The 57,671-nt window shown below is 72.8% G+C and carries 48 protein-coding genes (2 of these 48 cut by a window edge); 18 read left to right on the forward strand and 30 right to left on the reverse strand.

The features are described 5' to 3' along the window. The 17 genes from FHS34_RS01765 to FHS34_RS01845 all read right to left on the reverse strand — a co-directional run. Positions 1-518, reverse strand: partial view of an FHA domain-containing protein gene (locus FHS34_RS01765; RefSeq protein WP_184959246.1) — the start only. The gene continues 1,297 nt to the left of window position 1, outside the view; the window shows 518 of its 1,815 coding nt (coding positions 1-518); the start codon lies at positions 516-518; its stop codon lies beyond the left edge, outside the window. 57 nt (positions 519-575) lie between these two features. After that, positions 576-1,928 (reverse strand): vWA domain-containing protein, encoded by a 1,353-nt coding sequence (locus FHS34_RS01770; RefSeq protein ID WP_184959248.1) that lies wholly within the window; start codon positions 1,926-1,928, stop codon positions 576-578. Positions 1,929-2,043: 115 nt separating this feature from the next. After that, a complete protein-coding gene (locus tag FHS34_RS01775; RefSeq protein ID WP_184959250.1) occupies positions 2,044-3,366 on the reverse strand; it encodes a PP2C family protein-serine/threonine phosphatase in 1,323 nt (440 codons plus the stop codon). Between the two features lie 4 nt (positions 3,367-3,370). Beyond that, on the reverse strand, positions 3,371-5,860 hold the full coding sequence (locus FHS34_RS01780; protein WP_184959328.1) for a serine/threonine-protein kinase: 2,490 nt from the start codon (positions 5,858-5,860) through the stop codon (positions 3,371-3,373). Continuing rightward, positions 5,857-7,137, reverse strand: coding sequence for a coiled-coil domain-containing protein (locus FHS34_RS01785; protein ID WP_184959345.1), 1,281 nt, complete (start codon positions 7,135-7,137; stop codon positions 5,857-5,859). Before FHS34_RS01785 ends, FHS34_RS01780 begins: the two co-directional genes overlap by 4 nt. Positions 7,138-7,178: 41 nt before the next feature. Continuing rightward, positions 7,179-8,210 carry a glutamate ABC transporter substrate-binding protein gene (locus FHS34_RS01790; RefSeq protein ID WP_184961278.1) on the reverse strand — a complete coding sequence of 344 codons (1,032 nt, stop codon included), beginning with the start codon at positions 8,208-8,210 and terminating at the stop codon, positions 7,179-7,181. A 14-nt stretch (positions 8,211-8,224) separates the two neighbouring features. Then, the gene (locus FHS34_RS01795) at positions 8,225-9,676 is read right to left on the reverse strand and encodes a GlnX family signal transduction membrane protein (RefSeq protein ID WP_184959348.1); all 1,452 of its coding nucleotides are present in this window, start codon (positions 9,674-9,676) and stop codon (positions 8,225-8,227) included. Between the two features lie 183 nt (positions 9,677-9,859). After that, entirely contained in the window at positions 9,860-11,311 is a 1,452-nt protein-coding gene (locus FHS34_RS01800; RefSeq protein WP_184959350.1) for a purine-cytosine permease family protein, read from the reverse strand. A gap of 32 nt (positions 11,312-11,343) precedes the next feature. Continuing rightward, complete coding sequence (locus tag FHS34_RS01805; protein ID WP_184959353.1) at positions 11,344-12,369, reverse strand: N-acetylglucosamine kinase; 1,026 nt, start codon at positions 12,367-12,369, stop codon at positions 11,344-11,346. Continuing rightward, positions 12,360-13,625, reverse strand: a complete 1,266-nt coding sequence (locus FHS34_RS01810; RefSeq protein WP_184959356.1) for a 6-phospho-beta-glucosidase — start codon at positions 13,623-13,625, stop codon at positions 12,360-12,362. Before FHS34_RS01810 ends, FHS34_RS01805 begins: the two co-directional genes overlap by 10 nt. Positions 13,626-13,715: 90 nt before the next feature. Further along, complete coding sequence (locus tag FHS34_RS01815) at positions 13,716-14,609, reverse strand: carbohydrate ABC transporter permease (protein WP_184959359.1); 894 nt, start codon at positions 14,607-14,609, stop codon at positions 13,716-13,718. A 2-nt stretch (positions 14,610-14,611) separates the two neighbouring features. Next, entirely contained in the window at positions 14,612-15,553 is a 942-nt protein-coding gene (locus FHS34_RS01820; RefSeq protein WP_184959362.1) for a carbohydrate ABC transporter permease, read from the reverse strand. Beyond that, positions 15,550-16,896, reverse strand: a complete 1,347-nt coding sequence (locus tag FHS34_RS01825) for an ABC transporter substrate-binding protein (RefSeq protein ID WP_184959365.1) — start codon at positions 16,894-16,896, stop codon at positions 15,550-15,552. Before FHS34_RS01825 ends, FHS34_RS01820 begins: the two co-directional genes overlap by 4 nt. A gap of 61 nt (positions 16,897-16,957) precedes the next feature. Next, on the reverse strand, positions 16,958-18,169 hold the full coding sequence (locus FHS34_RS01830; RefSeq protein ID WP_184959367.1) for an ROK family transcriptional regulator: 1,212 nt from the start codon (positions 18,167-18,169) through the stop codon (positions 16,958-16,960). 223 nt (positions 18,170-18,392) lie between these two features. Beyond that, positions 18,393-19,220 carry a hypothetical protein gene (locus tag FHS34_RS01835; RefSeq protein ID WP_184959370.1) on the reverse strand — a complete coding sequence of 276 codons (828 nt, stop codon included), beginning with the start codon at positions 19,218-19,220 and terminating at the stop codon, positions 18,393-18,395. A 195-nt stretch (positions 19,221-19,415) separates the two neighbouring features. Continuing rightward, entirely contained in the window at positions 19,416-20,036 is a 621-nt protein-coding gene (locus FHS34_RS01840) for a Uma2 family endonuclease (protein WP_184959373.1), read from the reverse strand. 133 nt (positions 20,037-20,169) lie between these two features. Next, entirely contained in the window at positions 20,170-21,279 is a 1,110-nt protein-coding gene (locus FHS34_RS01845; RefSeq protein ID WP_184959376.1) for a mechanosensitive ion channel family protein, read from the reverse strand. 316 nt (positions 21,280-21,595) lie between these two features. On the opposite strand from FHS34_RS01845, the gene FHS34_RS01850 reads away from it, so the two are divergent. From FHS34_RS01850 to FHS34_RS01865, 4 genes are all read left to right on the forward strand, one after another. Continuing rightward, the gene (locus FHS34_RS01850; protein ID WP_184959517.1) at positions 21,596-22,132 is read left to right on the forward strand and encodes an HNH endonuclease; all 537 of its coding nucleotides are present in this window, start codon (positions 21,596-21,598) and stop codon (positions 22,130-22,132) included. 572 nt (positions 22,133-22,704) lie between these two features. Further along, complete coding sequence (locus FHS34_RS01855) at positions 22,705-22,950, forward strand: hypothetical protein (RefSeq protein WP_184959519.1); 246 nt, start codon at positions 22,705-22,707, stop codon at positions 22,948-22,950. Then, on the forward strand, positions 22,951-25,164 hold the full coding sequence (malQ, locus tag FHS34_RS01860; RefSeq protein WP_184959520.1) for a 4-alpha-glucanotransferase: 2,214 nt from the start codon (positions 22,951-22,953) through the stop codon (positions 25,162-25,164). A 125-nt stretch (positions 25,165-25,289) separates the two neighbouring features. Continuing rightward, the gene (locus tag FHS34_RS01865; RefSeq protein ID WP_184959522.1) at positions 25,290-25,565 is read left to right on the forward strand and encodes a hypothetical protein; all 276 of its coding nucleotides are present in this window, start codon (positions 25,290-25,292) and stop codon (positions 25,563-25,565) included. Positions 25,566-25,685: 120 nt separating this feature from the next. Here the strand turns inward: FHS34_RS01865 and FHS34_RS01870 are convergent, their stop codons facing one another. After that, positions 25,686-26,276, reverse strand: a complete 591-nt coding sequence (locus tag FHS34_RS01870; protein WP_184959523.1) for a TetR/AcrR family transcriptional regulator — start codon at positions 26,274-26,276, stop codon at positions 25,686-25,688. Positions 26,277-26,531: 255 nt separating this feature from the next. Here FHS34_RS01870 and FHS34_RS01875 point away from each other — a divergent pair, with 255 nt between their 5' ends. Beyond that, positions 26,532-28,061 carry an FAD-dependent monooxygenase gene (locus FHS34_RS01875; RefSeq protein ID WP_184959524.1) on the forward strand — a complete coding sequence of 510 codons (1,530 nt, stop codon included), beginning with the start codon at positions 26,532-26,534 and terminating at the stop codon, positions 28,059-28,061. 307 nt (positions 28,062-28,368) lie between these two features. On the opposite strand, the gene FHS34_RS01880 is transcribed toward FHS34_RS01875, so the two are convergent. Next, positions 28,369-28,869 carry a MarR family winged helix-turn-helix transcriptional regulator gene (locus FHS34_RS01880; RefSeq protein WP_184959527.1) on the reverse strand — a complete coding sequence of 167 codons (501 nt, stop codon included), beginning with the start codon at positions 28,867-28,869 and terminating at the stop codon, positions 28,369-28,371. A gap of 119 nt (positions 28,870-28,988) precedes the next feature. Here FHS34_RS01880 and FHS34_RS01885 point away from each other — a divergent pair, with 119 nt between their 5' ends. The 4 genes from FHS34_RS01885 to FHS34_RS01900 all read left to right on the forward strand — a co-directional run bounded on the left by FHS34_RS01885 (position 28,989) and on the right by FHS34_RS01900 (position 32,603). Further along, positions 28,989-29,942, forward strand: a complete 954-nt coding sequence (locus FHS34_RS01885; RefSeq protein WP_184959530.1) for an EamA family transporter — start codon at positions 28,989-28,991, stop codon at positions 29,940-29,942. A 39-nt stretch (positions 29,943-29,981) separates the two neighbouring features. After that, on the forward strand, positions 29,982-30,905 hold the full coding sequence (locus FHS34_RS01890) for a DMT family transporter (RefSeq protein ID WP_184959532.1): 924 nt from the start codon (positions 29,982-29,984) through the stop codon (positions 30,903-30,905). 188 nt (positions 30,906-31,093) lie between these two features. Next, positions 31,094-31,996 carry a LysR family transcriptional regulator gene (locus tag FHS34_RS01895; protein ID WP_184959535.1) on the forward strand — a complete coding sequence of 301 codons (903 nt, stop codon included), beginning with the start codon at positions 31,094-31,096 and terminating at the stop codon, positions 31,994-31,996. Positions 31,997-32,327: 331 nt separating this feature from the next. Beyond that, entirely contained in the window at positions 32,328-32,603 is a 276-nt protein-coding gene (locus FHS34_RS01900) for a hypothetical protein (RefSeq protein WP_221508409.1), read from the forward strand. A gap of 180 nt (positions 32,604-32,783) precedes the next feature. Here the strand turns inward: FHS34_RS01900 and FHS34_RS01905 are convergent, their stop codons facing one another. Beyond that, positions 32,784-33,260: a DUF1203 domain-containing protein gene (locus FHS34_RS01905; protein ID WP_184959538.1), complete on the reverse strand. Its 477-nt coding sequence runs from the start codon at positions 33,258-33,260 to the stop codon at positions 32,784-32,786. Between the two features lie 112 nt (positions 33,261-33,372). Between FHS34_RS01905 and pepN (FHS34_RS01910) the strand changes: the two genes are divergently transcribed. Next, complete coding sequence (pepN, locus tag FHS34_RS01910; protein WP_184959547.1) at positions 33,373-35,946, forward strand: aminopeptidase N; 2,574 nt, start codon at positions 33,373-33,375, stop codon at positions 35,944-35,946. A gap of 259 nt (positions 35,947-36,205) precedes the next feature. Here the strand turns inward: pepN (FHS34_RS01910) and FHS34_RS01915 are convergent, their stop codons facing one another. Then, entirely contained in the window at positions 36,206-37,228 is a 1,023-nt protein-coding gene (locus FHS34_RS01915) for an aspartate-semialdehyde dehydrogenase (protein ID WP_184959569.1), read from the reverse strand. A gap of 329 nt (positions 37,229-37,557) precedes the next feature. On the opposite strand from FHS34_RS01915, the gene FHS34_RS01920 reads away from it, so the two are divergent. Together FHS34_RS01920 and FHS34_RS01925 are read left to right on the forward strand one after the other, a co-directional pair. Then, positions 37,558-38,133 carry an RNA polymerase sigma factor gene (locus tag FHS34_RS01920; RefSeq protein WP_372478567.1) on the forward strand — a complete coding sequence of 192 codons (576 nt, stop codon included), beginning with the start codon at positions 37,558-37,560 and terminating at the stop codon, positions 38,131-38,133. A 1-nt stretch (position 38,134) separates the two neighbouring features. After that, positions 38,135-39,307: a hypothetical protein gene (locus FHS34_RS01925; RefSeq protein ID WP_184959572.1), complete on the forward strand. Its 1,173-nt coding sequence runs from the start codon at positions 38,135-38,137 to the stop codon at positions 39,305-39,307. A 107-nt stretch (positions 39,308-39,414) separates the two neighbouring features. Here FHS34_RS01925 and FHS34_RS01930 read toward each other — a convergent pair whose 3' ends face one another. Further along, positions 39,415-42,717 carry a S8 family serine peptidase gene (locus FHS34_RS01930; RefSeq protein WP_184959575.1) on the reverse strand — a complete coding sequence of 1,101 codons (3,303 nt, stop codon included), beginning with the start codon at positions 42,715-42,717 and terminating at the stop codon, positions 39,415-39,417. 154 nt (positions 42,718-42,871) lie between these two features. Next, positions 42,872-43,414, reverse strand: coding sequence for a CGNR zinc finger domain-containing protein (locus FHS34_RS01935; protein WP_184959577.1), 543 nt, complete (start codon positions 43,412-43,414; stop codon positions 42,872-42,874). Positions 43,415-43,539: 125 nt separating this feature from the next. Between FHS34_RS01935 and FHS34_RS01940 the strand changes: the two genes are divergently transcribed. From FHS34_RS01940 to FHS34_RS01960, 5 genes are all read left to right on the forward strand, one after another. After that, positions 43,540-43,986 (forward strand): VOC family protein, encoded by a 447-nt coding sequence (locus tag FHS34_RS01940; RefSeq protein ID WP_184959579.1) that lies wholly within the window; start codon positions 43,540-43,542, stop codon positions 43,984-43,986. Positions 43,987-43,988: 2 nt separating this feature from the next. Continuing rightward, entirely contained in the window at positions 43,989-44,879 is an 891-nt protein-coding gene (locus FHS34_RS01945) for a pyridoxamine 5'-phosphate oxidase family protein (protein ID WP_184959581.1), read from the forward strand. After that, positions 44,876-45,343 carry an NUDIX hydrolase gene (locus tag FHS34_RS01950; RefSeq protein WP_184959583.1) on the forward strand — a complete coding sequence of 156 codons (468 nt, stop codon included), beginning with the start codon at positions 44,876-44,878 and terminating at the stop codon, positions 45,341-45,343. Before FHS34_RS01945 ends, FHS34_RS01950 begins: the two co-directional genes overlap by 4 nt. A 93-nt stretch (positions 45,344-45,436) precedes the next feature. Continuing rightward, positions 45,437-46,576 (forward strand): serine hydrolase domain-containing protein, encoded by a 1,140-nt coding sequence (locus FHS34_RS01955; RefSeq protein WP_184959586.1) that lies wholly within the window; start codon positions 45,437-45,439, stop codon positions 46,574-46,576. Between the two features lie 151 nt (positions 46,577-46,727). Further along, positions 46,728-47,921, forward strand: coding sequence for a glycosyltransferase (locus FHS34_RS01960; protein ID WP_184961286.1), 1,194 nt, complete (start codon positions 46,728-46,730; stop codon positions 47,919-47,921). A gap of 3 nt (positions 47,922-47,924) precedes the next feature. On the opposite strand, the gene FHS34_RS01965 is transcribed toward FHS34_RS01960, so the two are convergent. The 3 genes from FHS34_RS01965 to pepN (FHS34_RS01975) form a co-directional block, all read right to left on the reverse strand. Further along, positions 47,925-48,731 (reverse strand): SGNH/GDSL hydrolase family protein, encoded by an 807-nt coding sequence (locus FHS34_RS01965; RefSeq protein ID WP_184959588.1) that lies wholly within the window; start codon positions 48,729-48,731, stop codon positions 47,925-47,927. 182 nt (positions 48,732-48,913) lie between these two features. Further along, positions 48,914-49,963, reverse strand: a complete 1,050-nt coding sequence (locus FHS34_RS01970; protein WP_184959591.1) for a hypothetical protein — start codon at positions 49,961-49,963, stop codon at positions 48,914-48,916. Between the two features lie 207 nt (positions 49,964-50,170). Beyond that, a complete protein-coding gene (pepN, locus tag FHS34_RS01975) occupies positions 50,171-52,753 on the reverse strand; it encodes an aminopeptidase N (protein WP_184959594.1) in 2,583 nt (860 codons plus the stop codon). Between the two features lie 140 nt (positions 52,754-52,893). Between pepN (FHS34_RS01975) and FHS34_RS01980 the strand changes: the two genes are divergently transcribed. Further along, complete coding sequence (locus FHS34_RS01980) at positions 52,894-53,556, forward strand: mycothiol-dependent nitroreductase Rv2466c family protein (RefSeq protein WP_184959608.1); 663 nt, start codon at positions 52,894-52,896, stop codon at positions 53,554-53,556. Positions 53,557-53,685: 129 nt separating this feature from the next. Here FHS34_RS01980 and FHS34_RS01985 read toward each other — a convergent pair whose 3' ends face one another. The 4 genes from FHS34_RS01985 to FHS34_RS02000 form a co-directional block, all read right to left on the reverse strand. Further along, entirely contained in the window at positions 53,686-54,333 is a 648-nt protein-coding gene (locus FHS34_RS01985; protein WP_184959611.1) for a superoxide dismutase, read from the reverse strand. A gap of 122 nt (positions 54,334-54,455) precedes the next feature. Further along, a complete protein-coding gene (locus tag FHS34_RS01990) occupies positions 54,456-55,838 on the reverse strand; it encodes an amino acid permease (protein WP_184959614.1) in 1,383 nt (460 codons plus the stop codon). Between the two features lie 122 nt (positions 55,839-55,960). Next, positions 55,961-56,851, reverse strand: coding sequence for a TauD/TfdA dioxygenase family protein (locus FHS34_RS01995; RefSeq protein ID WP_184959617.1), 891 nt, complete (start codon positions 56,849-56,851; stop codon positions 55,961-55,963). A 20-nt stretch (positions 56,852-56,871) separates the two neighbouring features. Continuing rightward, a protein-coding gene (locus FHS34_RS02000) for an LLM class flavin-dependent oxidoreductase (RefSeq protein ID WP_184959701.1) crosses the window boundary here: on the reverse strand, positions 56,872-57,671 show its 3' portion. Its footprint extends 541 nt past the window's final position; 800 of the gene's 1,341 nt are visible here — the last part of the coding sequence; the start codon falls outside the window, past its right edge; its stop codon occupies positions 56,872-56,874.

Raw genomic sequence — 57,671 nt, forward strand, 5'->3', positions numbered from 1 at the left:
GGCCCCGGGGGGCCGGGGCTGGTCGGCGGGCCGGACGGGGCGCGGTCGCCGCCGAACGGCGTCGGTCCCGACGGCTCGCTGCCGAAGGACGGGATCGGCTCGGCGGGCCGGTTCACCTGCGAGGGCCGCGAGCCCTGGTACTCGTACGGGTCACCGCCGCCGTACGTCGCGCTCGGCGGCTGGAACCGCGGCTGCGGCGAGCGCGGGGCGGCCGGGGTGTACGAGGTCGCCGTGTTGGTCAGGAAGTTCCACCGGCACTCCTCGCAGAAGGGCGCGCCGCCCTCGCGGGGCGTACGGCACTGCGGGCACAGCTCCGGTTCGGGCTCGGCGCCCGGACGCGGCCGGCCGGCGCCGGCCTGGCCGCCGGGGCCGCCCGAACCGGCGGACTGCGGGAAGCCGTAGCCGCCGCCGGGCGGCGGCGGAGGCGGGGGCGGAGGTACGGCACCGGCCATGCGGTGACCGCAGACCTCGCACCAGTCGTCGGAACCCGACTGGTGTCCGTTCGGGCAGGTCGGCATGTCGGTGCTTCCCCTTCTCCTAAGGGTCGGTCTGGATCGCTTCGGTCGCTTCCAGGATCACTTCTTTACACGAACAGTCTTTGTGGACCGGGTCTCCAGAGTCATCTCGTCCGCCTCCGCGACCCTCGTCTTCAACCGCACAGTACCTGTCGCGGCGTCGACCACGTCCACCACCTTCGCAAGCAGTTTCGCAGTATCCGCGTTCCCCGAGGCACTCGCGAGCTGAACTGCGCGCCCCAGTTTGGCCGTTGCTCCATCGAAATCGCCCGCTTTGCGCAGATCGAGCCCTTGCTGGATGGCTTGCGCCAGTTCGGCCTGCCCGGTGTAGTGGGCGACTTGGGGGCTGATCGAGGTGGAGGCGACCATGTCGTCGGTCCACACGGCCCGTACGAGCCCCTGTGCGCCGAGGTTCTGCACGCTCCCCGCCCCGCCCCCGGGCTCCGGCATCACCAGGGAGACCCGCGCGGCGAGCATCTCCCGGCCGAGCCCGGCCGGCGGAACCGTCACACACAGGTGGTAGTCGCGGGACTCGTCGCCCCAGGACCCGGTCGGATAGTCCCCGGCCCGCGGTCCGGCCTCGGCGCGGCGGGCGGTCAAGTCCTCCATGCTCGGGGCGACTTGCTTGACGAACCGGATGGCCGTGCCGACCGGCGTCCACACCCTGAGGGCGACGTCGGCGACCTCCTTGCCCATCGCCGTCTCCATCATCCGCGTGAAGTCGGCGGCGAGACCGGCCGGGTCGGCGACGATGTCGGCGGTGCCGAGCAAGGCGGAGGCGATGCCTGTGACTTCTTTCACTTCCCAGTCGGTGCCCACACCCCGCGCGTCACAGGTGAACCGGCCGGCGCAGGCGTCGAGCGCGGCGCGCAGGTCGTCCGGTGACTCGTGTTCGTTGCGGCCGTCGGTGAGCAGGATGCCGTGCCGGATGGTGACGTCGGCCGCCGACAGCAGCCGGTCGGCGAGCCGCAGCCAGGTGCCGATGGCCGTACCGCCGCCCGCGCTCAGCCGGCGCAGCGCCTGCTTGGCCTGCTCCCGGGTGGTGGCGTCGGCGACCGCGAGCCGCCCGCCGCCCGGATAGACCTCCTTGGCGACGTGCGTGCCGCCGATCACCGCGAAGTGGGTGCCGTCCCGCAGCGTGTCGATCGCGGCGGCCGTGGCGTCCCGGGCGTTGCGCATCTTGGTCGGCGGGTAGTCCATGGAGCCCGAGCAGTCGACCATGACCGCCACCGCCGCGGAGGGCCGGTGCCCCGCCGTGTACACGGGCGCGGAGACGGCGCTGCCGATGGTGCCGCCGCCGGTCGCGGTCACCGTGACGATGGCGTTGACCTCGCTGCCGCCCTCGGGCAGGTACTCGTTCTGGTAGACGTCCACCGAGAACCGCGGCAGGCTCGGCTTCGCGAAATTGGCCATGCTTGATCGCATCCCCCTCGGACACCTCGCTGACGCGAGGCGATGACTAGAAGCGGACCGGTCCCCTCCGGTCCGCCGCGGCTTCCCCGTGCCGTCTTCCCGTCCTGCACGGCCCTCAGGCCGATCCTGCCCCCTGCGACGGCGCCGGGAACGGCAGGACCGCCACTGTTACGTTGTCGTGGCCCCCGCCGTCCAGCGCGTGCCCGACCAGCACCCGGGCGCTGTGCAGCGGACGGGCCACCGCGTCCGGCGGGACGATCTCGGACATCTCCTCGGCCGTCTCGGCGTAGTTCCACAGTCCGTCGGTGCACACCACCACCGCGCCGGGCCGGTCCGGCTTGAAGGAAGCGGTGTGCGGCTCCAGTTCGTAGGCGTCCGCGCCGAGCCAGCCGGTGATCGCGTGGGCGCGCTCGTCGGCGTACGCCTCGGCCTCGCTCATCAGTCCGGCGGCGACCATCTGGGCGGCCCAGGAGTCGTCCTCGGTCAGCCGGGCGGACGGCGCGCCGCGGTCGGTGGGCACCCAGTAGGCGCGGCTGTCGCCGACCCAGCCGACGACCAGCAGCCCGGAGGTGACCACCGCGCCGACGATCGTGCAGGCCGGCGCGTTCTGGTGCGGGGCGTGCTCGCGCGCCGTGGCGGGCTCCTCGGCGAGCGCGTTGACCGCCTGCGCGGCGGCGACGATCGCCTCGTGCATCGCCTGCTGCGGGTGGGTGCCGCGCGGCAGCGCCGCCAGCAGGGTGTCGCCGGCCACCCGGGAGGCGGCCAGGGAGGCGTCGTCGGGGCGGGTCGCGGAGGACACGCCGTCGCAGACGATCGCCATCGCCACCGGACTCCCGTCGGGCAGCGCGGTGTGGCCGACGGCGAAGGCGTCCTCGTTGCGGTGGTGGCGCAGCCCCCGGTCGCTGACGGCGGCCACCGGACCCGCCTCCCGCTCCACGTGGTCGCGTTCGCGCGGCTGGGCGTGCCCGCAGTTCTCGCAGTAGCCGTCCTTGTCCACCCGGCCCGCCCGGCAGGCCACGCACACCTGGGCCGGCTCGGCCGGGGCGGCGGCACCGGCGGCCAGCCGCGGGTCCGGCGCCTGCAGCGGGTACTCGTCGGGCTCCGGCGCCCGGTCGAACCGCACCCCGGAACCGGCGGACTGCTCCGAGCCGGGCCGGTGCCCGGGCAGCGGCGTGTCGCCCGAGTCGGTGCCGGGCAGGTCAGTCGGCAGGTGCACCCCTTCCGGGGTGCCGGAGGCGGCCGGTTCGGGCGCGGGCCAGTCCACGCCGTCCTCCGGCGCGGCGGGGCCGGTCATGGCCAGCGTCGGATGGTCCTGCGGGGGCGCGGGCACCACCGAAAGGTCCTGCCCGCACGCTCCACAGAACAGGTCACCCGACTCCACGGGCTCCGCGCAGCTCGGGCACTTCGGGAGTGCGGCCTGCTGGGGCATCTGCGACATCGACTTACACCCACGTCCGGGGGCGGTAACGGTTGGCCCGTTCCACCAGCTCGATCCTCTCCTCGCCGCCGGGCGCCAGCCGGGCCAGCGTGCGGTAGGCGCGCTCCAGGCCGAAGCGCAGACCCCGCTCGTCCAGACCGCTGCCCAGCAGCACCCGGCCTCCGGCGGCGGGCGCGGTGCCCTGGCCCCCGGAGAGTATCCAGTCCAGCGCGCAGCCGAGCACCTCCGCCGACAGCCGCTCCCGCCGGGCCGGATCCAGACCGTAGGCCTGGAGTGCCTCGACCTGCCCGGCGGCGGCCGTCAGGTCGTCAAGGAACGGTACGTCACCGGGACTTGCCGTGCGCTGTCCGATCCGCGCCCGGACGGCGGCGACCCGGGCGGCCGTGTAGTGGATGGAGGCCTCCGGCACCGACTCCAGCGTCGTCACGGCACCGCGCCGGTCCCCGGCCGCGAGCTGCACCCGGGCCAGCCCGAACGCGCCGCTCACGAAGCTCGGATCGGTCGTCCACACCAGGCGGTAGTACTCGGCCGCGTTGTCCAGCTGGCCCAGCACCTCGGCGCACAGGCCGAGCGCCAGCTTGGGCGCGGTCTCGCCGGGGAAGGCGTCGTAGATCGCGTCGAAGGCGAGCGCGGCGCCCTCGAAGTCGCCGGTGACCAGGGCGGCCACGCCCCGGTACCACACCACCCGCCAGTCGTCGGGCCGTTCCTCGTCCAGCTTGGCCAGGCTCATCAGCGCGCCCTGGTGGTCGCCGCTCTCCAGCCGGGCGCGGATCTGCCGCAGCCGGGTCTCCACGGTCTGCGCGGGCGCCGCCGCCAGCGCGCCCATCAGCTCGGCCGGCGCGGAGGCCATCAGACCCGCCAGGAAACCGGCGTTGGGGTCGGCCGGGTCGACCAGCGGGACCGGCAGGGCGAGCGCCGCCACGGGCGAGTCGACGGGCTTGACCAGGGCCTGCGGGACGCGGGCCGGGGCGGTGGCCCGCGGGCCCCCGCGCGTCGCCCGCGCGCCCAGCCGGGACACCTCGCCGCCCTGGAGCGGGAACAGCTCGGTGTCCGTGACCTTCACTTCGGGCCCGAACAGCGTCGACAGGGCGGGCCGTGCCTGCCCGGTCTGCAGCGAGACGACCTCCCGCAGCACGCCCGTCAGCTGCTCGGCCATCTCCTGCGCGGAGGCGAACCGGCGGGCCGGGTCGGGGTCGGTGGCGCGCACCAGGAGCCGGTAGAACGACTCGTAGCGGCGGAAGACCTCGATGGTGTCGGGGTCGGGCAGGGAGTCGGCGTAGACGGTGGTGTAGCCCTGGAAGTCGAAGGTGAGCACCGCGAGGGTGCGGCCCACCGTGTACAGGTCGCTGGCCACCGACGGGCCGATCTCGGCGACCTCCGGGGCCTGGTAGCCGACCGTGCCGTAGATCGCCGACTCCTCGTCGTCCATCCTGCGGACCGCGCCCATGTCGATCAGCTTGAGCTGGTCTTCGGTCTGGATGGCGTTGTCGACCTTGAAGTCGCAGTACAGCAGGTTGCGGCTGTGCAGATGGCCGAGCGCCTCCAGGGCCTCGATGCCGTACGCGCAGGCCTGTTCCACCGGCAGCGGGTCGCGCCGGCCGTCGGCTGCCCGGCGGGCGTTGGCGATCTCCTTCAGGGACTTGCCGCCGACGTACTCCATGACGATGTAGCCGTCGAGGGAGCCGGTGCGCTGGTCCAGGTGCTCCACGAAGTTGTAGATCCGCACGATGTTGGCGTGCTCGATCTCCGCGAGGAAGCGCCGTTCGGAGATCGCCGCGGCCATCGCGTCCTGGTCGCCGGTGTCCAGCAGGCCCTTGAGCACCACCCAGCGGTCGGACACGGCCCGGTCCACGGCGAGGTACACCCAGCCCAGGCCGCCGTGCGCGAGGCACCCCGCGACCTCGTACTGGCCGTGCACGATGTCCCCGGCCTTCAGCTTGGGCATGAAGGAGTACGGGTGCCCGCACTTGGTGCAGAAACCTTCCGTGCGGCCCGACCGCTCACCCCGGGCCCGGCCCACCGGCGCCCCGCAGTCCGACCGCGAGCAGAACCGCTTGCGCTCGGGCACCTCCGGGTTCTCCAGCACCATCGCGCGCGGGTCGGGCCGCGGCACCTGCGGCACGGACACCAGTCCGACGCCCAGCCGCCCGCGCGTGGAGGTCCCGGACGAGGAACCCGAGCTGCGCACCGACACCGAGCGGCCCGTCGACTTCCCCGACACCGACCGGGAGAGCCGCCCGGACACCGAGCGGCGCGACCTCGACGACTGCGAGGACGTGCGCGCGCTGCGGGAGCTGCGGGAACTTCCGCCGCTCGCGGAGCCCTTGGTGACCCCGGTGGGCGGCGAGCCGACCATGCCTCCCCCGGAGGAAGGCCCCCCGGCGGACACGACCGGCGCGAGACCGCACGTGTCGCAGTACAGCTCGCCGCCGCCGACGTCCTCGTACGTGCCCTCGCAGCCCGGCCGCTGGCAGGCCTGCCCCGGCTGGCTCATGACTGGTCCCCCTTACGGTCCTGTGGCGCGCCCGCGCCGCCGAGCAGCTCGGTCGCCAGCTGCTGGTAGCGCAGCACGGCCTGTTCGGCCACCCGCAGGTCGCAGGGCGCGCTCCACAGCATCCGCCGCGCCGCGTCGTACCGCTCGATCAGGAACGGGTCCTCGGCGAGTCCGTGCCGGGCGACCTTCGCCCGGTAGGCGTCGAGCCGGCCGCGCAGCTCGGCGCGGACCGCGAGCGGCGCGGTCACCGCGGTCAACGACTCCCGGGCGCGCAGCAGTTCGTCCTCCGCCTTGGCCTCCAGGGACTCCAGCAGCGGGGAGAGCCGGTGCCACTGCGCCTGCCTGCGGAACTCGGCGGCGGCCGCCAGCTGCTCCTGCAGCACGGTCGGCGGCCCGCTCACCACCGGCACCTCGGTCGCGGCGATCTTCGCCAGCACCTCGCCGCGCGCCGTCCGGGCCTCGGCGAGGGTGCGGTCCGCGCGCGAGAGGACGTCCCGCAGCCGGATCAGCCGCGCCTCCGCGTCCTGCCGCACCGTCAGCACGGCGTCGATCTCCCGGCGCACGTCCTCCAGGGCGCGCGCCTCACGGTCGTACACCGTCGTGTCCGGACGCCCGCCGCCGGGCGCCGAACTGCCCTCGGCCGGCACCCAGAAGGCGAGCGGGTCGGTGACGACGTCCTCGCGCAGCCGGGTCAGCGTCCGGGTGATCCGTTCCAGGTCGTCGCCGGCCGGGTGCTCGCCGGGGCGCACCCCGACGGAGTGCGCGAGTCCCCGGGTGCGCTGGAGCTCCGCGGCGAGTAAATCGATCCGCGCGGGCAGCGCCGACCACACCGCGTCGGCGGCGACGATCAGGTCCAGGCTCGTCGCGTACAGCTCGTTCATCCGGTCCACCAGCGCGGACAGCGAGAACGTCTCGCTCAGCCTGCCGTTCGCGCCTCCGGGGACGGTCACCGACTCGCCGCGCAGCAGCCCGGTCAGCTCCGTCAGGTCCTCACGGCTGGACCAGCGGCGCCGGGCGCGGATCTCCCGGGCGGAGCGCAGCGCGGCCGCGTAGGCGTCGAAGTACCCCCACAGCAGGGTGATCTGCGCCTCCGTGGCCCCCCAGCGCTCCCGGGTGACACCGGTCAGCTCGGCGCCTTCGAGGAGTCTGCGGCCCGCGTGGTCCTGCAGGGCCAGCAGCGAGGTCTCGATCGCCTCGTGCTCCTGGCCGAGCCGCGCCAGCGCACGGTCCACCTCGTCCCGGTCCATCACCGGCCCGGCGGGGTCCGTGACGCCCATCGATCACCTCTCGCTTGCTGTCGGTTCCGGTCGGGTGTGACTCAACTGCTGCGCAGGTACTGCGGCGCGGGCGGCTTCGACGCGGCCGGGTCCTTCCCCAGTGTCGCCGACAGCCAGGTGTCGTACGACGTCTGCCAGCCCTGCGCGCGATAGTCCACCAGAACGCGATTGACCCGGCGTACCAGATCGTCGGCGTCCTTCTTCATCGCCACGCCGTAGTACTCCTCGGTGAACGCCTCGCCCTTCAGCTCGACGGTCGGATCCTGGGCGGCCTGGCTCGCGGCGAGCGCGCCGTCGGTCACCACCGCGTCCACCTCGCCGAGTTGCAGCCGGACCAGGCAGTCCAGCTGGTTCGGGACGGTGGCGGAGAGGTCCGTGGAGACGGGCAGCCGGCCGGACTTGCGGTCGGCGTCCAGCTTGGCGTACGCGGTCGAACCGGCCGCCGTGCACACCTTCTTGTGCGCCAGCGAACCGTTGTAGCCGGTCACCGTCGACGACTTGGGCGCGAGGACCTGCTGGCCGGTCTTGAAGTACGGCGCGGAGAACGCGACCTGGCGCAGCCGCTCGCAGGTGATCGTCATCGTCCGGACGACCATGTCGACGCGCCCGTCCTCGATCGCCGGGATGCGCTGGCTGGTGGGGATCGCCTTGAACTGCACCGCGTCCGGGTCGCCGAGGATGTCCTGCGCTATCCGGTGCGCCAGGTCGATGTCGAAGCCCTCCAGGCGGGCGCCCTCGGTGTTCGGGTTGCGGTAGCCCCAGTGGTAGCTGTTCTGGTCGACACCGACGATCAGCTTGCGCTTGGCGCCCGTACGGGCCTTGATGGCGTCGATCGTCGGCCCGTCGGCGCCGGACGGGGCGAGCGTCTGCCGGTGCGCGTCGGCGTCCTCGCAGGCGTCGACGCGGGCCTGGGTGCCGGTGGCGGCCTTCTGCCCGCCGCGCAGCGGGGCGTCCGGCGTCTTCTGGGTCCACGGCAGCAGCAGGGCGAAGGCCAGCGCGAGCGTGCACAGCACCGCCATCGCGGCGACCCCGCCCCAGCCCCGCAGGGAGGCCCGCGCACGGCTCATGTCCATCGCCTCGTCCTCTGTCACCGGTACTCCGAAAGTCTGCGGCCGACACCGGCGACGGCGCCGGCCGCGCCCAGCACCGCGAGGACGGCGGCGCCCACCGGCAGGCCGGTGATGGCGTTCCGGCCGTCCGTGGCCGACTGCCGGAACTCGTCCTGCTCATGGCCGATGGCCCGGGCGAGATTGCGGTCGACGCTGTCGAAACACTCGCCGGTCGCGCCCTTCGCGCCGATCACCTGGTCCAGGGCCTGCTGGTAGTTGCCGTTCTCGTCCTCGGTGCGGGCCGAGGCGTGGCGCTGCTTCCACACCGCCATGTTCCCCTCGGCCGCCTTGACCGGTGCGGTGCCCCCCTGGTCGTCGGCGAGCCCCGCGGCCTCCGACAGCCCCTTGCCGAGCACGGCCATGTCCTTGTCGAAGTCGTAGTAGTAGGCGTCGTACGGCTTGCCGTCGACCGTGATCGTCTCCGCGCCGCGCGCCACCAGGCTCAGGTTCTCGTTCCCCCGTGCCTTCAGGGAGGCGATGCGGGCGTCGTGCAGCACGTTGAGCGAGCGGATCCCGTGGTCGTAGGAGCCGTCGAGCCCGGACCGGGCGACCATGTGGCCCACCACCAGCCACAGCAGGGCGACGGCGGTCACGGCGGAGGCGGCGACCAGACCGTGGTTGAGGACGCGGTTGGTGCGCCGGTACATCCGGTGCTGGGCCCAGCCGAGGACGGCCAGGGCGAGCAGGCCGAGCGCGATCGCCGCCCACGGGTACGGCCGCGCGTCCCCGTAGTCGGCGTCGAGCCGCCGGTTCTCCGTGGTGTAGAGCGTCTCCGCCGCCGGGAGCATCTCCTTCTGCATCTTCTCGTTGGCGTACCGCAGATAGGCACCGCCCACCGGGTAGCCCTGCCGGTTGTAGGTCCGGGCCCGCTCGATGAGGCCCTTGTACTCGGGCAGCAGCCGGTTCAGCCCGGCGATGGTCGTCTCGGAGGCCGAGCCGGGCTCGGCGTTGGCGGCGGCGGTGACCAGTCCGGCGGCGGCGGTCCGGATGTCCTTCTCGTACCGGTCGCGGGAGCTCGCGTTCTCCTGCCCGCCCGCCAGGAACCCGCTGGAGGCGGCGGTGTTGGCGTCGGCCAGCGACCGGTAGATGCCCGCCGCCCCCGAGCTGAGCGGCTGGCTGCGGTGCAGCACGTCGTCGGCGGCGGCCGAGCGCGCGCTGGTCTGCCAGGCGGTGACCGCCCCGAACGCGATCACCACCAGGGCCAGTACGGCACCGATGACCCGCAGCCGCCCCGGCTCGGTGGTCGCGGCGGCCCGCACCCGTTCGGCACCCTCGGCGAAGGCGGTCCGGCGCGCGGGCGGAGCCGCGGGCGGCACCGCTGCGGCGACGGCCCCGGGCGGCCCGGACTGGGCCGGGACGGCGGGGATGCCGGCGGACCCGGCGGGTCCGGCCGGCGGCGGTGCCGCGCTGCTCTTCGGCGGGTGTGTCACTCGACCTCCCCCATGGTCATCCGTTCGCCGCCCAGTATCGCCGCCCGGACCGGCGATCCGCACCGGCCTTCACTGGATCTTGATCGGATCGCAGCGTGTGCCGCTCATGAATACGCCGGGTGCGTTTGTTCGGTTCCCGGGGGCGCGGGCCGGCCGGGACCGGGCCTCGGGCGTCCGCCGCGGTCAGGGCTCCCGGTGTTCGCGGGCGGCCTGTTCGAGCGCCGCCGCCTCCGCCTCGGCCAGGCGCGCCTCGGCCGCCACGTCGATCGACCGGGTCAGCCACCAGTACAGCAGCGCGGAGACCGGCAGCCCGACGAACAGGGAGATGTCGGCGCCGCCGAGCGCCTCGGCGGCGGGACCCACGTACAGGGTCCCGACGGCGAAGAACGGGATCATGACGGCGAAGCCGACGAGGTACGCGATGATGCCGTGCCGTCCCCAGCGCCCGTAGATGCCGTGCGGGTTGAAGATCTCGGCCACGGCGTAGTGCCCCCGGCGCACCACGTAGTAGTCCATGAGGTTCACCGCGGTCCACGGGATGAACAGGTAGAGCACGAGCAGCAGGAAGTTCTCGAAGTTCTCCAGGAAGTTCGACGTCGCGGCCAGCGCGCCGACCAGGGAGAGCGCCGCGGTGAACACGAGGGTGGCCAGCCGTACGGCGAGCGTCGGCCGGACCCGTCGGAAGGAGTCGATGGCGCTGATGAGGGTCAGCGACCCGCCGTACATGTTCAGCGCGGTCACCGACACCAGGCCCAGCGCGGAGAACAGCAGCACGATCGCGCCGAACCCGGTGAACACCTTGTCACCCGCGCTGTTGATCGACGGGATCGTGTCGAAGTCCTGGCCGGCCCAGGCGGCCAGCAGCGCCCCGAGGACCATCAGCCAGATTCCGCCGAGCGCGGAGCCGAAGTAGGTCCAGTAGAAGGTCTTGCGGACGGTGACGTCCGGCGGGAGGTAGCGCGAGTAGTCCGACACGTAGATGGCCCAGCTGATCTGGTAGCCCGCGACCACACCGAACTGGGCCAGGAACGGCGTCCACTCGAAGGCGCCGAGGTCGAAGGAGCCCGGCGGGTAGTGCAGGGTGAGCAGGACGCCCACGGTGAAGATCCCGAAGATCACCAGGAAGGCGTACGTCAGGACCCGCTCGGCCTTGTGGATGACGTCGTAGCCCACCAGCGCGACGACCAGCGCCACCACGGTGACCACCACGATCCACAGTCCGAGGCTCCCGTGGACCGTGGTGTGCAGCGCGTCGGCGGCGAGGCTGCTGTTGAAGACGTTGAACCCCGCGTACTGCACATAGGCGAAGAGCCACACCAGCAGGGCGCCGACGTAGCCGAACTGCGGCCGCGACTGGATCATCTGCGGCAGGCCGAGCTGGGGGCCCTGGGCCGAGTGGAACGCCATGAAGAACGTGCCGATCACGGTGCCGGAGACGATGGCCAGCAGGGACCAGACGAGGTTGCCGCCCTGGGTGATGCCGACCAGTCCGACCGCCAGGGTGGCGATCTGGGCGTTGGACATGAACCACAGGGGGCCCAGATGCCAGAGCTTCCCGTGCCGCTCGTCCAGCGGCACGTAGTCGATGGACCGGACCTCCAGGCCGGACACCCTGCGCTCGGCCGATGTGCTCATGGCGCCTCCCGAGGACGGGTCCGCCCCTCTCGTCACATTGTTGCCCTGCTCCCCTCCGGCGACGACCCGGATCGGCCCGCCTCCCAGTGCCCCCGCGCCCGCTCCCGGGCCCCCGGACCCGCCCCCAGCCGGTCCAGGCCCAGCAGGGCCGCGCCCAGGACCGGGCTCGCCGTGACCACCCGGGGGGCGGCCTTGGGCGCGCGGACCGCCAGGAGGCCGCGGACGGTGTCGTCCAGCTGGGCGTGGCCGGCCGCGAGGACGCCGCCGCCGAGCAGCACGGGGGTCTCCTCGGCGAGGAGGTCCAGGCGGGTCAGGGCGACCGTGGCCATCACCGTGACCTCCTCCGCGAGCCGGGTCACGAGCGAGCGGGCCACCCGGTCGCCGTCCGCCGCCGTCGCGAAGAGGACCGGGGCCAGTTCGTGCCGGCGGTGGTGCTCGATGTGCTCCAGGTGCAGGGCCTCGATGAGCGCGTACATGGTCGGCAGGCCGAAGTACGCGGGCAGGGTGCGGGCGAGGGAGGTCGCCTCGCCCCGGCCGTCCTCCGCGCGGGCCGCGTGCCACAGGGCCTCCTCGGCCAGGCCCCAGCCGCCGCCCCAGTCACCGGAGATGCGGCCGATGGCCGGAAAGCGGGCGGTGCGGCCGTCGGGGCGCATGCCCACGCAGTTGATGCCCGCCCCGCACACCACCGCCACACCGCGCGGCTCGGCGACGCCCGCGCGCAGGATCGCGAAGGTGTCGTTGCGGACCTCCACCGATCCGCCCCACCCGCGCGCGTGCAGCGCCGCCGCCAGCCGCTCCTCCTCGACCGGGAGGTCGGCGTTGGCCAGGCAGGCCGACACATGGGAGACGGCCGGCACGCCCGCGTCCGCGAGGGCCCGCGCGACCGGTCCGGCCAGCGCGTCCAGCGCCGCCGGCACGCCCACCGCCGGCGGCCGGAAGCCGCCGCCCCGGGCCGTGGCCAGGACCTCGCCGGCGGCGGTGACCACGGCCACGTCGGTCTTGCTGTTGCCCGCGTCGACGGCGAGGACCGTCGCGGGTCCGGTTGCGGTCAGGCCCACGCCAGGTGCTCCCGGTTGTGTGCGACGAGCCGGTCGGTGAGGGTCTCGGCGTACGCGTACTGGCCGATCAGCGGGTGGGACAGGAGCGCGCGGAAGACGCGGTCCCGGCCGCCGCGCAGGGCCGCCTCCAGGGCCAGGTCCTCGTACGCCGTCACGTTCGCGACCAGGCCCGCGAAGAGGGGGTCCGGTTCCGGGACCGGGAGCGGGACCGGACCCGACGGGCCGACCGCCGCCTGGACCTCGATCACCGCGTCGTCGGGCAGGAAGGGCAGCGTCCCCCGGTTGAGCGTGTTCACCACCTGGTACGGGCTGCCGCCCCCGCCCAGCAGCGCCGCCGCCAGGTCGACGGCCGCCTCCGAGTAGTAGGCGCCGCCCCGCTTGGCCAGCAGGGCCGGCTTCTCGTCCAGGGCCGGGTCGCCGTACATCGTCAGCAGTTCCCGTTCCATGGCGGCCACTTCGGCGGCCCGGGACGGCTTGGTGCGCAGTTCACGGACGACCTCGTCGTGGTCGTAGTAGTAGCGCAGGTAGTAGGAGGGGATGACGCCCAGGCGGTCCAGCAGGGCGCGGGGGAGGCGGAGGTCGCCGGCGATGGCGTCGCCGTGCTCGGCCAGGAGCTTCGGGAGGACGTTCTCGCCCTCCGGACCGCCCAGTCGCACACCTGTTTCCCAGGTGAGGTGGTTGAGGCCCACATGGGCCAGATGCACATCCGCGGGGGAGGCGCCCAGCAGGGCCGCGAACTTCCGCTGGAAGCCGATCGCCACGTTGCACAGGCCGACCGCCCGGTGCCCGGCCTGGAGCAGGGCGCGGGTGACGATGCCGACCGGGTTGGTGAAGTCGATGATCCACGCGCGCGGGTTGGCGCGGCGGACCCGTTCGGCGATGTCCAGGACGACCGGGACCGTGCGCAGGGCCTTGGCCAGGCCGCCCGCGCCGGTGGTCTCCTGGCCGATGCAGCCGCACTCCAGCGGCCAGGTCTCGTCCCGCTCGCGGGCCGCCTGGCCGCCGACGCGCAGCTGCAGCAGGACGGCGTCGGCGCCGTCGACGCCCGCGTCCAGGTCGTCGGTGGTGACGATCCGGCCGGGGTGACCCTGCCGGGCGAAGATGCGCCGGGCCAGTCCGCCGACCAGTTCCAGGCGTTCGGCGGCCGGGTCCACGAGGACGAGTTCCTCGACGGGCAGGGTGTCCCGCAGGCGCGCGAAGCCGTCGATGAGTTCGGGGGTGTAGGTCGAGCCTCCGCCGACCACGGTGAGTTTCACTGGAGGTTCCCTCGCTTCCATGAGGTGCGGGCAGCGGTCATCGGCCGGGGGCGCGGGGGGCGTCCCCCGGGTGAGCACGGCATACCTGGATCAACCCTTCACCCCGGTGAGGGTGACGCCCTCGACGAACGCCTTCTGGGCGAAGAAGAACACGAGGATCACGGGGGCCATGACCAGCACGGTCGCGGCCATCGTGAGGTTCCAGTCGGTGTGGTGGGCGCCCTTGAACGACTCCAGCCCGTAGGACAGGGTCCAGGCGCCGGGGTTCTCCGACGCGTAGATCTGCGGCCCGAAGTAGTCGTTCCAGGCGTAGAAGAACTGGAAGAGGGCCACGGCGGCGATGCCCGGCTTCGCCATGGGCAGGACGACCCGCAGCAGGGTGCGCAGGTCACCGCAGCCGTCCACCCTCGCCGCGTCCAGGTACTCGTTCGGGATCGTCATCAGGAACTGGCGCAGCAGGAAGACGGAGAACGCGTCCCCGAACGCCATCGGGACGATCAGCGGCCACAGCGTCCCGGACAGGTCCAGCTGCTTCGCCCAGAACAGGTACATCGGGATGACGACCACCTGCGGGGGCAGCATCATCATCGAGATCACCAGCATGAGCGAGAGACTGCGGCCCCGGAAGCGGAACTTGGCGAGGGCGTACGCCACCGGGATCGAGGACACCACGGTCAAGGCGGTGCCCAGGCCGGCGTAGAGCAGCGTGTTCCGCCACCAGGTGAGGAAGCCCGGGGTGTCGAACACGCTTCTGTAGTTGCCCCACTCCCAGGTGTGCGGGATCAGGTCCCGGCTGAGCGCCTGGCTGTCGCTCATCAGCGAGGTCAGGAACACGAACACGAACGGCAGCGTGAAGAACAGCGCGGCGGCGACGCCGAGCGCGTGGACCGCGACCCACTCCAGCGCCGCCTTGCGGCGGGCGGTGCGTGCGGCCCCGGAGACGAGCGGCGCCGGCTTCACCGGCGGGTCCAGCACCTGGGTCATGGTCAGTCACCTGCCTGGATCAGGCCGCCCCGGCGCCGCATCAGCAGCGCCGTGAACGCCATCGACAGGGCGAACAGCACCAGCGCCACCACGCAGGCCGAGCCGTAGTCGAAGCGCTGGAAGCCGAGGTTGTAGACGAGCTGGGGGAGGGTGAGCGTGGACTTGTCCGGGTAGCCGGGCTCGAACTGGGTGCCCGCGCCCTGGATCACGCCGGAGGCGACCTTTCCGGCGATCAGCGGCTGGGTGTAGTACTGCATGGTCTGGATCACGCCGGTGACGACCGCGAACATCACGATGGGGGAGATGTTCGGCAGCGTCACGAACCGGAACCGCTGCCAGGCCGAGGCGCCGTCCAGCTCGGCCGCCTCGTACTGCTCCGTCGGCACGTCGAGCAGCGCGGCCATGAAGATCACCATCAGGTCGCCGACGCCCCACAGCGCCAGCAGGGTCAGCGCCGGCTTGGACCAGGCGGGGTCGTTGAACCAGCCCGGCGCCGGCAGGCCGGTCCGCTCCAGGATCGAGTCGACCGGGCCGGTGCCGGGGTTGAGCAGGAACGCGAAGGCCATGGTCGCCGCGACCGGCGGGGCCAGGTACGGCAGGTAGAACAGGGTGCGGAAGACACCCGTACCCGTCTTGATCTTCGTGATGAGCAGGCCGACGCCCAGCCCGAAGACCACGCGCAGGCTCACCATGATCACGACCAGCCACAGCGTGTTGCGCAGGGCGGGCCAGAACAGCGGGTAGTGCTCGAAGACGTAACGCCAGTTCTTCCCGCCGCTCCACTCGGGCGGCCGGAAGCCGTCGTAGTGCATGAAGGAGAAGTAGACCGTGGAGAGCAGCGGGTAGGCGAAGAAGACCGCGAAGCCGATGAGCCACGGTGACATGAAGGCGAGCGTGCGCAGGGCCGAGCGCCGGCGTTTCGACGCGAGGGTGACGCCGCTCATCCCTTCGCCTGCGCGATGTCCGTGTCGATCTGCGCGGCCGTCTTCCTCAGCCCGGCCTTCAGATCGGTGGCCTTGCCGCTCTCGTAGTCGTATCCGAACTGCTGGATCGTCACCAGGTACACACCGCCGTTGACCGAGGCGGGCGTGGTGGTGGAGTGCGGGTTGCCGGCGATGTCGAGGAAGGTCTTGAACCGCGGGTCGTACTTCAGCTTCGGGGACTTCAGCGCGGCGAGGGTCGAGGGCACGTTGTGGATGTCGTTGGCGAAGCCGACCACCGCGTCCGTGTCCGTGGTCATGTACTTCACCAGCTCCCAGGCCGCGTTCTGCCGGTGGCTGGTGGCGGCGATGCCCGCGATGGTGCCGGTGATGTAGCCCTTGCCGTACTGGTCGGCCTGGTCGTCCGGGACGGGCAGCGGGGCCACCCCGATCTCGAAGTCCGGATCCGCCTCCTCGGCCATCCCGAGCCGCCACTCGCCGTCGAGCTGCATGGCGACCTGGCCGGTGTGGAAGGGGTGCTTGGGGCCCCATTCGTCCCCGAGCGTGGCCCGGAACCTCTCCAGCCGCCTGAATCCGCCGAGTTCGTCCACGAGCTTCTTCTGGAGCGTGAAGCCCTTCTCGAAGGCGGGGTCCTCGGCGAGGTTCGACCTGCCGTCCTTGGCGAAGTACGTCGGCGAGAACTGGCCGAGGTAGTGCTCGGTGGTGGACTCCCAGCCGTGGTAGTCCGGCATGAACCCGAGCTGCTTGTAGCCGTCGCCCTGGCGGACGGTCAGCTTCTTGGCGTCGGCGGTGAACTCGGACCAGGTCTTCGGCGGGCTCTCGATACCGGCCTTTCGGAACGCCGTCTTGTTGTAGTAGAGCCCGTACGCGTCGCCGAGCAGCGGGACCGCGCAGCGGTCGCCGTCGAACTGGGTGTACTCGTTCATCGGCTTCGGGAACGTCGCCTCCGGGTCGACGCCCGACTTCTCGAAGAACGGGTTCAGATCGACCAGCGCGCCCGAGGAGCAGAACTTGCCGACGTTGTTGGTGGTGAACGACGAGATCACGTCCGGGGCCTTGTCACCGCCGGCCCGCAGCGCCTGGTTGATCTTGTCGTCGGTCATGTTGCCGACGACGTTCACGTGGATGTTGGGGTGTGCCCGCTCGAAACCGGCGACCAGCGACTTGACCGCCTTGACCTCGTTCGGCGCGCTCCAGGCGTGCCAGAAGTTGATCGTCGTGTCCTTCGACGGGTCGTCCGAGGCGCCGGAGCCGGACTGGCCGGTACAGGCGGTGGTGAGCAGGGCCAGCGACGCTGTCAGGGCAAAAGCCGCTTTTCGGGCGATCGGCGGTATGACTTCGGGCATGGCGAGGTCTCCCAGGGACGGGTGGGCGGAGGGGAGGGTGCCGGAAGGGGGTGGGCGGGGCTCAGCGCGAGGTGTCGAAGACCTCGTCGCGGGTGGCGGCGAGCGCGGACTCCAGCGCACCGCGCAGTACGGGGTGTTCGCGGACGTCGCCGACGACCAGCCGGGGCCGGGCCGCGGCCAGTTCCTCCAGCTCGGCCTGGACGAGGGCGCGCAGCACCTCGCCGCCGGCCGTCAGGGCGGAGCCGCTGAGGACGACGAGCTCGGGGTCGAGGACGGAGACGAGCGAGGCGAGACCGGTGGCCAGCCGGGTGGCGTAGGCCTGGAGGAGTTCCCGGTGCGGGCCGCTCGCGTGGTCGGCGGCGCGCGCCACGAGTGCGGCGGCGGCTTCGCTGTGCGGCCCCGACGGCACGTCGGGGACGCCGAGTTCGCGGGCCAGCCGCGGTACGGCCTGGGAGCCGGCCAGCTCCTGGTAGCCGCCGCTGTTGGCCTTGGCGACCTGCCGGACCAGCGGGGTGCCCGGCACCGGCAGGAAGCCGACCTCGCCGGCGCCGCCGGTCCAGCCGCGGTGCAGCCGGCCGCCGAGGACCAGGGCGGCGCCGAGGCCCTCCTCGTTCCACAGCAGCACGAAGTCCGCGTGCCCGCGGGCCGCGCCGAGCCGCTGCTCGGCGATGGCGGCGAGGTTGACGTCGTTCTCGTACTCCACCGGCATCGGCAGCGCCGCCGCGAGTTCGTCGAGCAGCGTGGGGGAGTGCCAGCCGGGCAGGTGGGAGGCGTAACGCAGCCGCCCGGTGTTGGGGTCGAAGGCGCCGGGGGTGCCGATGACCAGCCGGTGCACGTCGGACCGGGCGAGCCCGGCGGCCTTGACGGCGCCGTCGAGGGCGTCGGTGACCTGCTGGACGACCGGCTGCGCCGGGTGCCGGCCGGGGGTGGGCAGTTCGTGCTCGCCGACCGTGCGGCCGGTGATGTCGGCGACCGCGGCGCGGATGCGGTCCGGGGTGACGTCGAGCCCGGCGGCGTACGCGGCGGTGGGATCGACCGCGTACAGCTGGGCGTTGGGGCCCGGCCGGCCCTCGCTGGTGCCGGTGACCCGGACCAGTCCGGCCGCCTCCAGGCGGGCGAGGAGCTGCGAGGCGGTGGGCTTGGACAGGCCGGTGAGCTTGCCGATCCGGGTGCGCGACAGCGGCCCGTGCTCCAGCAGCAGGTCCAGCGCGGCACGGTCGTTCATGGCGCGCAGGACGCGCGGGGTGCCCGGCGTGCCGGCGGTTCCTGCCATGGGGTCGAACACCTGCCTTTCCAGCCGCCCAGTTTTTCAGTGACCTGGGCATGACGTCCAGTCTTGATCGCCGGACGCCGGAAGATCACTGTTAGGAAAGTTTCCTATTCGGGTGGGAGGAACGTAAGCCCAGGACGAAGGAGGCGTCAATAGACAACGCCCCCGAGGCAACAGAGTCGTTACCTCGGGGGCGTCGGCGGCGGGGCGCGGTCGGCCCCGTCGGCTACTTGACCGTCACGTGGTCGCCCACGGAGGTCTTCGCGGCCGTGGTGGCCGTACCGGCGAAGACGAAGCGGTAGGTGCCGCTCCGGCTCGCCTTCACCGTGGTGGACAGGGCGCCCCCGGTGCCGGTGGTGATCGTCTTGACGTCGGCGTACGCCCCGCCGTCCGCCTTGAACTGGAGGACGGCCTTCTGCTTCAGGTAACCGGTGTACCTGCCGGTCGCCCAGTCGGCGCGCGTCAGCTTGCCCTTGACGGTCAGCGTCCTGCCCTTGGTCACGGGCTCCGGGGCGGCGTCCGCGGTCAGCAGGGCGGCGCGCAGCACCTTGACGGAGGCCAGGTTGCCCCAGGCCGTCACCTCGTTCTCGCCGTGCAGGTAGTCGTCCGAGACGCTCTCGTCGCTGTGCACGTAGATGCCGGCCGCCTTCCAGGTGCCGGCGTCACCCGCCTCGTACAGCGACATGCCCGGATCGGCGATGACCTTCTCGGTGCAGTGCTCGGTGACCGTGGTGTCGGTCGTGACGGTCGTCCTGCAGACGGGCGGGGTGTTCGGACCCATGTCGTTGTCCATCGACTTCAGGGTTCCGCGGTACAGCATCACCGCCTGCACGGTCTTGTCCTGGTCGATGACCAGGTTCTTGGGCCGGGTCAGGGTGTACGAGACCGGTATGGTCACCGCCTTGGCGGCGCCGACCACGACCGGCTTGCCGTGGTTCACGGTCACGCCGGAGAACGTCAGGTCCGGCGTACCGGCCGCCGACGCGGCGGGCGCGGCCAGGCCGGCCAGGGCCAGAGCACCGGACAGGGCGGTGCCGATGGCGAGCTTGCGCATGCTTCCCCACATTCGAGACGGGCCCCCGGGCGACGTCGCGCTCCAGAACAAGGGTCCGTTGTGCTGGTGACCTTAAAGGATCACCGGATGCGGAGGGAATGGGGGGCTCCAGTGAAGGCGATCTGTACGCCTGCCCCGGCTCGGAGTTCGTCACGAGCGCCTCGCGGCGGGCGTACCGGCCGGCCCGCGGGCGGATCAGTCGGTGAGGAACGGGGTGGTGTCGAGGGCGGGGTAGGGGGCCGGGAGGGGGAGGGGCTCGCCGAGGGAGACCTTGGTGTCGGTGGCGTAGTACGCCTCGGTGGGGTCGTCGCCGGGAAGGACCGGGTCCGTGTGGCAGTGGGCCGTCCCGGAGTGGCGGTCGACGAGGACGTAGACCGGGACGCCGGCGGCGGCGTAGGTACGGAACTTGGGGCCGGTGTCGGTCTCGTGGTTGGTGGAGGTGACCTCGCCGACGAGGGCGAGCATGTCGATGGGGTACCACCCCTTGTTCGCCTTGCAGTACGACTCGTCGAGCTCGGTCGGCCTGCGGCGACGGACGTAGAAGTCCGGAATGACCAGAGCCATGGTCCTGCCGTCTCCGTGGGCGGCGCGGTATCCGTTGCCGAAGCCCACGAGATCGATTCCGGCGGACCGGAACTGGTAGAACAGCTCCCCGGCACCGTGGTTGTGGTCGTCGTTCGCTTGCGGCGGCACCATGGCGGTCCCCTCGACGTACTCCGGTCGAATCGGCATCGGCGACGCCTCTTCGAACGCGCTCAACAGGTCGATGGGGTCCACCTGCGTCATGACCGGCTCCAGGATCGGTTCGGCGCTCATCGCTTCTCCTCGTCACGCTGCTGCCAGGCTAAGCCCGCACTGGGCCCCCCGGCAGAACGATGGGGCACCCCGTGCGCTCCCGCGCCGGAATGCCCCATCCCGTTCACTCGAACGAGCGTGCTGAACCGTTCCGCTACTTCGCCGGAGGCGCCGGTCGCTGCGAGACGATCGGAGACGCCGCCGCCGTCTGGGGCGAGTCCGCTTTGGAGTACACCGACGGGGCCGCCACCGCCGCCGTCGGGTCCGGGGCGTCCTCGACGTCCTCCGCCGCCGTCGCGCCGCCCACGATGCGGATGCTCGCCGCGTCGAACGCCCGCTTGATCCGCCAGCGCAGCTCCCGCTCCACCGTCACCGACTTGCCGGGCATCGTCCTCGCCGACACCCGCACCACCATGGAGTCGATCAGCACCGAGTCCAGGCCGAGCACCTCGATCTGACCCCACAGCAGCTCGTTCCAGGGCTCTTCCTTGCTCATCTTCTCGGCGACCTCGTCCAGCGTGGCCTTGACCCGGTCCAGGTCCTCGCTCGCCCGCACGGTCACGTCGACCCCGGCCGTCGCCCAGCCCTGCGACAGGTTTCCGATCCGCTTGACCTCGCCGTTGCGGACGTACCAGATCTCGCCGTTGTCGCCGCGCAGCTTGGTCACGCGCAGCCCGACCTCGATCACCTCGCCGGAGGCCACGCCCGCGTCGATCACGTCACCGACGCCGTACTGGTCCTCCAGGATCATGAACACGCCGGACAGAAAGTCCGTGACCAGGTTCCGCGCGCCGAAACCGATCGCCACACCCGCGACACCGGCCGACGCCAGCAGCGGCGCCAGGTTGATCTTGAAGGTGCCGAGCACCATCAGCGCGGCCGTGCCGAGGATGAGGAAGCTCGCCACCGACCGCAGCACCGACCCGATCGCCGCCGAACGCTGCCGACGGCGCTCGGCGTTGACCAGCAGCCCGCCCAGCGCGCCGCCGTCCGACGCCTGCGGGGCACGGCCCATCCGGTCTATCAGCTTGGTGATCGCCCGCCGCACCACCGCTCTGAGCGCCACCGCCACGGCCATGATCAGCAGGATCTGCAGACCCATCGCGAGCCACGTCGACCAGTTCTGCTCGACCCAGCTCGCCGCGTTCGTCGCGCTCTCCTGGGCGTCCTGGAGCGTCGGCACGGCCGGGGCCGTCGACGAGGGTGACGGCGTGGGGGACGGTGACGCACCGGCGGCCAGCAGAACGGCGGGCAGGGACGACACGGCAGGTACCTCCAAGGTGCTGCGCGGTCCGTACCGGCGGGCGGTCAAGGTCACGAAAAGGTCACCGGACGGACAGGACCACCACACTAACGGGGCATCGTGTGTGCCCCGTGCCGATCCGCACAGGAGGCGCGAAGGAGAGACACGGCTCACCCCGGCTTGAACAGGTCATGCCCCGGGGGATGTATCAGGTGTGGTCGAAAACACTCCCAGCCCGTTACCGGGACATGGTGGCGCTTCCACCAGGCATGAGGGGAGACTGACTGCAGATCGTCCCGGCGCGAGCCACGCGCCGCCGACGCCCAAGGAGGCACCCGTGCCGCATGTCCTGGTCCTCAACGCGTCGTACGAGCCACTCGGCGTCGTACCGCTCCGCCGCGCGCTCGTCCTCGTCCTGGAGAACAAGGCCGTCTCCCTGGAGGAATCCGGCGCCTTCCTGCACAGCGCGACCGTCACAGTCCCCGCACCCAGCGTGGTCCGGCTCAAGCGATTCGTCCGGGTTCCCTATCGGGGGCCCGTTCCTCTTACCCGCCGGGCGCTCTTCGCCCGGGACGGGGGCCGGTGCATGTACTGCGGTGGCGTCGCAACCAGCGTCGACCACGTCATCCCGCGCAGCCGCGGGGGCAAGCACGTCTGGGACAACGTGGTGGCCTCCTGCCGCCGCTGCAACCACGTCAAGGCCGACCGCCACCTCGTCGAACTGGGCTGGCGGCTGCGGCACAAGCCGGCTCCGCCGACCGGGCTGGCCTGGCGCATCATCGGCACCGGGCATCGGGACCCGCGCTGGATGCCGTACTTGCAGCCGTACGGCGCGGACGACGCTCTGGCCCGGATCGACGGCATCTCCGCCTAGGGGGTTTCGTTTGGATCAGGTCGGATCAGGCCGCGGCGTCCGGTGCGGTGCATCGCAAGGCGGAGGACCATCCGCGTACTGGGCGTACTCGGGTGGTCCGACAACGCGGCGAGGTGCCGTGCCGGGCGTCGCGGACCCGGGCTGATCCAAACGAAGCCCCCTAGATCCGGGCCTGTGTGTCCGGGGCCGCGTGCCTCGTGTGTCCCATGCCCACGAGGCACGTGTGTCCCATGCTCTCGGGGCACGTGTGTCCCACGGCCTCGGGGCCCGTGTGTCCGTGCTCACGAGGGGCGGGTGTCCGTGCTCACGACGGGCGTGGTGGCGGCCGTGCGTCGGCCGCGGTCCGCCGTGGCCGCCCGCGCGGTTCCCCGCGCCCCCACGCACCGCGTACAGGGCCGTGCCCGGGCCGTGCCCGGTCCGCGCGCCGTCAGGGCCGTACGGGGGCCGGGCGCCGGTCCGTGGACGGATCCACCGGTGCGCCGGTTTTGCCGCGCGTGGCTCGGGGCTCACGGGGTAGGCCTGCCGTAACCCGTCCAGAGCCGAAGCATCCGGCGCACCCTAAGGAGGCCCCCGTGGCCGCATCGGCACGTCTCACGTTCCCGGCCCAGTTCAAACCCGGGGCGGACCCGTCCGCCGACACCGACGAGGCGCTGTCGTGCGTCTTCAGCGCGGAGAGCGCCTACGCGCAGGCACCGCTGACCAGCGAGCCGCCGCTGCCCGACGCCGAGCCGCTGACCAGCGAGCCCCCGCTCGCCGAGGCCGCCCCGCTGACCAGCGAGTCCGACCCGGTCCCGGACTCCTTCGCACCGGGGCTGTAGATGGCCGCGGCGCCCGAGGAGCCCCTCACGGAGGACCTCGCCCGGCTCGCCGAGCTGCACGGGGTCGCCACCTCCTACCGCCCGGCCCCGGACCGTACCGTCCAGGTCCCCGCCTCCGCCGTGACCGCCGCCCTCACCGCCCTCGGCGTCGACGCGACCGGCCCGGCCGCCGTGCGCGCCGCCCTCACCGCACGGGAACGCGAACTGCGCGAGCGCCTGCTGCCGCCGACCGTGGTGCGCTGGGCCGGCGCCGAGCCGCCCGCCGCCCTCACCGCGCTGCCCACGGGCACCCGGCTGCGCGTCGAGACGGAGGACGGGGAGATCCACGACGAGACGGCGGACCTTCGCATCCCGGGCAGAGGCGTCCGTGAGGGAGGTATGCAGGACGGAGGCGTCCGCGAGGGAGGGGTCCGGCACGGAGGCGTACGGGACGGAGTCGCGTTAGTCGCCGGCCTCCCGCCGGGTGTCCACCGGCTGACCGCCACCGCCCCCGACGGACGGACCGGTGAGACGTTCCTCGTCGTCGCCCCGGACCGGCTGCCCGCCCCGCCCGGCCGCTCCCACGGCCTCCTGGTCCAGCTGTACTCCCTGCTCTCCCACCGCTCCTGGGGCATGGGCGACCTCGCCGACCTCGCCGAACTGGCCGGCTGGGCCGGACGCGCCGCCGGCGCCGGCTTCGTCCAGGTCAACCCGCTGCACGCGGCCGTACCCGGCGCCCCCACCGACCCCTCCCCCTACCGCCCCTCCTCCCGCCGCTTCCCCGACCCCGTCCACCTGCGCGTCGAGGACATCCCCGAATTCGCGTACGCCGAGGACCGCGAGCGGCTGACCGGACTGCTGGACCGGGCCGCGCGGCTGCGCGCCGACGTCCTCGACAAGGGCGCCCTCATCGACCGGGACGCCGTGTGGGAACTGAAGCGGCAGGCCCTGGAGCAGGTCCTGGCCGTCCCCCTCGGCCCCGGCCGGCAGGCCGCCTACGACGCCTTCCGCGCCGCCCACGGCCCGGCCCTCGACGACCACGCCACCTGGTACGCCCTCGCCGAGCTGCACGGCCCCGACTGGCACCGCTGGCCGGACGGGCTGCGCGACCCCCGCTCCGCCGCCACCGCCCGCGCCCGCACCGAACTCGCCGACCGGGTCTCCTTCCACGCCCGCCTCGCCTGGCTCACCGACGGCCAGCTCCGGGCCGCCCAGCGCGCCGCCCGCGAGGCCGGCATGTCCGTCGGGATCGTGCACGACCTCGCCGTCGGCGTGCACCCGTCCGGCGCCGACGCCTGGGCCCAGCAGGACGTGTTCGCCGCCGGCATGTCCGTCGGCGCCCCGCCCGACGCCTTCAACGCCCGCGGCCAGGACTGGGGACTGCCCCCCTGGCGCCCCGACCGGCTCGCCGCCACCGGCCACGCCCCCTACCGCGACCTCCTGCGCGCCCTCTTCCGCTACGCCGGCGCCCTGCGCATCGACCACGTCATGGGCCTGTTCCGGCTCTGGTGGGTCCCCCAGGGCAGCCCGCCCACCGACGGCACCTACGTCCACTACGACGCCGACGCCATGCTCGCGATCCTCGCCCTGGAGGCCGCCCGCGCCGGGGCGGTCGTGATCGGCGAGGACCTGGGCACCGTCGAGCCCGGCGTGCGCGAGGCACTGCAGCGGCGCGGGGTGCTCGGCACCTCCGTGCTCTGGTTCGAACGTGACTGGGAGGGCGACGGCCGCCCGCTGCCGCCCGAGCGCTGGCGCGCGGACTGCCTGGCCACTGCCACCACCCACGACCTGCCGCCCACCGCCGCCCGGCTCACCGGCGACCACGTCGACCTGCGCGACCGCCTCGGCCTGCTCACCCGGTCCGCCACCGAGGAACGCGCCGAGGCCGTCGCCGACACCGCCGAGTGGCTCGCCCTGCTGGGCAGCCTCGGCCTGCTGGACAGCCCGGCGGCCGGACCGCCCGGATCCGACGAGGAGGAGGAGATCCGCGCCGTCCACCGCTTCCTGCTGCGCACCCCGGCCCGGCTGATCGGCGTCTGGCTCCCGGACGGCATCGGCGACCGCCGCCCGCAGAACCTCCCGGGCACCTGGGACCAGTACCCCAACTGGCGGCTGCCGATCGCGGACCGGGAGGGCCGGCCGGTGCCCCTGGAGGAACTGGTGGCCTCGCCCCGGCTGCGGGCACTGCTCCAGGTGCTCCGGCCGTCCGGCCCGTCCGGCCCGTCCGGGGTCTGAGGACGGGGCCGCCCGGGCGAGGCGGGGGTCCGGCGCCGCCGGACCCCGTCACGGCGGGGCGGTCGCGTGCCACTACCGGCACCCCGGGCGCGCGCGCTCATCGGCCGTTCGCTAACTTTGGCACCGTGGACAAGAAGAACGCCCTGCGCGCCGGCGCCCTGGCTGCCGGTACGACGCTGATGATGCTGCTCATGTCGTCCCCCGCGCTCGCGCTGACCCGCGACGACGGTGACGACCCCGGCTCGGGCCTGAGCGTCATCGAGACGCTGGGCCTCTACGTCATTGCCCCGTTGGTGCTGTTCGTGGTGATCGCCGGCCTGGTGATGGTGCTCGACAAGTCGCGCGCCAAGAAGGACACCACCTCGTCCAACATCGACGTCAAGTCCGGCGCCCGGGTCTAGGCCCAGGCCTGACCGGACCCCCCTGGACCGTTCGCCGGGGGCGCCCGTCCTCCCGTCGGTACGCACGCACGCGTACCCGGGTGAGACCGGCGCCCCCGGCGTTTTCGTGTCCCCGGCGGGTCAGGGGTTCGGCGCGGTCAGGTACCGCTGCACCGTCGGGCCCAGCCAGGCCACCAGTTCCTCACGGGCGAGCGCCCGGGCCGGCGGCAGCCGCAGCACATAGCGGGTGAGGGCGAGCCCCAGCAGCTGCGCGGCGCACAGCGCGGCCCGCGCGGGGACCTGCTCGGGGTCGGGGCACGCCTGCCGGGCCACCGGCAGCAGCTGCTCCTGGAAGATGCCCCGCATCCGCTCGGCCCCGGCCTCGTTCGTGGCGCCGACCCGGAGGACGGCCGTCAGCTCCTCGTTCTCCTCCCACAGGCCGAGGAAGTGGGTTACCAGCGCGCGGCCCACCTCGTCCCGCGGCACCCCTGTCAGATCCGGCAGCCGCAGATCGAGGGCGACCGCCGCGGCGAAGAGGCCCTCCTTGCTGCCGAAGTACCGCATCACCATGGACGGGTCGATCCGGGCGTCCCGGGCGATGGCCCTGATGGTGGCCCGCTCGTAGCCGTCGGAGGCGAAGCGCTCGCGGGCGGCGGCGAGGATGGCGCGCCGGGTGGCGTCGGAGCGGCGGGGCGGGGGCCCCGGCTGCTCGGGGTGTGTGCTGGCCGTCATGACAACAAGCGTAGGCCAACGAACGTAGGCCAACAAGTGTTGACTTCACTTCCAGGGGCGGCCTAGGCTGCCAACAAGCGTTGACCAACAAGCGTTGGCACACGCTTGTTGGCCTCTCCTGGGATGGCCCACGTTTGTGGCCTACCGCTGTCGGTTGGCAGCGGATGGCCAACAGGTGAGGGCCAACAGGTGAGGGCCAACAGCGGATGGCAAACAGCGGATGGCGAACGAGCGTTGGCACACCAGGAGGCCCTCATGTCCGGCACCACTGGAAACAACGGAACCAACGGAACCAACGGCATCACCGGCACCGAAGACACGCGGCGCCCTGTAGTCGTCGTCGGCTCCGGCCCCACCGGCCTTCTCCTGGCCGGCGACCTCGCCACCGCCGGCATCGCGGTCACCGTCCTCGAAAAGCGCCCCCAGAAGATCAGCAACCTCTCCCGCGCCTTCGTCCTGCACGCCCGCACCCTCGAACAGCTCGACGCCCGCCCCTCGTCCGCGCCCGGCCCGCGGAGCCTCGCCGACGACCTCGAAGCGGTGGGGCGGCCCCTCGACCGCATCGGCCTCTTCGGCCGCCTCACCATCGACCTCTCCACTCTCCCCTCCCGCTTCCGGCACCTCCTGGTCCTCCCGCAGTACGAGGTGGAGAAGGTCCTGCGGCGGCGCGCGGCGGAGGCGGGGGCCGAGTTCCGGTACGAGACCGAGCTGGCCGGGCTGAGCCAGGACGCCGACGGCGTGACGATCGAGGCCCGCGGGCCAAAAGGGCGCACGGAGTCGCTCCGGGCGGCGTACGTCGTCGGGGCGGACGGGATGCGCAGTGCCGTCCGGCAGGCCATCGGGTTGCCCTTCCCGGGCCGGTCGGTGATCCGCTCCGTCGTGCTCGCCGACGTACGGCTCGCCGAGAAGCCCCCGACGCTGCTCACCGCCAACGCGGTCGGGGACGCCTTCGCCTTCCTCGCGCCCTTCGGTGACGGCTACTACCGGGTGATCGGCTGGCACCGGGGCCGCGACGTCCCGGACAGCGCGCCGTTGGACCTCTCCGAGGTCAAGGAGATCGTCCGCCTCGCCCTCGGCCGGGACTACGGCATGTACGACGCCCGCTGGATGTCCCGCTTCCACAGCGACGAGCGCCAGGCGCCGGCCTACCGGGTCGGACGGGTCTTCCTCGCCGGGGACGCCGCCCATGTGCACACTCCGGCGGGCGGTCAGGGCATGAACACCGGTCTGCAGGACGCGGCGAACCTGAGCTGGAAGCTGGCCGCGGTCGTCGGCGGTCACGCGGACCCCGGGCTGCTCGACACCTACCAGGCCGAGCGGCACCCCGTCGGCCGGGCGGTGCTGCGCAGCAGCGGCGGGATCGTCCGCCTCGCCATGGCCAAGCGGCCCTGGACGCTGGCGGCACGCGCGGCCCTCACCTCGTTCCTCGACGCGGTGGGCCCGGCGCGGCGCAAGGTCGCGGGACAGATCACCGGCCTCGGCTACCGCTACCCCGCGCCCCGCGGGGCCCACCGGCTCACCGGCGCCCGGATCCCGGACGTCACCCTCGCCGACGGCGGCCGGCTGTACGAGGCGCTGCGCGGCGGCCGGTTCGTGCTGATCACGCCGGAGCCGTACGAGGCGGGGGCCGGGCGCGCGGACCGGCTGGCCGTGGCCCGGTGGGCGGGCGACCGCCGCACGGCCGTGCTGGTGCGCCCCGACGGATACGCGGCCTGGGCCGCCGACTCGGCCGCCCCGGCGGAGCTCGAGGCGGCCCTGGCCCGCCACCTCGGCCCCACCGCCTGACCCGGCACCCCACCGCCCACCGCCCGCACCCCTCACCACCCACCCGCCGCCGGCCCCCCGCCCGCGCGCCGACTACCCGGCCGTCACGACCTTCCGCCCGCGCAGAGCTCGCTCACCGCCGGACTTCCGCTCCAGACGCGGCTCGCTCACCGCCGGCGTCCCGCCCCCCCCGCAGGGCCCGGCCTCCCGCCCCCACCCGGCCCGCCCGCCGCCGGCGTCCCGCCCCCGCACGGCCCACCCGTCGCCGGTCTTCCGGCCCGCGTGCCGTCCGGCCATCCGGCCCGCGTGCCGTCCGGCCGTCCGTCGGCTACTCGCCCGTCGCGCTCAGCAACTCCCTCAGCAGGTCGGCCAGTTGGCCGGCCCGATCGGGGTCCAGGGCGGTCAGGGCGGCGCTCTCCTGGGCCAGGCCGGCGCCCACCGCCTCGTCGATCAGCCGCAGTCCCTCCTCGGTGAGCGTCACCTGGAGGCCGCGCCGGTCGTGCGGGTCGGGGGAGCGGCGCAGCAGTCCGGCGCGCTCCAGCTTGTCGAGCCGGCCGGTCATTCCACCGGTGGTGAGCATGAGCGTGCCCGAGAGCTGGCGCGGCGAGAGGGTGTAGGGCTCGCCGGAGCGGCGCAGGGTGGCGAGGACGTCGAACTCGCCGCGCGAGATGCCGTAGGCCTTGTAGGCCTTCTCCATCCGGTCGCCCATGGCCCGCGAGAGCCGGAAGATCCGGCCGAAGACCTCCATGGCCCGGGTGTCCAGGTCGGGGCGCACGCGCGCCCACTGCTCGATGATCGCGTCGACGGAGTCCGCTGGCTGTGGCTGCATGCCGAAAAGTATTGACCCTCTTCCACTTGTTCGCAAGAAAGTCACTTGACGCTAAGTCGCTTAGCGCTAAGCTAATCACCAGCGACCTAGTCCGAACCTCTCCCGAAGGGGCCCCTCCCATGGCCATCCGCCGCCTGGCCGGAACCTCCACCACCAGCGTCATAGCCCTCACCGCGCTCGCTCCCGTCTCCTGGGGCACCACCTACGCGGTCACCACCGAGTTCCTGCCGCCGGACCGCCCCCTGTTCACGGCCCTGATGCGGGCCCTGCCGGCCGGCCTGCTGCTGCTCGCCGTCACCCGCGTGCTGCCGCGCGGCATCTGGTGGGCCAAGGCGGCCGCGCTCGGGGCGCTGAACATCGGCGCCTTCTTCCCGCTGCTGTTCGTCGCGGCGTACCGGCTGCCCGGCGGGATGGCCGCGGTCGTCGGCTCGGCCGGGCCGCTGTTCGTCGTCGGGCTCTCGGCGCTGCTGCTCGGCCAGCGGCCGGCTCCCCGCACGCTGCTCACCGGGCTGGTGGCCGCCTTCGGCGTCAGCCTCGTCGTGCTGAAGGGGGCCGGCGCGCTCGATCTGGTCGGCGCCCTCGCGGCCCTCGCCTCCACCCTCTCCATGGCCGCCGGCACCGTGCTCACCAAGCGCTGGGGCCGCCCGGAGGGTGTCGGCCCGCTGGCGCTCACCGGCTGGCAGCTCACCGCGGGCGGCCTGCTCATCGCCCCGCTCGCGGCCCTGGTCGAGGGCGCCCCGCCCGCGCTCGACGGCCGTGCCGTCGGCGGCTACCTCTATCTCGCCCTGGCCAACACGGCCGTCGGCTACTGGCTCTGGTTCCGCGGCATTGGCCGGCTCACCGCCACCCAGGCCGGATTCCTCGGCCCGCTGTCCCCGCTGACCGCGGCGGTCGTCGGCTGGGCGGCCCTCGGCCAGGCGCTCACGCCGGTGCAGATGGCGGGCATGACCCTGGCGTTCGGGGCCACGGTGGCCGCGCAGCTCGGCGGCCGGAAGATCCGATCATTCAGGATTGCTGAAAAGAACGGTCACAAAGATTCGATGGACCTGACAGTTCCGGCGCTGCGACGGTAGAGGCGACAGACCCCGCCACCCTTCCCGGAAAGGCTCCCCGTGACCACCGTCGCGCACCGGACGACCACCGCCCAAGCCCCCCGCACCACCCGCCCGCGCAAGGCCGCCCCCCTCCTCGGCCTTGCGTGCGCGGCGCTCGCCACGGTCGTCTGGTCCGGCAGCTTCGTCACCGCGCGCGGACTGCACGACAGCGTCCCACCCGTCCAGCACGCCTTCTGGCGCTGGGTGATCGCACTGGTGGCCGTCGCCCCCTTCGGAGCCCGGCAGGCCTGGCGGCAACGGCATCTGTTCCGGCGGCACGCCCCGTACGTCCTCCTCGTCTCCCTCCTCGGCGTCGCCGTCTACAACACCCTCGTCAACCAGGCCGGCCTGACCACCCCGGCCGCCACCATGGGCATGATCATGGCCGCCTCGCCGGTGCTCATGGCCGTGCTGGACCGGCTGGGCGGCGTACGGCTCGGCGCGCGGCGCGCCTCCGGGCTGCTCCTGGCCTGCGCGGGCGTGGCGCTGCTCGTCGGCGGCGGCGCGAGCTTCTCCGCCGGGGCCCTGTGGATGCCGGCCGCCGCCTGCTGCTTCGCCGGATACAGCGCGCTGCTGCGCCGCCGGCCGGCCGAACTCGGCGGTACCGCCTTCCTGTTCATCACGTTCCTGGCCGGCACCGTGCTGCTGGTGCCCGCACAGGCCGTCAGCCTCGTCGTGCAGGGCGGCTTCCGCCCCGCCCCCGGCACGGTCCTGCCCCTGCTCTACGTCGGCGTGGTCTCCTCCGCGCTCGCCTTCTTCGCCTGGAACAAGGCCGTCGCCCTGATCGGCGCGACCCGCGCCGGCATCGTGTACTACCTCCAGCCGGTCTGCGTGGCCCTGCTGTCCTGGGCCGTGCTGGGCGAGCACACCGGCTGGCCCCGGCTGCTGTGCCTGGCGCTGATCCTGGCCGGGGTCGTACTGGGCGCGGGTTCCCGCCGCTGACCCCGCGCACCGCCCGAGCCACCCCGCGCACCGCCCGAGCCACCCCGCGCACCGGGCGACTCCGCGCCGGGCGACTCCGGCGGCGGAGCAGCTCCACCCGGGGAGCAGCTCCACGCACCGGGCAACTTCGCACGCGGGACGCTCCGGTGGCCCGCGGGAGCCGCGGGGACGGCGTGTAGCGTGCGCGCATGGCCGAGTGGGAGCTGAGGAAGCTGCGGATTCTGCGCACCCTGCGCGAGCGGGGGACCGTGACCGCGACGGCCGAGGCCCTGCACATGACCCCGTCCGCGGTCTCCCAGCAGCTCACCAACCTCGCCGCGCAGCTGGGCGTGCCCCTGCTGGAGGCCCAGGGCCGCCGGGTCCGGCTCACCGACGCGGCGCGGCTGGTGCTGGCGCACACCGAGGCGGTGTTCGAGCAGCTGGAGCGGGCGGACGCGGCCCTCGCGGCCTACGCGCGGGGCGAGGCCGGCGAGGTCCGCGTCGGTGCCTTCCCGACCGCCGTGCCCGCCCTGGTCGTACCGGCCGTCCGGGCCCTGCGCGAGACCAGCCCGCAGGTGACCGTCCGGGTCCGGGAGGCGGAGGCCGCCGAGGCGTACGACCTGCTGGCCGCCGGTGACGTCGACCTCGCCCTGTCCCTCGCGGCCGAGGCGCCGAGCGCGGCCGACCCCCGCTTCACGCACGTCCCGCTGCTGGCCGACCCGCTGGACGTGGCGCTGCCCCCGGACCACCCGCTCGCCCGCGCCGACCGGCTGACCCTCACCGACCTGGCCGCCGAGTCCTGGATCTTCGGCGGCAGCGGCCCCTGGTCGGACATCACCCGCCGGGCCTGCGAGGCGGCCGGCTTCAGCCCCCACCAGGGCCACTCGGCCTCCGGCTGGACCGCGATCCTGGCCATGGTGGAGGCGGGGATGGGCGTCGCCCTGGTACCGAGGATGGCGGCCGGCCGGGGCGCGGGCGTGGTCCTGCGGGAACTGGGCGCGGACCGCCCGGTGCGGCACGTGGTGGCGGCCGTCCGCAAGGGCGCCGGGGAGGCGCCGGCGGTCGACAGGGTGCTGCGGGCGCTGCGGCGCACGGCGGGCCGGGCGGCGTAGGGCCGCTCGTCCGGACCGGGCCGGCCCCGGGGGCCGGAGCCGCCCGCGGCGACCCGGCGGTACCCGGAGCGGCGAGGCCCCGGGCCGGCGGTCGTCCGAGATGCCGAGCGATCGAGGGGCGGCTAGCGTGTTGGAGGAGGGCCGCGATCGGGCAGTGTGCCCCACCGTCGACAAGTGCCCCGGACACGGGGCCGGCGGCCCAGGTGACGCAGGCCGTGCCTCGTCCCCCGCGGCAACACCTAGACCGCGCAGTGCCCGTTTCGCACCGCGGCAGCGGCCATCGCCCCCGTAGCGGAAACCCCACCCGAGGGCGTGGAAGGAAGGTAGGCCCATGAAAGCACAACGCGTGAGGCGTCTCTTCGCGGTATCCGCGGCGGGCGTACTTCTGGCATCAGGCGCCGCCATCAGCACCGCGGGTACGGCGTCGGCAGCCACCCCGACTCAGGTCTCCGCCTCCCCCAACCACGGCTGCTTCCGCGGCTGGGGCGGCTGTGGCGGCTTCGGCGGCTTCGGCGGCTTCAACAACAACTTCTTCGGCGGCTACGGCAACGGCTTCGGCTACGGCAACGGCTTCGGCACCGGTGTCGTGGTGGTCGTGGTGGGCTGATCACGGTCGCGGACCACCGCGTCGCCGGCCGGCGAGGCCGGACGGGCCCCCGCCCGTCCGGCCTCGCCGTGTCCGGGCCCGGACGCACGGCCCCGGCACCCCGGCCCGGACACACCGGCCCGGACGCACCGGCCCGGACGCACCGGCCCGGACGCACCGGCCCGGGGGCCGCGCGCCTGACTAGGACCTGCGCACCTCGTACAGGAAGCACCCGTACTCGACCGCCCGGACGTGCACCAGTGCCACCTCCGGGTCGTCGAAGGCGTCCGCGAGTGCGGGCGGGAAGGCGTCCGCGTCCGCCACCAGCCGGCCGCCGAGGATCCGGCCGTCGGCCGAGTAGCGGCGCAGCGTGCGGTGGGAGTTGATGAAGGGCAGCGCGCCGCCGTCCGGGCCCGGGCACTCCTCGGCGTGGACGAAGACCGGGCCCTGCTCGTCGTAGGCGCCCGGGTCGGCGCCCGTCTCCGCCGCCCAGCGGCGCAGCGGTGCGTACGAGACCAGGGCGATCCGCTCACCGGGCCCGCTGTGGCGCAGGCAGCAGCGCAGGGGCGCGCCGCCCTCCGTGTCGGTGAGCGGAGCCATCGGGCGGCCGGCGTCGTCGGCCGTACGCAGCTCCTTCAGGACCGCCGCCGTGATGGGGCGGGCGATGTGTGTCGTCATGTCCCCAGCGTCCCGCCGCGCCGCCCCGCCCACCGGCGGGATCTGGACATCGCGTTCTGTGTGGATCCCATGGAAGGATGGCGCAACCGACACATAACGAGGAGATGACCGGGTGCCTGGCACAAACCTGACTCGCGAAGAGGCGCGGCAGCGGGCCGAACTGCTCACCGTTGACTCGTACGAGATCGACCTCGACCTCTCCGGCGCGCAGGAGGGCGGTACCTACCGGTCCGTGACCACCGTGCGCTTCGACGTGGCCCGCGGCGACGCCGGGTCCTTCATCGACCTGGTGGCCCCGGCGGTCCACGAGGTGGTCCTCAACGGCGACCAGCTGGATCCGGCCGAGGTCTTCGAGGACTCACGGATCGCCCTGACGGGGCTGCTGCAGGGCCGCAACGTCCTGCGGGTCGTCGCGGACTGCGCCTACACCAACACCGGAGAGGGCCTGCACCGCTTCGTCGACCCGGTGGACGAGCAGGCCTACCTCTACACCCAGTTCGAGGTGCCGGACGCCCGCCGCGTCTTCGCCTCCTTCGAGCAGCCCGACCTGAAGGCCACCTTCCAGTTCACCGTGAAGGCGCCCGAGGGCTGGACGGTGATCTCCAACTCGCCGACGCCGGAGCCGAAGGACAACGTCTGGTCCTTCGAGCCGACCCCGCGCATCTCGACGTACATCACGGCGCTGATCGTCGGCCCGTACCACTCCGTGCACAGCGTGTACGAGAAGGACGGCCGGTCCGTCCCGCTCGGCGTCTACTGCCGGCCCTCGCTCGCCGAGTTCCTCGACGCGGACGCGATCTTCGAGGTGACCCGGCAGGGCTTCGACTGGTTCCAGGAGAAGTTCGACTACGCCTACCCCTTCGCGAAGTACGACCAGCTCTTCGTGCCGGAGTTCAACGCGGGCGCGATGGAGAACGCCGGCGCGGTCACCCTCCGCGACCAGTACGTCTTCCGGTCCAAGGTGACCGACGCCGCGTACGAGATGCGGGCCGCCACGATCCTGCACGAGCTGGCCCACATGTGGTTCGGCGACCTGGTCACCATGGAGTGGTGGAACGACCTGTGGCTGAACGAGTCGTTCGCCACCTACGCCGAGGTCGCCTGCCAGGCCGCCGCGCCCGCCTCGAAGTGGCCGCACGCCTGGACGACGTTCGCGAACTCGATGAAGACCTGGGCGTACCGGCAGGACCAGCTGCCGTCCACGCATCCGATCATGGCCGAGATCCGCGACCTGGACGACGTGCTCGTCAACTTCGACGGCATCACCTACGCCAAGGGCGCGAGCGTGCTCAAGCAGCTCGTGGCGTACGTCGGCGAGGACGCGTTCTTCAAGGGCGTGCAGGCCTACTTCAAGCGGCACGCCTACGGCAACACCCGCCTGTCCGACCTGCTGGGCGCCCTGGAGGAGACCTCCGGCCGCGACCTGAAGACCTGGTCGAAGCAGTGGCTGGAGACCGCCGGGATCAACATCCTGCGCCCGGAGATCGTCACCGACGCCGACGGGGTCATCACCTCCTTCGCCGTGCGCCAGGAGGCCCCGGCGCTGCCGGCCGGCGCCAAGGGCGAGCCGACCCTGCGCCCGCACCGCATCGCGATCGGCCTGTACGACCACGACGAGGCGAGCGGCAAGCTGGTGCGCACCGACCGCGTCGAGCTGGACGTCGACGGCGAACTGACGGCCGTGCCGCAGCTGAGCGGCCGGCGCCGCCCGGCGGTCGTGCTGCTCAACGACGACGACCTGTCCTACGCCAAGGTCCGCCTGGACGAGGACTCGCTGAGGACCGTCACCGAGCACCTCGGCGACTTCGCCGAGTCCCTGCCGCGCGCCCTGTGCTGGGCCTCGGCCTGGGACATGACGCGGGACGCCGAGCTGGCCACCCGCGACTACCTCTCGCTGGTGCTGTCCGGCATCGGCAAGGAGTCCGACATCGGCGTCGTGCAGTCCCTGCACCGCCAGGTCAAGCTGGCCATCGACCTGTACGCCGACCCGGCCACCCGCGAGTCGCTGCTGACCCGCTGGACCGACGCCACCCTGGCCCATCTGCGCGCGGCCGAGGCCGGCGGCGACCACCAGCTGGCCTGGGCCCGGGCGTTCGCGGCGACCGCGCGCACCCCGGAGCAGCTGGACCTGCTGGAGGCCCTGCTCGACGGCACGCAGACCGTCGAGGGCCTGGCCGTCGACACCGAGCTGCGCTGGGCGTTCGTGGAGCGGCTCGCGGCCGTCGGCCGGTACGACGAGGCGGAGATCGCGGCCGAGTACGAGCGGGACAGGACGGCGGCCGGTGAGCGGCACGCGGCCACCGCCCGCGCGTCCCGTCCGACGCCGGAGGCGAAGGCGGAGGCCTGGGCCTCGGTCATCGACTCCGACAAGCTGCCCAACGCCGTGCAGGAGGCCGTGATCGGCGGCTTCGTGCAGACCGACCAGCGGGAGCTGCTCGCGTCCTACGCGGACACCTACTTCGAGGTCCTCAAGGGCGTGTGGGAGTCCCGTTCGCACGAGATGGCCCAGCAGATCGCCGTCGGCCTGTACCCGGCGGTCCAGGTCTCGGCCGAGACCCTGGCGAAGACGGACACCTGGCTGGCCGCGGCCGAGCCGAGCGCGGCCCTGCACCGGCTCGTCTCGGAGTCCCGCGCGGGCATCGAGCGTGCGCTGAAGGCCCAGGCGGCGGACACCGCGGCGGTCTAGCGGAGCGTTCTCGGGGGCGTCCGGTGCGACACCGGGCGCCCCCTTCGCGTCCCCTTCCGGGTCGCCTCTCGGCCTTTCGCGCTCTGCTTCTCGCCCACTCGAGGATGTTGAGCGTCCTCGTGGGAACCCCCGGGGTGGGCCTGTCAAGAGTGGCCGGTGCGTCGCGGGGTGCCCGGGGGCGGTCCGGCTCCGGCCCCGCGCCGGCACACGGAAAGGGGCGGCCACGTGACCGTGACCGCCCCTGTGCCGCTCGGGTGACCTACTTCTTCGCGGACAGCTCCGCCGCCACCAGCTCCGCGATCTGCACCGCGTTCAGCGCGGCGCCCTTGCGGAGGTTGTCGTTGGAGATGAACAGCGCGAGGCCGTTGTCCACCGTCTCGTCACGGCGGATGCGGCCCACGAACGACGGGTCCTGGCCGGCCGCCTGCAGCGGGGTCGGGATGTCGGAGAGGGCGACGCCCGGCGCCTTCGCGAGCAGCTCGGTGGCGCGCTCGGGGGAGATCGGGCGGGCGAAACGGGCGTTGACCTGGAGGGAGTGGCCGGAGAAGACCGGCACGCGCACGCAGGTACCGGAGACCTTGAGGTCCGGGACCTCCAGGATCTTGCGGGACTCGTTGCGCAGCTTCTGCTCCTCGTCGGTCTCGTTCAGACCGTCGTCGACGATGCTGCCCGCGAGCGGGAGCACGTTGAAGGCGATGGTGCGCTTGTAGACGCCCGGCTCGGGGAAGTCGACCGCCGCGCCGTCGTGGGTGAGCTTGTCGGCCTCGGCCGCCACCTTCTGCACCTGGCCGTGCAGCTCGGCCACGCCGGCGAGACCCGAGCCGGACACCGCCTGGTAGGTGGCGACGACCAGGGCTTCGAGGCCGGCCTCCTCGTGCAGCGGCTTGAGGACCGGCATCGCGGCCATCGTGGTGCAGTTCGGGTTGGCGATGATGCCCTTGGGGCGGTCGGCGATCGCGTGCGGGTTCACCTCGGAGACCACCAGCGGGACCTGCGGGTCCTTGCGCCAGGCCGAGGAGTTGTCGATCACGACGGCGCCCTGGGCGGCCACCTTCTCGGCCAGCGCCTTGGAGGTCGCGCCGCCCGCGGAGAAGATCACGATGTCCAGGCCGGTGTAGTCGGCCGCCGCCGCGTCCTCCACCGTCACGCCGTCCAGCACGGTTCCGGCGGAACGGGCCGAGGCGAACAGGCGCAGCTCCGTGACCGGGAAGTTCCGCTCCGCGAGGATCCTGCGCATGACCGTGCCGACCTGACCGGTGGCTCCGACGATTCCGACCCTCACAGCGACTCCCTCTATGTGTCTCTTGCCTGACCGGGGCGTTTCCATCATGCGGCCGACCCCGGCCCACCTGTCCAATTCTTTGCCGTGCGTGCCCGAGGAATGGGACACGATCTCCCCGCGGACGGTTCCACATGTCCGCTGGGCGCGTCCCTGAGCTGCATAAATTCCCTACGCTGTGGGCCCGCGCCGGAAGCTGTGCTGTCCCGCCCCTGCCCGTCCGGGCGGCGGCCATACGAAGGTGTGACGTACGCCTCCGTGGCCGGCCGCGGCGGACCGAACGTTTCGGCCCGCCGCCGCGTCGTAGGGGCAAACGCGTGAGGGGGTGGCTTGTGCTGCGCGGAAAGGCGCGCCGTGACCAGCGGTCGTCGGTCGCCGGTACGGACCGGGCGGACCGGGTCGACCGGATCGACTCGGTCGGCGACGATCCGCTGGACACGGCCCAGGAACGGCGGGTGCGGGCGGTGCTCGCGCTCGGCGGGGTGCCGCAGTCGGACCTGCCGGACGGGGTGCAGCAGGTCCGGCTGCGGTTGCTGGAGCGGACCGCGAGCGGCCGTGAGGCGCCACGGGACGTGTCGGCGTGGGCCGCGGTGGTCGCCTCCAACCTGGCCATGGACTGGCACCGGGCCAAGCGGCGCCAGGAACGGCTGGGGGAGCGGCTGGCCGCGCTGCGCGAGCCGGCGCACCCCTCCGGCGAGGAGACCAGCCTGCTCTCCCTCGCCGTCGCCCGGGGCCTGGACGAGCTGCCGGCCGCCCAGCGGCAGGTGGTCGTGCTGCGCTTCTTCGCCGACCTGCCGGTACGGGGCATCGCCGAGGAGCTGGGCATCCCCGAGGGCACGGTCAAGAGCAGGCTGCACACGGCGGTCCGCGCCCTGCGCGACCGGCTGCACGAGGACGAGGTGGTGTGACATGACCGCCGAACACGAGGCCCCGCACGGCGCGGGGAGCACCGGGAACGCGGGGAGCCCGGGGAGCGCCGGGGGCGCGGCGAACGCGGGGAGTGCAGGGGGACGTGGGGAGTCCGGGCGGCACGAGGATCACGAGCACCGCGAGCAGCACGGGGAGTACGGGAAGCATGGGGACTTCGGGGATTCGGGGGAGTTCGGGGAGTACGACGGCATGGACGCCTTGATGGCCGCGATCACCGGCGACCCGCTGCCGGAGGAGGCCCGCCGGGATCCCGTGTTCCTCGCCGAACAGCGGGCTGCCGAGGCCGACGTGGCGGTACTGCGGGACCGACTGGCGTGGCTGGCCGAGGCGCTGACGGGGGACGAGCGGGGGGAACCGGCGGAGCGCTCGGTGACCAGGGACGCGGCGCCCCGGAACGCGGTGACCGAGGACGCGGCTGCCGGGAGCGCGGTGACCGGGGACGAGGTGGCCGGGGGGACGGCGGCGGACGACGGCGTGGGTGCCGTGCCTTCCGCCCGCCGCTCCCGGAGCCGCACCCGCACCGCCGGATCGGTCCGCCCTGCCGGCTCGGTACGTCCCGCCGGCTCGGTCCGCCCTGCCGGCTCGGTGCGTCCCGCCGGCTCGGTGCGTTCGTCGCGGGCGGGGCGGACGCGTGGGTCTGGCCGGGCGTTGCGGATCGCGCTCGGCTCGCTCGCCGGAGCCGCCGCCTTCTCCCTCGCCCTGGGCGTCGGCTGGCTGGTGACGAACGGCGGCGTCGGGGGCGAGAACGGCGGGTCGGCCAAGAGCGCGGCCGACGCCGCGGGCAAGGAGGTACGGACCGCTGTGCGGCCGGCGGACCCGGAGCGGGAACTGGCCTGCTCTCCACTGGTCGTGGAGGGCACCGTGACGCGGGTGCAGCGGCGGGAGGAGGACTCGTCGAGCCGGGTCACGGTGACCGTGAGCCGCTCCTACCGGCCCGCGCACGGCCCGGCCGAGGTCGGCTTCCTCGTCGACGGGGGCATGCGGCCGGTGCCGCGCACGGGACAGCACGTGCTCGTCGTGGTCGGCCGGGGCGAACGGTACGCGAGCCGGTGGGCCGTGGGCGACGCCCGCGTGGCGGCCGAACGCGCCTGGATCACCGACGCCCTGCCCGGCGCCCGAAACCTGGCCTGCCCCTCCGGCGAGGCCCCCTGACCCGGCCGGGGCGAGGGGTGTGCGGAGGGGCGGGCGCCCGTCGGGCCGCCCGCCCCTCGCCTTCACGTCACCCCGTCACGGCGTGACCTCGTGTTCGCGTCACCCCGTTACGGCGTGACCTTCCCGATCTTCACGCTGCCGGTGCCGGCGACCGTGCCGTGCGCGTTCACCAGCTGCACCCGGCCGAAGAACTCGCGGCCGGCCGGAGCCTCGGAGGCGGCCGTGACCTGACCGGTCACCGTCGCCGACGCGCCCGTGCCGAGCTCGACCGGGGCCGAGCCGTCGACCGTGACGGAACCGAGCGCGGAGGAGAAGAACACGTCCCGGTAGTCGTAGTCCGTGGAGCCGGACGGGACCGAGTAGCCCACGACCTTGATGGTGTAGGTGCCGGCGGCCGGGGACGGCACGGAGACCGCCTCCTCCGAGTCACCGTCGGCGGACTTGCCGACCTCCTTGCCGGCCGCGTCGTACACCGTCAGGTCCAGGTCGGCCGCCGCGTCGGAGACGCCCCCGATGGCGACGTCGAGCGAGGTCGCGCCGGCCGGGACGGTCACCGTGGTGGTCTGCGTCTCGCCCTCCTTGATGGCGGGGCGGGCGGACTTGGCGGAGCCGAGCGGGCCGCCGACCAGCTTGCCGTCCAGCGCGGCGTACTTGTTGGTCACCTTCCAGGAGGCGGTCACCGGGGTGCCGACCTTGGCCTCGGGGACGGTCACGGTCTCCGGGTCGAAGGCCGCGCCGAGGACGGAGACGTCCAGCTTGTACGGGTTGTCCAGCAGCGGCGAGGTGCGGCGCGCCTCCACCTCGACCTCCCAGACGCCGGGCTGCGGGTCGGCGTACGCGCGCACGTCGGGCTTGCAGCCGTTGCCGTCGAGGTAGTTGTTGTAGCAGTACGGCGTCGAGGTGTTGTCGGACGGGACGCCGTACGGGTGGATGGCGATGAACCGGGTCTGGCTCTTGTCCTTCAGGCCGCCGATCGCGACCTCCAGCGACTTGGCGCCCTCGGGCACGTTCACGAAGTACGACCGGGTGGCGTTGCGCTGCACCGAATCCGACGCCGACCAGGTGAAGTCGACCGGGGAGGCGACCACGACGGTGGTGAGGATCTGCTTGTCGACGCCCTCCGTGCGCGGGTCGTCGACCTCCAGGATCGCGCTCTTGATGCCCGCCGACTTCGGGGCGGCCTGCACCTTGACGGTCACCGGCTGGTTCAGCGGCAGCTTCACGACGTCGTCGCCGACGATCCGGAAGGTGTGCCCGGCGTTGTTCTCGAAGTGCAGCTCGTGCCGGACGGCCTTGTCCGGGCCGGAGGTGCGGGTGATGGTGACGTCGTACGTCTTCTTCTGGCCCGCCTTCAGGCCGCCCTCGCGGTCGTAGAGGCCGGTGCCGAAGCCCGGGGTCTTCAGGGCGTAGTCGATCGCGGTGTCGACGGGCGCCTTGACGGTGTAGTCGTGCGCGTCGGCGTCGTCCTTGATCGACTCCCACGCGTCCGGGACGTTGATGAGGCCCGCGCCCTCCTCGTACGCCTGCGCACCCTTGATGTGGTCGGCGGTCGAGGTCAGTGCCGTGCGCAGCTTGGCCGGCGTGAGGTCGACGCCCTTCTGCTTCGCGGCGCTCAGCAGCAGCGCGGAGGCGCCGGCTGCTTGCGGGGAGGCCATCGAGGTGCCCTGGAGCATCGAGTAGCCGGCCGGCAGCGAGTAGCCCGCCTCGGCGACCGGGGAGCCCGGCAGCCAGGTCTGGGTGGTGTTGATGGAGGCGCCGGGCGCGCTCAGGGTCGGGGTGAAGCCGCCGTCCTCACGCGGGCCGCGCGAGGAGAACGGCATCATCGCGTACCTGGTCTCCACGGCCGAGCCGTAGTTGGCGGCCCAGGTCTCCTTGGAGATGGCTGCGCCGACCGAGATGACCTTGTCAGCGAGGCCGGGGTCGCCGATGGTGTTGGCGCCGGGGCCGGAGTTGCCCGCGGAGATCACCAGCTGGACGCCGTAGGTGTCGATGAGCCGGGTGTACAGCTCGGCGCGCGCGTTGTTGCCGTCGTTCAGCGCCGGCAGGCCGCCGATCGACATGTTCACGATGTCGACACCGCGGTTGGTGACGAGGTCGATCATGCCCTCGGTGAGCGCGACGTTGGTGCAGCCGCCGGTCCAGGTGCAGGCCCGCGAGGAGACGATCTTCGCGCCGGGGGCGGCGCCGTTCATCCTGCCGCCGAACAGCCCGTGGGCGGAGGTGATGCCGGCGACGTGGGTGCCGTGCTCGGACTCGATGACACCGATGTTGACGAAGTCGGCCTTCTTGCCGACCCAGTCGCCGCCGTACGGGTCGGTGGGCACGTCCTTGCGGATCTGGACGACGAACGGCTGCCGCTCGACGACGTCGGTCTTCGGGTCGTCGGTGCCGAAGTAGCCGATCTGGTAGCCGTCCTTGTACGGCTTCATCGGCGTGTCGTCGGTGAAGTCGAAGTTGTTGTTCAGGTCGACGCGGACGGTGCCGGCGGCCGGGTCGTAGAGGATGCCCCAGGCGTCGGTGGTGTCGCCGTCGCGGTTGGCGTCGCCCTTGGCGTCACCGCCGGCCGTCGCGGACTCACGGAACACGTTGATCTGGTAGTCGCCCGCGGGCGCCTTCCAGCTCACGCCGCCGTAGCTGAACGACGGGCCGCTGACCGGGTTGGTCATCCGGCGCCAGGTGCCGTCGCTGTCGATGATCGGGTCCGTCGCGGTGACCCAGTCGACGATCTTCCGCTCGCCGGTGGTGGTCTTCTGCAGCGCGGGGTGGCCGAGGTCGACGCCGGAGTCGAGGATGCCGATGGTGATGCCGCGGCCGTCCGCCTTCGGGTGGTCCTCGACGAAGTCGACGGCACCGGTCTCGAAGGAGGGGTTGTACGGGTTCTCCGCCGGGGTGTTCCTGCCCGGCGCCGGGTAGGAGCCCGCGGCCTTCCCGGACCTGTCCGCGGTGTCCGCGCCCGGCGTCGGGTCGTCGAGCGGGATCTCCTGCCTGAGGTCGATGGCGTGCACCGAGGAGAGCCCGGCCGCCGCCTTGATGGCCGCGTCGGCCCTGGCGGTGGGGACGGTGGCACGGACGTAGCCGACCTTGTCGTAGCTGCGGCCCACCGAGCCGCCCTTGACCGCGTCCAGCTTCTCGGCGACCTGCTCGGTCTGTCCCGGGGCCGTCGCGATCATCATCGTGACGTTCTTGTCGCCGGCGGCCTTGGCCTCGGCGAGCACGTCGGCGTCGTCCGAACCGAGCTTGTCGTGGCCGGACTTGACCGGGTCCGCGGCCGGGGCGGGCGGAGCGTCCGCGGCGAGGGCCAGGGGGACCGGCCCGGCCGCGGAGAGAGCGGCCACCACACCCACGGCCACGGCTATGCGGGCCAGGCGTCTCGGGCCGGATATGGGATCACGCTCGGGCGTGTGGGTCATCGGCATCCCTCAGGTAAAGGAACGAGCGGACGAGAGCGCTCAGCTTTACCGAAGGGCACGCCTTTGGGGACCCGTTGACCGAATCGATATGCATGTATGGGGAAAACCCCCGATGGGATTTGAGCGTATCCGGCCCTGATGGTCCGGTATTTGCTCAGTTCTCCTTCGAACGCGCGTAATGGCGGGATGCCTTGGCCCGGTTGCCGCACGCCGCCATCGAGCACCAGCGGCGGGTGCCGTTCCGGGAGGTGTCGAAGAAGTGCAGAATGCAGGCGCCGCCGGCGCAGGTGCGGATCCGCTCCGGGGCCCGGGTGAGCAACTCCAGGTAGTTCCGGGCGGCGAGCCAGGCCGGCGCCCAGGCCGGGTCGGCGAACTCGGGCTCCTCGGCCGGGCCGTCGGCGGTCAGCCGGGCCCGGATGCGCCCGTGTCCCAGCACGGCGTCCACGAGCGGAGCCGCCTGTTCCGCGGGGCCGTCCACCGCGGCCCGCAGTGCCTCCCGGGCCTCGCGGAGGTGGTCCAGTACGGCGGTGTCGGCCGGGTGGTTTCCGGCCAGCCCGTTGCTCGCGAGCCACACGGCGAGCCCCTCCGGGTCCGCGAGCAGGTCCTGGACGACGCCGTCCCTGTTCCAGCGGGTGTTCAGCAGGTCGAGCGCCAGGGGCTCGCCGGTGAGCGGGCGGGGATCGCGGGCGGTGGGCATCGGGCATTCCTCCTCGGCTAACCAGTAAAGGGTACGTGAGCGGTTGACGCTGTCGAAGCTAACTGTCTAATGTGATGGCAATGGTTAGATATGCCTGCGAGGGCAGGCAGCCGAAGGGGAGAGCCATGACCTTGCGCACCAGCCACACCGGCCTCAACGTCACCGACGTCGACCGCTCGCTCGCCTTCTACCGGGACGTCCTCGGCTTCACCCTGCTCGCCGAGGGCAAGGGGGACGGCCGGCGCTACGCCTTCCTGGGCGACGGCGGCGACCGGCCCGTCCTCACCCTGTGGCAGCAGGCGCGGGGTCCGTACGACGGCGGCCGGGCCGGGCTGCACCACCTCGCCTACACCGTCGACTCGGTGGACCGGGTCCGCGCCTACGAGACGGCGCTGCGGGCGGCCGGGGTGGAGTTCGCCCACGACGGCGTGGTCGCCCACCGCGAGGGCTCGGCCTCGGGCGGGATTTTCTTCCACGACCCGGACGGCACCCGCCTGGAGATCTCCGTACCGCACGGCGCCGAGGACGCCCCCGCCCCGCACGGATCCGCTCCGACCTGCGGTTTCTTCTAGTCATGGGCGTGTATCACGCGGGCTCGCGGGCCGTGCAGGACCTGGTCGGCGTCCGTGAGCGCGCCGACCACGTGGGGCGCTCCCTGGGCCAGGACATCAAGGTCGTCGCGGCGGCCTTCCTGGAACTCCAGCCGCTGCTGGTCGTGGGTGCCGCGGACCCGGGGACGGGAGGGGTGTGGGCGTCCGCGCTCACGGGCGCACCGGGCTTCGTCCGCGCGACGGGGCCCCGCCGGATGTCCGTCGTCACCGGGGCCCGGCACGGCCCCCTCGCCGCGGCCCTGGCCACCCCCGGCACCCGCGTCGGCACCATCGCCCTGGACCCCCGCACCCGCCGCCGCATGCGCCTCAACGGCCGCCTCACGCCCACGGCCCGGGGCTTCGCGGTCGAGGCGGACCAGGTGTTCTCCAACTGCCCCAAGTACATCCAGCGCAGGGACTCCTACGAGACGCCCGCCGGCCGCACACCGGGCACTTCCCGCCGGCTCACCGGCCTCCACGCGGACGCGGAGGCGTTGATCCGCTCCGCCGACACCTTCTTCCTCGCCACCGTGCACCCCGGCGGAGCCGACGTCAGCCACCGCGGCGGCAACCCCGGCTTCGTCCACGTCACCTCGCCGCGCGAACTGGCCTGGCCCGACTACTCCGGCAACGCCATGTTCCTCAGCCTCGGCAATCTGCGCGCCGACCGGCGGGCGGGCCTGCTCTTCCTCGACTGGGACACGGGTACCACCCTCCAGCTCACCGGCGAGGCACGCGCCGAGTTCGCCCCCGACGGCACCCGCGCCGTCCGTTTCACCCTCGCCGAGGCCTGGTGGACCCCGGCCGCCCTGCCGCTGCGCTGGAGCCCGCCGGAGTACTCGCCGGCCAACCCGCCCGCTAACGTCGGGGAATGAGACAGAGGTTGAGGGTGGCGGCCTACGCCGTGTGCGTGCGCGACGGACGGATCCTGCTCGCCCGCTCGCCCGGGCCGGACGGCACGCCCGAGTGGGTGCTGCCCGGTGGCGGCATGGAGCACGGCGAGGACCCGTACGACACCGTCCGCCGCGAGGTCACCGAGGAGACCGGCTACCGCATCGAGGTGACCGGTCTCCTCGGCGTCGACTCCTCCCGGCGGGTCTTCCCCGGCGGGCGCCCGCCGCGCCGCACCGACCACCACGGGCTGCGCGTCATCTACGAGGGCGAGGTGGTCGGCGGCGAACTCCGGTACGAGGTGGGCGGTTCCACCGACTTCGCCGCCTGGCAGGACCTGGACGCCGTGTCCGGACTCACCCGCGTGCGCCTGGTCGACGTCGCCCTGCGGCTGTGGCGTGAACGCCCCCCGCACGGACGCCTGGAGGAGCTTCCCCGGAAGGGCTGAAAGTCGCCCAACCGGCCCACATCGAGGCAACCTTCGCGCAACACCTCAGGGTCCCTTCCCCCGACCGTGTCACACCACAGGCTGGGGGAAGACATGCGCGTACGCACGGCTCTCGTCGGGAGCACCGCCCTCCTCGTCACGGCGGTCCTGGCGGGCCAGGCCGCGGCCGCCACCGCGGGCCACCCGGGCGGCGGCCACTCGGGCACCCGCGAGGCGATCCGGGCGGCGGTCGAGGCCGGCGTGCCCGGCGCGACCGCCACCGCGAAGGACTCCCACGGCACCTGGTCCACGACGGCCGGCGTCGGCGACCTGCGCACGGGCGAACCCCGCTCGGCCGCCGACCGCTACCGCGTCGGCAGCATCACCAAGACCTTCGTGGCCACCGTCCTGCTCCAGCTGGAGGCGGAGGGCCGGCTCTCCCTGGACGACACGGTCGACCGGTGGCTGCCCGGCGTGGTGAGCGGCCACGGCCACGACGGCCGGCGCATCACCGTCCGCCGGCTCCTCAACCACACCAGCGGCATCTACGACTACACCTCCGACGACGACTTCGGTCGCACCCACTTCCTCAAGGACGGCTTCTTCCGGCACCGCTACGACACCCTCGCCCCGGACGACCTGGTGGCGATCGCGATGCGGCACGCGCCGGAGTTCGCACCGGGCACGTCCTGGAGCTACTCCAACACCAACTACGTCGTGGCCGGCATGCTGATCGAGAAGGTGACGGGCCACTCCTACGCCACCGAGATCGAGCGCCGCGTCCTCGGCCCCCTGCACCTGACGGCCACGTCCGTGCCCGGCACCAGGGTCACCGTGCCGCGGCCCAGCGGTCGCGCCTACTCCAAACTCGCCGAGACGACGACGGGGCCGACGTACGACGTCACGGCCCTCAATCCCTCGATGGCCTCCTCGGCCGGTGAAATGATCTCGAATTCCGCGGACCTGGGCCGCTTCTACAGCGCTCTGATGCGTGGAAAACTTCTGCCGCCGCGCCAGCTGAAGGAAATGAGGACGACGGTGAAGATCGACGGCGTCCCGAACGTCCGCTACGGCCTCGGGCTGATGGACACCAAGCTGACCTGCGGTGTTCATGTCTGGGGCCATGACGGAGGCATCCACGGCTCCACCTCCTCGGCCGTGACGACGGCGGACGGACGCCATTTCCTCGCCCTCAATTTCAACGCGGACTGGACGGGGGAGCCGGCGCCCGTGATCGAAAAGGAATTCTGCTAGCCGACGTTTCATTCGCGTAGTTCTCCGTTAACGCCTACGTAACGTCCATACCGCCTCATATCGGCTAACCCGCTGTGAACGGGGATGGCTCGATCTTTTCGATCATTTATGCAAGGCGGGTGGTCGTGTGCGCGCAAGGCACGAACTGCGTGTGCTCTCGGTCTACGAGGGCTTCTTCTCCGGGGGCGCCCGGATCCTGCACTCCGACGTCGTTCTGGGACTGGCCGAGGGCGGCCAGTCCCACCAGGTGCTCAGCATCCACGGCGAGGTCCACCGCGAGGCCACCCGGCAGCGCATGGAGGACGACGCCTGCTACCGGGCGCTGACCGCCGGCGGCGTGGGTGTCACCTCGCTGGGCCGCACCGCCGGCCTGGTCGAGGGCACGGTCGCGGCGAACGTTTTCAGCGGGGAGGAGCTGGCCGAAACCGCACGGTCGATGGCCGCGGCCGAGGTGATCCTCTCGCTGAAGGAGCAGCCGCTGGCCCTGCTCAACCAGGCCGGACTGCCCCGCCGCCCGGTCGTGGTCTGCCTGCACCGCTCCGACCCGGAGAACCAGGGCCCCGCCCTGGACGAGCTGAAGGCCGCCATAGCCGACGGCACGGTGGTGGCCTGCGTGTGCTGCGCCGAGTCCACGCGGGCCGCGTACGAGGCCGCGGGCATCCCGCGCGAACTGCTGCACGTCATCCCCAACGGGGTGGACCTGCTGCGCTTCCGCCCGGACGCGGCGGCCCGGCTCGCCTTCCGCGCCTCCCTGGGCGTCCCGGCCACGGCACCCGTGATCGTCTTCGCGGCCCGCTACGCCACGATGAAGAACGTCCCGCTGCTGCTGCGGGCCGCCCGCGCCTGGCTCGCCCGCGAGCCCGAGGGCCGGGTCCTGATGTGCGGCGCGGGCATGGACGGCGCGAACCCCGCCCTGGCGGCCGACCTCGCGTCCGCCTTCGGCCCGCACCGGGACCTCGCGGCACGGGTCCGCCTCCTCGGCGTACGCCGTGACATGGAGGCCGTCTACGCCGGTGCCGATGTCGTCGCCCTGACCTCCGCCTCCGGCGAGGCGGCGCCGCTGTGCCTGATCGAGGGCATGATGTGCGGCGCGGTGCCCGTGACGACGGACGTCGGCGACAGCGCGGAGATCGTGCGCGGCCACGGTTTCGTGACCCCGCCGGACCCGGAGGCCATCGCCCTGGCCTGGGCGGCCGCGGTGGCCGGCCGCGCCGGCCTCGCCCCGGCGCTGGCGGCCGCCCGTGAGCGGTTCAGCCGTACGCGCATGATCGCGGCGTACGCCGCGCTGCTCGACGGTCTCCACACCCGCTCCTCGCGTCTGCCGACGCTGCCCGAGCCGCTGTAGCGGTCAGGACGCGCGGGCGAGCACCGGCAGGTAGCCGAGCGACTGCCCCGGTGCCGTCGGGTGGTACGACTCGGTGATCGAGAACACGTCGACGCTGTGCAGCCACGGGTGGGACGAGCAGATCTCGTGGCCGGCGAAGGCGCCGGTCACGTCGGCGAAGGTGAACCCGTGGACGACGGCGCGCCGGGCGATCACCGCGTTGAGGTGGTCCACGGCGTCGTTGAGGGTGGCCCGCTCGCCGTCCGGGAGGCCCAGGGCGCAGCTGCCGCTGAGGTGGTAGAGGTGCGGGTAGCCGAGCACCACGACACGGGCCGCGGGCGCCCTGTTCCGGATGGCCGTGTAGAGACGGTCGAGGTCGGCGGAGAGGGGCCCGTCCATGGCGGCGCGGGACCGGGAGACGGCGGACAGGCACCGCTCGGCGCCGCCCAGCGCGCAGGTCGCCAGGACGCCGACGAAGCCCGAGTCGTGGCCGCCGACCGTGAGGGTGACCAGGCCGGTGCGGGCGCTGAGATGGCCGAGCTGCTCGGTCAGGACGTCCTTGGCGCCGGCGCCGTTGCAGGCGGCGAAGCTGAAGGACTCCGGCGCGTGGGCCTCGGCCCACAGCACGGGGAACGCCCGGCTGCTGCGCTTGCACTCCTTGCCGGAGGCCTCGTAGTCGCCGGCGCCGACACCGGAGGAGTAGGAGTCGCCGAGGGCCACGTAGCCGCCGGCCACGGTCCGGGGCGCCTGTGCCCTCGCGGGGGCGGCGAACGCGCAGGCGGCGGCGAGGAGGAGGGAGCACGCGCCGGCCGCTATTCGGGACTGTCTCATGACTCTCCTGTATCGCGGCCCGCGCGGCCCCGCCCGCCCCGCTGGTCCGTTGCGGTGAGCCCTCACCCGGTCGGCGCAGCAGAAGTGGCCGGGCGCCGGCACGCACGAGGAGGGGCCCCCGGCGTCCGGCCCGGTGGCCCCTCCTCTCCTGACGGCCTTCCCGCCGTTCCCCCGGTCCGTCACTACCGGGGGAGCACGACGACGTACGCGGCCGGGTCCCGGTCGCCGGACGCCATCAGCGCCGTTCGCACCACCGCGGCCTGCTGCTCCAGGGACTCCCTGAGCTTCCTCGGCGTGATGTGCACGACCGTGATGCCGAGGCGTTCCAGGTGCTCGCGCTTGCGGGCGTACTCCGACCACAGGGCGTCGTCGTCCTGCCGGTGGCCCTGCCGGGGTGCGCGCGTGTCCAGCTCCACGGCGACGGCCTGCTCCGGCCAGTAGGCGTCCAGACCGCCCAGGTGCGGGCCGCCGGGCAGGCGCAGGTCGACGTTCCAGGCCGGGTCGGGCAGGCCGAACTCGCGGACCATCCGGTACAGGCGGTCCTCGGCGATGGAGCGGCCCTCCGCGAGCAGCGCGTCCACCGCGTCCACCACGTGCGGGCGGCTCAGCAGCTTCGCCTGGGTCAGCTCCCGGACGACGGCCGCCGGTTCGCAGTGGCCGCCGCGCACCGACTCGGTCAGCAGCCGGCGTACCGCCTCCGCGTCCGTCAGCTCCGCCACGGCGTCCGCCAGCGCGCGCGTCACCGGCGCCACCGGCAGGCCCGTCACCACGTGCGCGGCGGGCAGGGCGGAGGTGCGCAGGACGCGGACGTACCCCGCGGAGCGCAGCCGGCGCGGCCGCAGGACCAGCACGTCCACGTGGTCCAGCGCGGGCAGCGGCGGGGTGGACGAGAAGCCGTGCAGGGTCAGCGCCGCCAGGCCGGTGATCACCGCCTCCGCGTACACCGGCCGGTGCGGGCTCTCGGCCGTCGGCTGGGCCGGCACGCCCGGCTCCGCCGCGCGGGCCGCGTACAGCAGGGCGCCGTGCAGCCGCTCCTCGCCGGTGGGCGGGCCGGGGTGCAGCAGGATCACGTTCGGGAGCAGCTCCCGCCAGGGGCCGTCGGGGCGGCACTGCTCGGTCACCTCGGCCGTGCCGACGCCGTGGGCGCGCAGCTGAGCTGCCGTCAGAACGCGGCGGTGAACGTCGGAGAGGTGGCGGAGGGGGCGGGGGGAGAGTGGGGTGTTGTGGGTCATGGCCTCGGGATTCCCGCGCCCGGGCCCGCCCGTAACCGCTGTTACACGGCCGTCGAAGAATGCGGACAAGGCGGGACTAAAGGTCAGGTGTTCGGATGCCGAGTAGGCAACGAAAACCCCTGGTCCGATCGGGTGCGGACCAGGGGTTACGGCTATGTTTGCCCGAATTTCGTAACGGTCACCGACCGGGCAAGCTCAGGCCAAAGCTCAGCGGTCGGAGGCCGCAGCGTCGCACGCCTGTGCGCGCAGCGCCCGCGCCAGGTCGTCCCGTGCCTCCAGCACCAGCCGGCGCAGCGCCGGCGCCGCGTCCTCGTGCGCCGCCAGCCACACGTCCGTCGCGTCGAGGATCTCCTGCCGGTCCTGGAACGCGGGGAACAGGCCCCGGACCACGTCCATGCCGATCTGGATCGACCGCTCCCGCCACACCCGCTCGACCGCGGCGAAGTACAGCTGCGCGTACGGCGCGGTCAGCTCCCGCTGCGACGGCTGGGCGAAGCCCGCGATCGTCGCCTCCACCAGCGCGTTGGACAGCGTGTCCGACTCCACCACCTGCGCCCACGCCTGCGCCTTGACCGCCGCCGACGGGCGCGCCGCCAGGCAGCGCACCTGGTGCCGCTTGCCGGACGCCGTGTCGTCCCGGGCCAGCTCCGCCGCCAGCACCGACTCGTCGGCCGCGCCGTGCGCCGCCAGCGGCTCCAGGAACGCCCAGCGCAGCTCCTGGTCCACCGCCAGGCCCTCGACCTCGCCCGTGCCGTCCAGCAGCTCCCGCAGCAGCCTCAGGTCCGGCTCGGCGGAGGCCACGGACGCGAAGAACCGCGCCCAGGCCAGCTGGTGCTCGCTACCCGGCCCGGCCGCCCGCAGCTCCCGCAGCGCGCCCTCGGCCAGCAGCTCCCCGCCGGTCTCCCGCCAGGCGGGCGCCGCGTAGTGCACCAGCGCCGAGTTCGCCCAGGCGTGCAGCATCTGGAGCACACCGATGTCCGACTCGCGTCCGGCGAACCGCAGCACCAGACCGATGAACTCCCGCGCCGGCAGCAGCCCGTCCCGGGTCAGGTTCCACAGCGCCGACCAGCACAGGGCACGGGCCAGCGGGTCGGTCAGCGCGCCCAGGTGCGTCCGCAGAGTCGCCAGCGAGGTCTCGTCGAAACGGATCTTGCAGAACGTCAGGTCGTCGTCGTTGACCAGCACCAGCTCCGGTGCCTCGGCGCCCGCCAGCTCCGCCACGACCGTACGCGGCTCGTGCACGTCCGTCTCCACGCGCGCGTACCGCTCCAGCGTGCCCTCGGGCGTACTCCGGTACAGGCCCACCGCGATCCGGTGCGGGCGCAGCTCCGGGTGCGACTCCGGAGCCTCCTGCACCACCGCCAGCTCCGCGATCCGGCCGCCCGTGGTGTCCAGCAGCACCTGCGGGGTCAGCGAGTTCACCCCCGCCGTCTGCAGCCAGGACCGCGCCCACCCCGTCATGTCCCGGCCGCTGGTCTCGGCCAGCACCGACAGCAGGTCGCCCAGGCGCGTGTTGCCGTACGCGTTCCGCTTGAAGTAGCGCCGGGCGCCCTCCAGGAACGCGTCCTGGCCGACGTACGCCACCAGTTGCTTGAGCACCGAGGCGCCCTTGGCGTAGGTGATGCCGTCGAAGTTCAGCTTGGCGTCCTGCAGGTCACGGATGTCCGCCGTGACCGGGTGCGTGGAGGGCAGCTGGTCCGCGCGGTAGGCCCAGGCCTTGCGGCGGTTGGCGAAGGTGATCCAGGCGTCCTTGAAGCGGGTGGCGCCCACGTTGGCGAACGTGCCCATGAAGTCCGCGAAGGACTCCTTCAGCCACAGGTCGTCCCACCACACCATGGTGACCAGGTCGCCGAACCACATGTGCGCCATCTCGTGCAGGATGACGTTGGCCCGCGCCTCATACGACGCCTGCGTCACCTTCCCGCGGAAGATGAACTCCTCCCGGAAGGTCACCAGGCCCGGGTTCTCCATCGCGCCCAGGTTGTACTCCGGCACGAACGCCTGGTCGTACTTCCCGAAGGGGTACGGGTAGTCGAAGTGGTCGTGGAAGAAGTCCAGGCCCTGCCGGGTGACCAGGAAGACGTCGTCCGCGTCGAAGTGCGGGGCGAGACCCTTGCGGCACATAGCGCCCAGCGGGATCTCCAGCTTCGTCCCGTCCTCGAAGGTGCGGGTGTAGGAGTCCGTCACGTAGTGGTACGGGCCCGCCACCACGCAGGTGATGTACGTCGAGATCGGCTTGGTCTCCGCGAACCGCCAGACGCCGTCGACGAGTTCACCCGTGCCGTTGCTCCACACCGTCCAGCCCTCGGGCGCCCGCACCTCGAAGCGGTACGGCGCCTTCAGGTCCGGCTGCTCGAAGTTCGCGAACACACGGCGGGAGTCGGCCGGCTCGTACTGCGTGTAGAGGTAGACCTCGCCGTCCTCCGGGTCGACGAAGCGGTGCATGCCCTCGCCGGTGCGCGAGTAGGCGCACTGCGCGTCCACGACCAGCTCGTTCTCCGCGGCCAGGTCCTCCAGCGCGATGCGCGAGCCGTCGAAGACCTCGCCCGGGTCCAGGTCCCGGCCGTTGAGCGAGACGGCGGTCACGCCCGGCGCGATCAGGTCGGCGAAGCTCGACGACCCCGGCTCGGCGCAGCGGAAGCGGACGGTCGTCACCGAGCGGAAGGTGCGCGGCTCGCCGTTCCCCTCACCGACGGCGGAACGGAGGTCGAGGGACACGTCGTATCCGTCGACGGACAGCAGCGCGGCCCGCTCCCGGGCCTCGTCGCGGGACAGATTCTCACCGGGCACGGACGGCACTCCCTCGTGATCGCATGGGTGTCGGCTGAACAGGACCGATCCTGCCATGTGCCCCTGACGGCGGACAGCGGGGAATGCCGTCGGCCGTGACCTCGTTGACGCCTCAAAAGTACGTTTCGCTGAGGAGCGCCATGTCCGAGACCGTCACCCCGTCCGGCAAGACCCCCGTCGACTTCTGGTTCGATCCGCTGTGTCCCTGGGCGTGGATGACCTCCCGCTGGGTGACGGAGGTGGAGAAGCTCCGTGACATCGAGGTCCGCTGGCACGTCATGAGCCTCGCGGTCCTGAACGAGAACCGGCTGGACGAGCTGCCCGCCGACTACCGCGAGCTGCTGACCACCAAGGCGTGGCCGTCGGTCCGCGTGGTCACCGCGGCCTGGCAGAAGCACGGCGAAGACGTCGTCGGCCCGCTGTACACCGCGCTCGGCACCCGCATCCACAACAACGGTGAGGGCGTGACCCGCGAGGCCATCGCCGGCGCGCTCGCCGACGCCGGCCTGCCCGCCGAGCTGATCGACTACGCCGATCAGGAGGACTTCGAGTTCGACGCCGAGCTGCGCGCCTCCCACAAGGACGGCATCGAGAGGGTCGGCCAGGACGTCGGCACGCCGGTCATCTCCCTGCCCGGCCCCGACGGCGAGCAGATCGCCTTCTTCGGCCCGGTCGTCACCCCCGCCCCGAAGGGCGAGCAGGCGGCCCGCCTGTGGGACGGCACGGTCGCCGTCGCCTCGGTGCCGGGCTTCTACGAGATCAAGCGGACCCGCACCAAGGGCCCGGACTTCAGCAATCTGTGACCCCGCGTGCCGGTTCGGCACGGACACGGAGGACCCCCGCGAGTCACGTCCTCGCGGGGGTCCTCTTTCATCCGCCTGCCGCCGTGAAGGGTGAGAAGACGATCACGAGGCAGGACGTCCGGGGGCCGCTCAGGGAGCGAGCAGCAGCACGTCCGCGCGGGACTTGGCGGCCTCGTACCGGCGGGCCACGTCCTGCCAGTCGACGACCTGCCACATCGCCTCGATGAAGTCCACCTTCTGGTTCCGGTACTGGAGGTAGAAGGCGTGCTCCCAGGCGTCGAAGACCAGGATCGGGGTGGAGCCCTGGCCCACGTTGCCCTGGTGGTCGTAGACCTGCTCCACGATCAGGCGCCCGCTGAGCGGCTCGTACGCGAGCACGCCCCAGCCCGAGCCCTGGGTGGTGGCCGAGGCCTTGGAGAGCTGCGCCTTGAACCCGGCGAACGAACCGAAGGACTCCCTGATCGCCTCGGCCAGCTCGCCCACTCCGTCGGCGGCCAGCGGCTCGCCCCCGCCGTCCTTCGGGCCGGTCATGTTCTGCCAGTAGATCGAGTGCAGGATGTGCCCGGAGAGGTGGAAGGCCAGGTTCTTCTCCAGGCCGTTGACCGAGCCCCACGTCTCCTTGTCCCGCGCCTCGGCGAGCTGCTCCAGGGTGTCGTTGGCGCCCTTCACATAGGCGGCGTGGTGCTTGTCGTGATGCAGCTCGATGATCTCGGGGCTGATCACGGGGGCGAGCGCGGAGTAGTCGTAGGGCAGGTCGGGCAGCGTGTAGACGGGCATGGGTGATCCCCTCCGGAACCTTATTGCAAGTCTCTTGCAAGTACACGCTAGCAACAAGAGTGAGCGGGCAACAGAAAGGCCCCCACGTGTCGCACGTGGGGGCCTCGCCCGGCCTGCGGAGATCAGCGCGCGGCGCGCGCCCGCTGCCAGGCGTAGCCGACCGCGGCCAGGGCCAGGGTCATGGCGCCCGTCGAGTACAGCTGGATCCGGGTGTCCGCCTCACGGGCCATCAGGACGAAGATCGCGACCATGCCGGCCAGCGCGACCCAGGTCAGCCACGGGAACGCCCACATGCGGACGACGAGCTTCTCGGGGGCCTCGCGCTCGATGCGGCGGCGCAGCAGCAGCTGGGAGACGGCGATGAAGATCCAGACGACCAGGATGACCGCGCCGATCATGTTCAGCAGCCAGGGGAAGACGTCGTCGGGACGCCAGTAGCTGAGCAGCACGCAGACGAAGCCGAAGAAGCAGGAGGTGAGGACCGCGGTCCGGGGCACCCCGCCGGACAGCCGCGCCAGCGCCTTGGGACCCTGACCGCGCTCGACCAGCGAGTAGGCGATGCGGGAGGAGCCGTAGATGTTGGCGTTCATCGCGGACAGCAGGGCGACCAGGACGACCACGTTCATCAGCTGGCCGGCGCCCGGGATCCCGAGGTGGTCGAGCGTGGCGACGTACGGCCCCTTCTCCACGACCTCCTTGGAGTCCCACGGGACCAGGGTGACGACGACCGCCATGGAGCCGATGTAGAACAGGGCGATGCGCCACATCGCGGTGCGGACGGCGGAGGCGACGCCCCGCACCGGGTCCTCCGACTCGGCCGCCGCGATGGTGACCGTCTCCAGGCCGCCGTACGCGAAGACCGAGGCGAGCAGGCCGACGAGAAGGCCTTCGCTGCCGTGCGGCAGGAAGTCGCTGAGGTTCGAGGCGCCGGGGGAGTCCGTGCCGGGCAGCACGCCCGCGACGGCCAGGACGCCCAGCACCAGGAACAGGCTGATCGCGCCGACCTTCAGGGCCGCGAACCAGAACTCGAACTCGCCGAAGTTCTTCACGGCGGCCAGGTTCGCCCCGCAGAAGACCACCATGAACAGGGCCACCCACATCCACTGCGGGGTGCCCGGCAGCCAGCCCTGGACGATCTTCGCGGCGCCGATGCCCTCCAGGCCGACCGCCGTGCACAGCAGCACCCAGAACGACCAGCCCGCGGTGAAGCCCGCCCACGGGCCGATCGCCCGCTCGGCGTGCGCGGAGAAGGAGCCCGACGACGGGTAGGCGGCCGACATCTCGCCGAGCATCCGCATGACCAGCATCACCAGGATGCCGGAGACGGCGTAGGCGATCACGACGGACGGCCCGGCGGCGGCGATGCCCGCGCCGGAGCCGACGAACAGCCCCGCGCCGATCACCCCGCCGAGGGCGATCATCGACAGATGGCGCTGCTTGAGGCCGTGGGAGAGGGAGCCGTCCGCCCGCTGCTGCGGTGGCGTCTCGGTGGTGGTGCTGGGCATGGGGCGCGGCTCTCCCAGTGCTGTAGGCGGGCAAAAACTCCGCCAGTCTGGGCGGCCCGTCCGCTCACGCGAAGGGACCGCCCATTATCCGGACACTCGCCGTACCCTGGGTGAATTTTCGATTACGCCGCCACGGGGGTGTAATGCGCGGCGTCGCCCTCGATCGAGTAGCTCTCCTTGCCCTCGACGCCGGCCGGGACGTCTCCGGCGACCGTCACCCGGTGCAGGCGGCGCGGCAGGCCGTCGTAGTTGTCGATGGCGTAGTGCTGCGTGATGCGGTTGTCGAAGAGGACCAGCTGGTTCTCCGACCAGCGGTGGCGCAGCACGTTCTCCGGGCGTGTGACGTACGCCTGGAACAGGTCGAGCACCTTGCGGGACTCGCCGGCCGACAGGCCCACGATCCGCTGCGCGAACCCGCCGACGAACAGCCCGCGCTCCCCGGTCAGCGGGTGGACCCGGACCACCGGGTGGGCGGTGCGGTACGTGATCGAGGTGAACCGGGCGCGCTGGGCGGCCCGCTCCTCGTCGATCTCCTCGTCCGGCACCGCGTAGTCGTAGTCGTTGGTGTGCTCCGCCCACAGGGTGTCGGCGAAGCGGCGCAGCGGCTCGGGCAGGTCGCGGTAGGCCGCCGCCGCGTTGGCGATCAGGGTCTCGCCGCCGTACGGCGGGACCGTGAGCGAGCGCAGGGTGCTGGCCTGCGGCGGGTTGAGGACGAAGGTGACGTCCGTGTGCCAGTGGTTGGCGCGGCCCCGCTCGCTGTCGACCGGCAGCACGTTCGGGGCGCCGTCGACCGCGCCGACGGTCGGGTGGGCGGTGGTGAGCTCGCCCAGGTGGCGGGCGAAGGCCTGCTGGCCGGTGTCGTCCAGGCGCACGTCGTCGAAGACGAGCGCCTTGTGGACGTTGAGGGCTTCCCGGATCGCCGCCACCTCCTGCGGGGCGAGCGGCCGGGAGATGTCGACGCCGGAGACCTTCGCGCCGATGCGTGCGGTGACCTTGGTGATCTCGATGGACATGTGCGCCGGTCCTTTCAGATTCAGACGAGGGCGGGGGCGGGGGCGAGGTACTGGTTGACGGGGCGGGGCAGGCCGTAGCGCTCCCGCAGCGTCCGGCGGGGGCCGTATCCGGTGCGCAGCAGGCCGCGGGCGCGCAGGAGCGGTACGACGTGCTCGACGAAGGCGTCCAGGCCGGAGGGCAGCACGGCGGGCATGATGTTGAAGCCGTCGGCGGCGCCCTGGGTGAACCAGGTCTCGATCTCGTCGGCGACCTGTTCGGGCGTCCCGGCGAAGGTGAGGTGCCCGCGTCCGCCGCCGAGCCGGCCGATCAGCTGCCGCACGGTGAGCCGCTCGCGCCGGGCCAGCTCCACGATCAGCGTGTAGCGGCTCTTGGCGCCCTCGATGGCGGACTCCGGCGGCAGGCCGTCGGGGAGCGGGGCGTCCAGCTCCAGGGTGCCCGGCTCCAGCCGCAGCAGGTTCTCCAGGCGGTCCACCCCGTGCTCGTGCACGATGTGGTCCTCCAGCAGCTGTTCGGCGGCCCGCGCCTCGGCCTCCGTCGAGCCGAGGACGGGCACGATCCCGGGCAGCACCTTGAGGTGTCCGGGGTCGCGGCCCGCCGCCCGCGTACGGGCCTTGAGGTCGGCGTAGAAGGCCTGCGCGTCGGCGAGGGTCTGCTGTGCGGTGAACACCGCCTCCGCGTACCGGGCGGCGAACGCCTTGCCGTCCTCCGAGGAGCCCGCCTGCACCAGGAGCGGATAGCCCTGCGGGGTGCGCGGCACGTTGAGGGCCCCGGCGACACCGAAGTACGTCCCCCGGTGCCGGGGCGGATGGACCTTGCCGT

Source organism: Streptomyces echinatus (assembly GCF_014203595.1).
Lineage (GTDB): Bacteria > Actinomycetota > Actinomycetes > Streptomycetales > Streptomycetaceae > Streptomyces > Streptomyces echinatus.

Coding starts and splice junctions, on each gene's coding strand:
- FHS34_RS01770 (WP_184959248.1), bottom strand. CDS start 1,928: ATGGCCAATTTCGCGAAGCCGAGCCTGCCGCGGTTCTCGGTGGACGTC.
- FHS34_RS01775 (WP_184959250.1), bottom strand. CDS start 3,366: ATGTCGCAGATGCCCCAGCAGGCCGCACTCCCGAAGTGCCCGAGCTGC.
- FHS34_RS01780 (WP_184959328.1), bottom strand. CDS start 5,860: ATGAGCCAGCCGGGGCAGGCCTGCCAGCGGCCGGGCTGCGAGGGCACG.
- FHS34_RS01785 (WP_184959345.1), bottom strand. CDS start 7,137: ATGGGCGTCACGGACCCCGCCGGGCCGGTGATGGACCGGGACGAGGTG.
- FHS34_RS01790 (WP_184961278.1), bottom strand. CDS start 8,210: ATGGACATGAGCCGTGCGCGGGCCTCCCTGCGGGGCTGGGGCGGGGTC.
- FHS34_RS01800 (WP_184959350.1), bottom strand. CDS start 11,311: ATGAGCACATCGGCCGAGCGCAGGGTGTCCGGCCTGGAGGTCCGGTCC.
- FHS34_RS01815 (WP_184959359.1), bottom strand. CDS start 14,609: ATGACCCAGGTGCTGGACCCGCCGGTGAAGCCGGCGCCGCTCGTCTCC.
- FHS34_RS01820 (WP_184959362.1), bottom strand. CDS start 15,553: ATGAGCGGCGTCACCCTCGCGTCGAAACGCCGGCGCTCGGCCCTGCGC.
- FHS34_RS01825 (WP_184959365.1), bottom strand. CDS start 16,896: ATGCCCGAAGTCATACCGCCGATCGCCCGAAAAGCGGCTTTTGCCCTG.
- FHS34_RS01830 (WP_184959367.1), bottom strand. CDS start 18,169: ATGGCAGGAACCGCCGGCACGCCGGGCACCCCGCGCGTCCTGCGCGCC.
- FHS34_RS01835 (WP_184959370.1), bottom strand. CDS start 19,220: ATGCGCAAGCTCGCCATCGGCACCGCCCTGTCCGGTGCTCTGGCCCTG.
- FHS34_RS01840 (WP_184959373.1), bottom strand. CDS start 20,036: ATGAGCGCCGAACCGATCCTGGAGCCGGTCATGACGCAGGTGGACCCC.
- malQ (WP_184959520.1), top strand. CDS start 22,951: ATGGCCGCGGCGCCCGAGGAGCCCCTCACGGAGGACCTCGCCCGGCTC.
- FHS34_RS01870 (WP_184959523.1), bottom strand. CDS start 26,276: ATGACGGCCAGCACACACCCCGAGCAGCCGGGGCCCCCGCCCCGCCGC.
- FHS34_RS01875 (WP_184959524.1), top strand. CDS start 26,532: ATGTCCGGCACCACTGGAAACAACGGAACCAACGGAACCAACGGCATC.
- FHS34_RS01880 (WP_184959527.1), bottom strand. CDS start 28,869: ATGCAGCCACAGCCAGCGGACTCCGTCGACGCGATCATCGAGCAGTGG.
- FHS34_RS01885 (WP_184959530.1), top strand. CDS start 28,989: ATGGCCATCCGCCGCCTGGCCGGAACCTCCACCACCAGCGTCATAGCC.
- FHS34_RS01895 (WP_184959535.1), top strand. CDS start 31,094: ATGGCCGAGTGGGAGCTGAGGAAGCTGCGGATTCTGCGCACCCTGCGC.
- FHS34_RS01900 (WP_221508409.1), top strand. CDS start 32,328: ATGAAAGCACAACGCGTGAGGCGTCTCTTCGCGGTATCCGCGGCGGGC.
- FHS34_RS01905 (WP_184959538.1), bottom strand. CDS start 33,260: ATGACGACACACATCGCCCGCCCCATCACGGCGGCGGTCCTGAAGGAG.
- FHS34_RS01925 (WP_184959572.1), top strand. CDS start 38,135: ATGACCGCCGAACACGAGGCCCCGCACGGCGCGGGGAGCACCGGGAAC.
- FHS34_RS01930 (WP_184959575.1), bottom strand. CDS start 42,717: ATGACCCACACGCCCGAGCGTGATCCCATATCCGGCCCGAGACGCCTG.
- FHS34_RS01935 (WP_184959577.1), bottom strand. CDS start 43,414: ATGCCCACCGCCCGCGATCCCCGCCCGCTCACCGGCGAGCCCCTGGCG.
- FHS34_RS01940 (WP_184959579.1), top strand. CDS start 43,540: ATGACCTTGCGCACCAGCCACACCGGCCTCAACGTCACCGACGTCGAC.
- FHS34_RS01945 (WP_184959581.1), top strand. CDS start 43,989: ATGGGCGTGTATCACGCGGGCTCGCGGGCCGTGCAGGACCTGGTCGGC.
- FHS34_RS01950 (WP_184959583.1), top strand. CDS start 44,876: ATGAGACAGAGGTTGAGGGTGGCGGCCTACGCCGTGTGCGTGCGCGAC.
- FHS34_RS01955 (WP_184959586.1), top strand. CDS start 45,437: ATGCGCGTACGCACGGCTCTCGTCGGGAGCACCGCCCTCCTCGTCACG.
- FHS34_RS01965 (WP_184959588.1), bottom strand. CDS start 48,731: ATGAGACAGTCCCGAATAGCGGCCGGCGCGTGCTCCCTCCTCCTCGCC.
- FHS34_RS01970 (WP_184959591.1), bottom strand. CDS start 49,963: ATGACCCACAACACCCCACTCTCCCCCCGCCCCCTCCGCCACCTCTCC.
- FHS34_RS01980 (WP_184959608.1), top strand. CDS start 52,894: ATGTCCGAGACCGTCACCCCGTCCGGCAAGACCCCCGTCGACTTCTGG.
- FHS34_RS01985 (WP_184959611.1), bottom strand. CDS start 54,333: ATGCCCGTCTACACGCTGCCCGACCTGCCCTACGACTACTCCGCGCTC.
- FHS34_RS01990 (WP_184959614.1), bottom strand. CDS start 55,838: ATGCCCAGCACCACCACCGAGACGCCACCGCAGCAGCGGGCGGACGGC.
- FHS34_RS01995 (WP_184959617.1), bottom strand. CDS start 56,851: ATGTCCATCGAGATCACCAAGGTCACCGCACGCATCGGCGCGAAGGTC.